The following is a 57,671-nucleotide window of genomic DNA, read 5'->3' on the forward strand; positions in this document are numbered from 1 at the left end:
ATACAAGAAGGCAAACCCGTAAGAGTTTATTATAATATGCCAATCGTTTACAAATTAGATTGAGACAAACAAAAAAAGGGAATGATGCATATCCACCATTTCCTTTTTTCAAAAATTGGTTAATTCTCAAAACTTACCCTTCAAATACCCCAAAGCCATGCCGTAGGCCTCTTTAGTTAGATCAATCTCTTTTCACTATCTAAAAAAATACATCACTAAAAACCGTTGAATTTGATAAGACCTATGATTCTTAACCTATAACAATTCCGACAGCAGGTACGATTTTATGAACGTAACGCCTCATCATACTTATCCAAATATGCCTGAAATACCTATTTTTTGGTTCCGACTTGAATAGTCTGTATTGAATAATTGACAAAAAAAATAAAAGTGACTCTCGAATATTTCTCAAAACTATCCCCAAAAATTAAAGAATATCAAATATCTGTTATAACTCAAAACTCAACAAAAAACAATATCAATAAGCTGGGCAATTTAAATTAAAAATTATTCTAGACTCTTCCTTCTTTCGATAGCCTCTCTCACCCTCACTGCACTTTCATAATCTTCTTTTTTTATGAGTTTTTCGAGAAGTCCTTCAAGCTCTTTAATGCTAAATTCTGCATAAGACCCTTTTTTTTCTCGGCCTTTTTCGTCTACTTCAAATGCAGCTGATTCAAAAACCTCACGGCTGATATAAATGGGCTTCGAAAACCTTAAACCCAAGGATATGGCATCAGAGGGACGAGCGTCTATTTCATGGGTGATTTGGTTGGCATCAAGAATGACTAAAGTTGTATAAAAAGTGTTATTTATTATTTTTTCTATGTAAACCTCTTTTACAGTGGCGTTGAGGGACAATAAAATAGACTTGAACAAATCATGACTGAGTGGCCTGCTGGGAAATAATTTTTCCATAAAAATAGCTATCGATTGGGCTTCTGCCTGTCCAATGATTAGTGGAATCCTCTTTTTACTAATAATTTCTTCAAGAACCAAAACATAGTATCCTTTCTGTGATTCGCTCTCCGATAGGCCTATAATATTTACTTCAAATCTATCCTTCATAAGTGGATTTAGTGTTTTTCTTTACAAAATCAATCAAGTGACCAATATCATCAAATGGTGAAATTACCCAACCTTCGGAGGATAATTTATACAAGTCTTTTCGTTCTACCTCCAAAGTAAAGCCGTTTTCTAATTCAAAGACATTGCCCTTTCGTTCCAAAATCTTCAAATCCATCTGACCTAATGCATAGGCCACAAATTCGGTCTCATCGTAGTTTGTTTCCATTTATAAAATAAGGTTTTTATACATAATTATACTTCCAAAAAAAATACATAAAAGCGATGAAACTATACTCAGTGATACCGGAATCCACTTTTTGTTCATGATTTTAGTAGAGAAGGGTATACTAAAAATACCAGCAGCCACCATCATACCTAATATAGACCCTACTCCAAAAATAAGAAGATAGAGTAATCCATCAAAACTACTTTTTGACTGGGTCAGTGCTGTTAAAAGCACCGCTCCACTGCCTGCCAAACCATGCACAGCTCCTATACCGTAGGCCAATTTGTGCGAGCCATCAGGATTGTGTTGATGCTTTTCTTTACTTTTATTAATTTGAAATAGCCTCCAAAAACCTAAGACAACCAACATAAACCCTACAATGGCTTCAAAAAATTCAAAGTCTGATTCATGAATTATAAATCTGCCTAAAATAAAAACTATCCCTACAATCAAGATAATAGAGGTATGCCCTAAGCCCCAAAAAATGCCATCTTTTATAGAAAGCCAAAAATTGTTTCTACGTGTAACTATACTACTTACTGCCACCAAATGATCTGCTTCGAAGGCATGTGCAAATCCAATAGAAGTGGCAAGAATAAAAAGCTCATTCATGCTATAAAATCGTTTAGTTCAAACCTTATAATTCTATGATTGCCCGTATCTGCCAATATTAATTTATTGCCATTGGTACAAATTGAAAAGGGCCAATACAGTTGTCTATCTGTTCCAAAACGTGTTTCGGAGTTTTCGCTGCTGATATTAAATCTTGGATGGCCTATGAGGTTTTCGGCCATTTCTGCATTGGCTGTAGGTACTTTTGGAAACCACAAAATTCGGCTATTTCCCGTATCTGCCACCAGAATTCCATCTTTATAAAAAAACGAATCGTAGGTCCAGCTCAGAGAACAGGGGCTTGGAAAAAGAGCATATTGGTTTTGACCGCAAGCATCAAAATCATTTTGTCCAATCAAAACATCTGCCTTTTCGGTAAATGCATCCTGATGATTGTTCCATATTAATGTTCTATAAAACTGTGTGTCTGTAATAGCCAGATTTCCCTTTTCGTTGATTCTTAGCGAGTAGGGCCAAATGGGGTCATTGTTTTCATAATCGCGGTCATTGAAATCCAGTTTTCCTATGACTTTATCTGCACAAGCGAAATTTGTATGAGGGATTTGTTCAAAATATAGCACTCTTCTATTTCCGGTATCGCAAATCCAAAGCTGTTTTCCATCTGAAAAAACCCCGTAAGGCCAGTTCAAAGTATTTGCTTCAGGTATTTGGCCCAAACCTTTGTGGTTGGTAAGATTGCTTTCAAAATCTGGCTGACCGATAACCGCATCTGCCTCTTGGCCATGATTGGTCGGAAATTCGTTCCAAATCAAGACTCTGTGATTCCATGCGTCCGCAATAATTAATATTTTGCCATCAGACCATATTCCAGAAGGATATTGTAGCGTTGAAGCAGAAGTTTCTTTTCCAGCGTTTCGACCCGTATCCAAAAGTTCAGTTTGGCCCAAAATCACATCGGGAGCTTCAAACTCAGTTTCAGGAAAATTATTCCAAACAAAAACTCTATTTTGACCTGTATCAGAAACTATTAGCTTTTCGCCTACTGACCAAACGCCTCTTGGAGCCAGAAATGGATTTCCTTTATCTCCACGGAACACATCGGAGGTTTTCACCATTGGCGGTAAACCCTCCAGCGAAAGATGAAATGTGGACTCCTTTTTCTCATCGCTTGGAGTAGAATACGGTGATGAGAAATTATCAATATCAATATTCAAATTCATAAACTAACAGATGCGTGGTAGCTGCTCGCCTACCAACATATTCACTACCCTTTTACCACCAATCTTTGAATTCAAAATTACTTGCTTTGGGTGCTCCGCCACTACATTTCCTATGATGCAAGCATCTTCGAAATTTGGAATAGACTTTAATTTATTCAAAATATCTGTAGCTTGGTTTTCGGCAACAATTGCCATAAAAACACCTTCATTGGCTACATATAGTGGATCTAAACCTAGCAACTCGCAAGCTCCTTCTACTTGCTCGAGTATCGGCAAGTAGTTTTGTGTCAGTTCCATTCCTAAATATGTATCTCTTGCCACCTCATTCAACACTGTTGCCACTCCTCCCCTAGTTGGGTCTTTGAGCAGATGTATGGCATCTCCAAATTCATCTAATAATACTTTAACGGCATGGTTTAGATTCTGTGAGTCGCTTTCTAGGGATGTTTCAAATTCTAAACCTTCACGCACCGACATAATGGCCACCCCGTGCGTGGCAATATTACCAGAAACAATTATTTTGTCGCCAACTTTAACGTTCGAAATGTTAATATTCGCTTTGGAATGTACTTGGCCAATTCCAGAGGTATTTATAAAAATCTTATCTCCTTTGCCTTTTTCAACCACCTTTGTATCACCAGTTACAATCTGCACATCTGCTTTTTCGGCGGCATATTTTATGGAGACCAAAATATCCCAAAACTCGGTCATAGTGAGGCCTTCTTCAATAATAAAACTAAGCGAGAGATATTTCGGAATAGCTCCGCACATAGCCAAGTCATTTACAGTTCCATTTATCGCCAATTCGCCAATATTTCCTCCAGGAAAAAAAATGGGAGATATAACATAACTATCTGTAGAAAAAGCCAGTTGACCCTTTAACTCAAAAACTGCACCATCGTGCTTTTGATTTAGCAATGGATTTTCAAGTAATTTAAATACGCCCGTTTCAAGCAATTTATTGGTCAAAATCCCACCTGAACCATGCCCGAGTGTTATCACCTCAAAATCTAGTTGGGGCATCGGGCAGTTCAATTGCATTTTTATTTTATCCATTTTTTTTTAAATAAAAATCTTAATAGTTTGGGTCTATGCCTCAGCAAGATCGCCGGCATTTGAGTAATGATAATAGGCCGCACAGGCACCCTCTGAAGACACCATTGGAGCACCGAGTGGTTTTTCTGGAGAGCATTTTGTACCAAACTGACTACATTCAAATGGCTTTTTAATGCCCTTCAATACGAGGCCAGCTATACAATCTGCACATTCAGGTACTTTTACGATGTTTACATCAAACTTTTTGTTTGCATCATACATGGCCAATTCATCTCTAACCTCCCAACCGCTCAGTGGTATATTTCCAATTCCACGCCATTCTCTATCTTCCACTTCGAATACCTCATTAATTACTTTTATAGCATCGGGGTTACCCTCAGGTCTTACTACTCTGCTATATTGGTTTTCTAATTTTGCTTCTCCTTTTTCAAGCTGACGGACCGTCATCAATATACCTTGAAGTAAATCTACTGGCTCAAAACCCGTTACTACTATCGGTAAATTATATTTTCTTACCAAAGGCTCATATTCTGAAATCCCCATGATGGTGCATACGTGCCCCGCGGCTAAAAAACCTTGAATAAGTGTATCTTCATCGTTCATAACGGCCTCCATAGCAGGTGGCACAAGGACATGTGATGCGAGTATAGAATAGTTTTTTACCCCAGCTCGTCTGGCATGTACCACCGAAAGTGCATTGGCCGGAGCGGTAGTTTCAAATCCTACTGCAAAAAATACCACTTCACGATTTGGGTTTTCTTGAGCAATTTTTACGGCTTCGAGAGGGGAATACAAAATCCTGACATCTGCACCTCTGGCTTTCGACTCCAGAAGGCTGCGTTTAGAACCTGGCACCCTGATCATATCTCCGTAAGAGCAAAGAATTACACCTTTTTCTTCGGCCAAATAAACCGCCTTATCTATCAAATTCAAAGGAGTAACACACACGGGACAGCCTGGACCGTGTACCATTCTAACGTTTTTGGGAATGATATCCAAAATACCGTTTTTAACCAAACTATGGGTTTGTCCACCGCAAACCTCCATGATAGTCCAAGGCTGGGTGGTTATTTTGTGAAGTTCATCAACATACTGTTTTACAACCTCTGAACTTCTATATTCCGACATGTATTTCATAAATATATCTTTTTTAATTTGACTTTAAACCTCTGAAAAAGAAATAATTAAAGTGCACAAGAGCCTCCATCACGCTCAATCTGAGACGACTCAACCAACTCATCCAATTCACCTATTTCTTTTAGGTATTCAAATGTTTTCTTGGCCTCGTCCTCGTCAATTTTGCTAATAGCCACACCCACATGAACAAGCACATAGTCGCCAACTTCAGCATCTGGTAGCATCTCAAGACTGGCCTGTTTGGTGATTCCACCAAAAACTACTTGGGCCATTTTCACCAAGCCATTGTATTGGTATTCAATTGATTTTATTTTTCCTGGAATTGCTAAACACATATTTTAATTTATTGAAGGATGAAAAATCTGACCATATGAAATAGATTCATCATTCGGTGATAAATCTTGATGAAAAAACAAGGTAAATCGACCCTGAAGATGCTCTATTAATAAATCTACTAACAGTGTATTCTGAAAAACACCGCCACTAAAAGTTAAAATCTTTGCGGCATTGTACTCGGCAATTTTGCTTACCATATCTACCAAAGAAATATGAAATTTAGCAGCAACAAAAGCCCTTTCTTTGCCATTTTCTAGGTCATTCACTATACCTAAGACAAGCGTTTGAGTAATATTTAATTCCGTTATTACGGATTGATAAAAATACGATTCATTCCAATCATATCCATGTGTATTGAAAAATCGAAACGCCAAATTTTCTAATAACATAGCGGCTTCACCTTCATAAGTTTGAACATCAATCAATCCCAAAATAGAAGCTACGCCATCAAAAATCCTCCCTACGGAGCAAGTTTTTAAAGTATTGTTAAGGAGAATCTTCCTGAAAAAATCAAATTCTATTTCTGTGAATTTCTCACTTATAATATCCTCATCAATATTCGAATTTTTCAGCAATGACAAAGCCGAAAGTCTAGGTTCTTTGGCCATTTTATCGTTTAAAATCGAATCAAAATATCCAAAATGATTAACTCTCAGAATTTCTTTTTTTTCATAAACAAAAAACTCTCCGCCCCAAATATTGCCATCTATCCCAAGTCCTGTACCATCCCAAACTACTCCCATTATCTTTTCAGGGGTTTCTAAAAGGTCATTCTCTGCTAATACGGCCGTAAAATGTGCTTCATGATGCTGTATAGTTTGAATCGGTATTCTCCATTCCTCTGCTTTAGTCTTTCCAAATTCAGCAGAAAAATAGCCGGGATGTAAGTCCACAATAACTTTATCCACGGGACTCTTTAAATCGTTTTCGGTGTAACAATCAAGAAATCTATTTAAGGTTAGAAGATAGTTTTGTTGGGTTTCGAAATTTTCTAAATCACCCAAATATTGACTCGCATAAACATTATAATTGGTTTTCAGAGCAAACGTACTTTTCATATTGGCACCCATAGCCAATAACATTTGTTCAGAAAAATCAAAATTCTTGACACCAATTTCATGCCCTCTACTGCGACGAATCACCACCTTTTTTTGGTGTTTTTTTGTAAACTTTACAACTGAATCATCCTGAGGCTGAATGATGTCACGGTCATTAATCAGTATAAAATCAGCAAGTGATTTGAGCTCAGAAATCGCTTTTTGATTATCAAAAACTATTGGATTTCCACTAATATTTCCACTAGTGGCCAATAAAGGCAATCCCATTTTATGACTAATCAATGCCAAAAGTGGGGAGTTTGGCATCATAAGCCCTATAGCTTCTATTTTCGGATTGATTTCGCTACAGATATGACTAGTAGGTAATTGATTTAATATAACAATTGGAACCATTGAACTCTCCAAGGCTTCTATTTCTTTTTCAGAAACTATAGCTTCTAGCTTCAGCTTTTCTATATTTTCAACCAATACTGCAAAGGGTTTTGTAGGCCTGTGTTTTCTTTCTCTTAATTTCTGAACAGCAGCGGCTTGAGTAGCATCGGCGAGTAATAAAAAACCACCGATTCCTTTTACGGCCACTATCATTTGGGCTTTTAAAAGGTCTACCACTTTGTCGAGCATTTGCTCTTGCGGAATTTCGATTAGGTTTTCATTATGATCAAACAAACTCATTTTTATGCCACAGCTTTTGCAAGAAATGGTCTGAGCATGGAATCTCACATCTTCAGGATTCGTATATTCTTCATCACAATCTGAACAAAACGCAAAATTGTGCATGGATGTATTTACCCGTTCGAATGGCAAAGCTGTTTGAATGGAATACCTAGGACCACAGACCGCACAGGTGGTAAAAGCATATTCATGCCGTCTATTGTTTTCATCAAAAATCTCCTGTTTGCATGATACACACAAACCGAAGTCTGGTGTAGGACATAAAACCGAAGTTCCTATTTTTTGATTTTCAATGATTTCGAAGTCATCAAACTCTTCATAGTCAGATTCCTTTATCTCAAATTTCAGGATTTTGGATTTCTCAGGTGCATTTTCTAAAACATAATTTAAAAATGATTCACTATTTATTTTTGAAGCATTTAGAACTATGGATACGCCCTCCAAGTCGTTTTTTATATAGCCTTTTAAACTAAACTTTTTGGCTGCTCTATACACAAAAGGCCTGAATCCTACTCCTTGAACAATTCCTTTGATAGTTATCAAAAAATTTGAAATTGAAGTAGAACAAGGTTCCTCTAATGTGAGCGTTAGTTCCATTTTTAGTTTATGGTCTCTAATACAGACTGTTTCTTTTTTTCTACTTTCTGAATCAACCATTCGCACCATTCGTCTATTCCTTCGCCATTAAGACTTGAGATTGTGATTACCTCCAAATCTGGGTTAATATCTCGGGCGTCTTTGGTTACGGCTTCTACCGAAAAAGGCAAATACTGCAATATGTCTGATTTTGAAACCAACATCATTTCGCTGGTGAGAAACATCCTCGGATATTTTTTGGGTTTGTCGTCGCCCTCAGTGCAGGCAATTAAAGTCACCCTAAAGTCTTCGCCCAAATCAAACGCTGCCGGACAAACTAGATTTCCGACATTTTCAATGAATAGTAAATCTACGGCATCTAGTTGCATGAAATCTAAAGCCTGCAGTACCATCTGGGCTTCAATATGACACATGCCGCCAGTGACTATTTGCAAACTGTCTATACCTGCTTCTCTGATTCTGATGGCATCTCGCTCCGTTTCTGGATCACCTACCAAAACCGACATTTTTATTTTGTCTTTTAGTCTTCGGCCGGTTTCTTGCATCAAGGTGGTTTTGCCACTACCCGGCGACGAACAAACATTAATTACCAATATATTTTTTAGCCGGTCTCTGATAGCTTTGGCTACAAAATCGTTGGCTTTTAGTAAATGTAATGTGGTGTTGTCGCACTGAACAGAGCCAGTGGGCATTCTATTTGACTTAGGGGTTGATTGGTCCATCGGTTTATAATTTTTAATCTTCAAATTCAACTTTACTTATGAGCAATTCTTCGCCCTGCACCACATTTCTACTTGGTTTACCGCAGCTACAAATAAATCTGTATTGTTCTACGGGGCTATTTTTTTTACAGTCGTCGCAATAGATGAGTATGGGCAATACTTCAACTTCCAAAGAGGCATTTCTATATTCTGGCTGGTCAGCTTGTACTGCTTCAAATGCATTTTGCATTAAAATGGGCTGAACATTAGATAGAATTCCAGCCTTCAAATAAATCTTTTTTAATTTTTTAAAATCAAGAGGAAACTCATCTTCCAACGTTTTAAAAATATTTCTTACCAAGGAAATCTCATGCATTTGATTCCAGAATTTTTATCTTTTCTACTTTAGACAAATTTATGTATTTAATCTTCCAGATGACAGAATTTTATCTGGTTTAGAAAATTTTTTCTAAATTTAATATATTTTGCAAATGCCTCTCTGCATCTTCGAGCAATTTTGGGTCAAGAGTTAACTTTTGTATATCTTTGGCTAGGCTGGTCATTTCATCAAGCAGAAGTTGGCCATCCGTGGTATCGTTTTGAGTAACGTACAATGCCGCTTCCAAGAAATTTAGGATAGTTAAGGCACGTTCGGTTGGAAAATCTTCAGCTGTTCGGATTTCTAAAGATTTGCGATAATAACCAAGTGCCTTAGCACAATTATCAGATTTTACACCTTCTGGATATTTGGTAAATGCATTGCCATAATTATTACAAATCATCGCAAATTCATATGGATGAGTTTCTCTCGTGAAAAAATCAAGAGCTTGATTGAAAGAGCTGATAGAAACCGCTGCCCAAATACTTTTTTTCTTTACTTCGTCAGGAATTTCGGAATAAATGACACCCAAATGGTGTTGAATTTCGGCGAAGACCTCGGGCGTATCGTATTGATTAAAGACCTTTAAGGCTTGCAAATAAGCATCCATAGCTGGCCTGTAAAATTGAGGGCTGCCGCTTTGAGCCCAAGTAAAAAGTAAAACCCCTTTGTGATATTGGGCGTTGGCTAGAAGTTCAGGAATATTTTCGTTGCTGAGGATATTGATGGCCCTAGAGATATAGCCCAAAGATTCAGAGAAACTATTTTCAAGGTTAGAAACATGTGAAGCATCAATTAACAAAAGGGCGATTTGAATGGTATTCTCTTTCTCTTCGTGATATTTGAGCACTTCCCAAATGGCATTTTTAGTCTTTTCTAATAAGTCTTGGTCATAAGGAACCACCAATTGTTTAATCCAAATGGCATACTGAATACTCAAAAGCTCGAATTTTGCATCTTCAGAAATGTGGTCTTCTAGACTTTTGGCCAAGATTTCATCGGCTAAAACCAGATTGTCACCATCTAGCATCAAAGTAGCATAATGCTTGCCCGTAAAAGCCCTAAACTCTCCATTTGGTGCTAAATCTAAGGCATTTTTATAAAATCCTTCGATTTGGTAAGAGCTAAAATACTTTGAGCAATTTCCGTAATGAGCTAAAACTGCTATATTATGGGCATTTTTATAGGCTTTGGAGATTTCAAAAGGGTTATTTGGGAAATCTTCTGGCAAATCCAGAACTATGTTATTCTGCAATCTGTTGTGCAAATCCATGTCAAACAAAAGATCTGGATTTTTTGCAGCAAAATGATATGCTTTCTCGAAATTGTTTAGGTTTAAATAAACCAAAGCTAATAAGTTCAAATCAGAATATTGGATTTCGTTAGAAAACAAAAACGGCGGATTTTCATCTGACCATTTAATCGGAACTTTAATGATTTGATGCTCTACTATTAAAAAATCTTTATCATCGCTCTGCTCATTCAATAGTTTTGCAAAAACAATTTCATTTAAGTTCGGCTCGGAATCTATCAAAGACTGAATTTTAGCCAAATCGGTCTTATCCGTAAATATAGTAATCATTATAGCAGTTAAGGGTTTTAAACTTTGTTGAAATTTTAAGGTATATTTTTTTAATTCTCCAAGTGAATTTCAATTATTCCGGTATTTTTTATTTGATAATTTAAAATTCGGTCGCTTTCATCGAGATCATTGTCCATCAATAAATCTCTAAGAAATATGGTTTTGTCGCCTTTGGGATTTCTAAGTTTTAAGGCCGTCCAATTGGTCTTGTGTAATTTCGCAAAAAAAGTCTTTGATTGTGCTGCTATAAGTAAAGTATTTCGTTCTGCGTAAAATACCATATTTACTTGTTCTTCATTTCCAAAAAGGTCAGTCACAAGTTCACTTTCAAACAACAAATGACCAGATTTAAGACTTAACATATTACCACTTTTTGAGTTTTAGGTTTTCAGTAATTAAATCTATTACTTTTTGTCCAGCGTTTTTTACATCCTCAGATATTTCTATTTCCAACTTTAGATTATCCACAGCAATCAAATACACTTCAATATCGGTAGGGTAATTTGTAGTTAGTATTTTTTTTGCATAGGAAAGAGCTTGGTCCCATTTCAATCCATGTAGAAACACCATAGGGTCATCTTGGATGGCGGCGTCAATCTCTGAGGCGGGCAGTTTGTACAATGTTCCTGGAGGTTCATTGGTATTGATTACTGCATCTACGATAATAATGCGGTTGTGGCCTTGGAGTTTAAATAGCACTTCAAAAGCAGAAGTACCCATGTCGAAGAGACTGATTTCATCATTTTCATCATCAACATAAGCCCTGAGTTGGTCTATTACAAAACAGCCAATGCCATCGTCGCTTCTGCAAGGGTTTCCAAAACCCATTATAGCCGTTTTATTCATCAAAGTTTAGGTTAAACCAAAAGGTGGATTCTAAAACCAAAATGGCTCAAAAATCCACCTTTCAAAAATTATAATCTTTTTTTTAGAGCTTAAACTTAGCCAATTCTGTACCACTCTTGGCATCATGAGCATGTACTGTACACACCAAACATGAGTCAAAAGAACGGGCTACCATACCTACCTCCACTGGATCATGCGGATCCTCTATTTCAGTTCCCTCCAATGCCGCTTCTATTGGACCTGGATTTCCCTTATCATCATTTGGACCAACATTCCAAGTAGTAGGAGCCATTACTTGGTAATTTTTGATGACACCGTTTTCTATTTCAATCCAGTGAGCCAAAGCACCACGAGCAGCTTCGGTTGCTCCGAAACCTTTTCCATCTCTTTCGGTTGGTTTGATATAAAAATCACCATTCAGGTCAATTTGTCTCAACCACTCATCTATATAATCATATAAACGAGGAGCTTCATGAAGTCTTGCCAATGTTCTGGTAAATACACTTGGGCCTAATTTTTCCATGATATCCAAAAACAACGGATCTTGAATTTGGTGTTTTTCATTAGATGGATTGGCATTCATAATCACTCTTGAAAGTGGACCAGCCTCGGCCGCAAATCCATCATATCTCGGTGCTTTTGACCAGCTATATTTAGAATTAAAATCTGTATTCAATAAATTTTGCGACGGCATTGGTGTCGGAAGCGGTTCGTTCCATGGGTGGGCAGCCTCTACGTCCTTGTACCATGCATGACTTACGTGTTCCTGCACATTGAGGTGATTAAAATCATGGAAATTTTTACCATCAAAAAATCCGCCAGGACTAATTACCGCATGTTGGCGTGTTTCTATTTTAGGATTGTTCCAAAGGTCTTTGTGAATGTAGGTTCCATAAGCTATAAACTTACCGACACCTTGGCCAAACTTGTGTAAGCCAAACTCCATTCCAGCTCTTATGAACAAACCAAGATCTGAATTCTTTTGACTTTCGTTTTCATCCACCCAAGCCAACATGTCTTCCCAAGTTCTTATTTGTCTATATCTTTCTATTGAACAGCCCAAAAAAGTAGTTTCTAACCAATCTTTTCTGAATTGATTCATAATCGCATGAGCTCTTGTGATATCCTTTAAAGTAGGAGCACACATTACGCCACCAGGTACCATATAACTTGAATGGGGCCATTGTCCCCCAAAAATTGCATAGACCTGAACTGGCAATGCACTGGCAGTAACGCCACTCTGGAATGACGTGCCTACATAAGCCGACCAGCGTTTTACCACTTCTGCGTATAGGGGTTGATTTGCAAATTTCTTATTTGCCATGTCTGTTGCAAAGATGGCATAAAACCATCTCGGAATACTCTGAATGGTTTCACAAGCCTGACCTAATGCCCTAAGCAAAAGAGCATTAGGAGTTAATTGCGTTTGCCAAACGGTATCCAATGCTGATGAAGCACAATATAAATGAGAACCTCCACAAATTCCACAAATACGAGGTGTAACTATAAGACCAGACTGTGGGTCCTTGCCTTCCATAATTTTCTCAAAGCCTCTGAACATAGCTGCTTGAGTGTGAGCACGGGTTACTACACCGTCCTCCATATATACTTTTACGTCGAGGTCGCCTTCTACACGACCTACTGGCGATATATTTAATTCTTTTGAAATTGCCATTTCTATGATGTTATAAATTTGGTTAATAGATATGATTAGATTGAACTTTCACTGTGGCTTTTTACAACTCCCACCGCAGTTTCTGCCATATGCATGGTTTTTTCGAAGCCTGCCCTTAAATAATAACCTAGTTTAGAGTTACCCGCGGGTACATCTTGAGGAAGGAATCCAAGGTATTTAAGTGTTTTGAAAACGCTGCCTTTCTGCAAATCGTGGTGAGGAAAACCAGGCTCAGTACAGCCCAAACAAGGGTGATTAGCACGGGTTTTGCTCGACTGACGGTTCCAAAGGATACGATTACAGCTCGCTCTGGTCATTGGCCCTCTACAACCTACTTCATAAAACAAGCATCCATTGCCTCTTTTCCCGAAGGCTCCATCAATTTTGTTGGCAAAGTTTACGACATTGGTACATCCAGTTTGTACAAAATCAGTAAAGAACGTACTTGGCCTGTGGTATTCATCAATTTTTATGTCGCCTATTCTTCCCGTAGAAATAGCAACTAATATTTGAGTGATCCAGTCAGGGTGGGCCGGACAACCTGGTATGTTGATTACTGGCAAACCGCCTTTAGATACAAAGCCCGCTCCCAATATGCCGCCTTTTTCTTTTTTCAGAAACTGCATACCTGTTGATTCTGAAGGGTTAGGTGCTACCGCAGGAATTCCGCCCCAAGTTGCACAGTCGCCAATAGCAACTACAAAACCAGCAACGGCCGAAATTTCTTTCACCCAATCCATCATTGGTCTTTCACAAAAATAGTTCATGGTTCCAGTACCTCCAGGTCCTTGAATAATACTGCCTTCAAATACGAAAATGTCACAGGCAACTTTTCCTGAAATAACATCTTCTAAAACCTGTGTGACTTGATGGCCTATTTCGAGACCAATGGAAGGATGCCATAAGATGTTGACCCCAAAGTCTGTGACTAGATCAACTACAGTAGGCTCTTCGGCGTTCAGAAAAGACATGGTGTTTCCGCTACATGCACCACCTTGTAACCAAAGTACATTTGCCATATTTTATATATTTAATAGGTTGAGATATTAAATTGTATTATTAATAGAACAAATATAATCACTTAAATCAAATTAGAAAATTTTTTCTAATTTTTATTCAAAAATAATTTAGAGCAGATTATTGTCATTTAACACCTTCTGTAGTTCTGGAAAACCTTCATTAGAGATATATGGCAAAATGAGACACCAAATGGCATTTTTGTATCTAAATAGAGATACTATTTTACTTTGCATCTTTTGTTGTGGAATCCAAAATATCAAAGTTAAAAGCACATTATCAGTTACGGTTTGTAGGTTATTTCTATTGATCTCCTTAAAAAATCCAGATTTGGCGTAGAACTCAAGACGTTTTTTGATTTGCAAATCCATTTTATTGATCAAACTATTCCACTCTTCTTTGATCTTTGGTATTTGATGTTCATTTGAGAAAAGGTCCGAAAAATAAAAATGATATTTATCGAAAAAGTCAAAATATGAGCTAATTTGTTTGTCGAAATCCTCTAAACTTGGAGATAACAAATAGTTGCCCAAGATTAAATTGAAATCATCAAACAGCTTTTCGTAAACACTTGAAACAATAAAATCCTTGGTTTTAAAATGATAAGCCAAATTACCAACACTTATACCTATCTCATCTGCAATTTGCTGAAGCCTAACACTGGCAACACCATATTCGTTGAATAATTTGATGGACGCATTTAGTATTTTATTTTTTGTACTGTACATTTTAATTTTCCGAAATTTGGATTCCTTCAAAGTCCACCACCAAAGTGCCTCTTTGGTCTTTAGCAGCCTGCCTACGCATTATTGATGCAATCAAAGTTGCTTTTCGGGGACACGAATATGAAACAATGAACCTTTTAATAAACTTCAAAGGGTTGTTGTGCATTGCAAACAACAATTCTATGTCCCATTGACCAGCCACCTTGGCTAGGTTTTCTATTACAGCTGTTTCTGAAAGCCATTTATCGTCATTGAAAAAACTAAAATCGACCAACTTCCCTTTACTTTCTATAAAATGCAAGTCATTGAGCAAGTCTAATGACATCTCATAAAGCTTAGGGTCAATGATAAATGGAGTTTTCATTTTTCCAATTGATTATTTTACGTAGCAAATAAATTCCCCAAGAAGTATATTCAAGACATAAAAATGAGCAGAACTTGTAACGAATCCAATCTTATATAATTCTAATACAAACTTAAAAAAATATTTAATCTATGCAATTATTTATTTTAAAAAATCCATGTTGCCTATTTGCATAAACTCTGTTTGACCAACCTCAGACAAATAGGGCAAAAACACACTCCAAACTGTATTTATAAAGTCTTTTTCTAAAATCATATCCACTCCCCGGATTCTAGATTGGTAAAGCCATAACTCAATGACCATCCAATACAATTCGGCTAATGCAGTGATTTGATCATTTATTTTACCCTCCTCAAAAACACCTCTTGATACATTGAAAGCGATTAATGTTTCTATCTGTGCAATGTACCACTTTGTATATTCTCTGTATTGTTTTTTTATTTTCGGAAATGATCTAATAATTTCTAAGGTATCTGAATAAAAAAAACTATATTTTTGATACAATCTAAAAGTATCTTTCAGATGGTTATTTATGTTTTCGAACAAAGGAACAAGCCTCAAGTCTGTCAATAAAATCTTTTGCTCCTTTTCTAGATTATAATAAATAGCTTCGAATATGGCCTCCTTGGTTTTGAAGTGATAGGCCAAATTTCCAATACTTAGATTTGCCTCATCAGCAATATATTGTAGTCTCACATTGACATACCCAAATCTATTAAAAAGACCAATGGCACTCTCTAATATTCTTTCTTTAGTTGTCATTGAAGTTATTATTGATTTTTCCCCAAACTTAATTCAAAAAAAACCTTTGATATAGATTTTGAAAAAAAAATACTCCGCCAGCAAAAAAAGGCTCTAGGAGTATTTTAAATTCATCATGGAAAATTAAGAAATGGCCATCAAAACTTACCCTTCAAATACCCCAAAGCCATGCCGTAGGCCTCTTTAGTTAGAGCAGGATCGTGTTTTGGATTGCTTGGATTTGCAAAACCATGCACACCATCAAATATTTTATAATCCAGTTTTTTGCCAGCAGCTTTCATGTTTTCAGCAAATTTCTCGATTACTTCTTTTGAGATTCTTGTTTCTGTGGCGAAAAGGCCCAGTACGTCAGAATTTAGTTTTTTCAATTCGTTTACATCACTCACGGGCATACCATAGTACATCACAGAGCCTACGGTTTGTTTGCCTCCCAAAATAGCCGAGCGAAGCGACCAAGCTCCTCCAAAACACCAACCTACGTTAGCAATCTTAGCTTTTTTGCCTGCAAAAGTCGTTGCACCATTTACGATGGCCACCAAACGAGCATCTTTGGTGCCAGACATCAATTTTCCCGCTTCCTGAGGATTGGAAGTTGACTGTCCGTCGTACATATCAACCGCCAGGACGTTTACATTTTCGCCTAAATCTTTGTAAAAAGTATCAGATTCACGTCTGATGTAGTCGTTGAGTCCCCACCATTCTTGGTAAACAAAAAGCCATTTGTTGGATTTCTTTTTGGCTTTTACCAAATAACCTTTGCCATCTGTTCCATCCGTAGTTTTGAAAGTTACATTTGTTCCTAATCCAGCATATTGAAGTGGAGCTGGTGCAAAATGCAGTGCCTGAAATTCAGGGTCCAGTGCAAACTGACGCATGTCATCACCAGGAAAAGTGTGGCAAATGGTCATCGGTTCGGCCTTTGTATCCAAATCATCAAAAGCTGGAACAAAAAGAACAAACGAAAAAATAATAGGAAGGATAAAGCTCAGTTTAAACATAGTTTTGATAATATTATTAGTTTCTTAAATACGAAAAGTAATTGAAAAAGGTTACCGAAATTTTAGAACAAAAAAACCGTCAATATGTTTCGACGGCTTCTTTTGTTGGTAGTTATTTTATTCGGCTGGTTTTGGCCTTGGTTTCATTTTGAGACTATCAGCAGGATAATGTGCTTTCAAGGAATCCATTTGAGCAGTTGCCCAATTTACTATTGCGTCTCTTTGAGCGTCAGTTAGGTTTGCTTCTTTGTGCAATCCCAAATATGTATAAGACTCCAAAGGCATCTCTTTCTCTTTTACCATTTCTATAGTCTCTTCCAATTTATGGTTTTGAACGGCTATTGGTAATTTTGTAAAAGTAGAGATATTAAAATGTTTCTTCCCATCTACCACATGATCATTTAGAAACCATGCAATGGGTTGAATATTAGCATACCACGGATAAGTTGTCTTGTTTGAGTGACAATCGTTGCAAGCTACTTCAAAAGTCTTTTTGACATCCTCCGGCATATCATATTTAGTCGTGATGGCGTAAGTATTGTCGTCAGAAATGTTCTTTTCTGGTTTTACAAACTGGATAGCAATCAACACGACCGCAAGTCCGATAAAGATTTTCTTAAGCATTGTACTATTTATTTTAGATGATGTATAAAAATTGAATATTAGTTACTTGCTATTTTGACTTTTAAATTACAAAATTTAATCAAAAAAAACATCATTTAATCACCCAAATTTGTCATTTCTTTTGAAACTCCCCCGTTGCTCTAATGGCAATTTCATCACCCACCATAATGTTTTGTAACTTTCCACCTATTCCAAAATCACTTCTTTTGATAGTTCCGGTAGCTTTAATGCCTAGTTGAGGTATTTTGTTGTTTGGGTTTGGATGAGCCATTGGCCCATTCATAGTTACATCCAAAGTAATAGGCTTAGTTACTCCTTTGATCGTAATATTCCCACCCATTTTATATTTATTACCCGATATTTTGGTCAAAGAAGTACTCTTAAAATTTATGGCTGGGAACTTCTCGACATTAAACATATCCTCGCTTTTGAGGTGATTGTCACGCATTTCTAAATCGGTATTGATACTTGCTGATTCTATCGAGATCTCAAAAACAGCATCAGTCAAATCATCTTTGGCAGCTGTAATTTTCCCATCGAATTTTTTAAAATAACCATCTACTTCGGATAAACCGTGGTGTTCGGCTATAAATGTAAACTTCGTATGGCCTTTGTCGATGCTCCATTGGGCAAAGGTTACGGCCGAAACTAGCAAAAAGGCGGATGATAGAATTGTTTTTTTCATTGTTTTAGGTTTATTTAAAATCTTTAAAAGCTATTACACAAAGTTTCACAAAGTAGGCACAAAGTTTCACAAATCGATTACACTTCTTATATAACAACACATTTATTATCAAACACTTACGGTGATTATTTTTAATTTATTCTTTTTATTAGACTGAATAATTTCGTTGGCGATGATTAGTTTATTTCCAATGTTCAACCCGGTAATGTTAGTTGAATTTGCTGAGCCGTCAATCCAAACTATTTCAGAAACTTTACTGTCTGTAATTTTTCTGAAAGCTATCTGAGAAGGATTCTTTTCGTCTTTGTTCTGCTCCCAAAAAAGCACTGAGGCTGTAGGCGTTTTTACCAAATATTGGTTTTTTGCCGATGCATCATCCAACACAAAAAGTCTTTTACCTTCAGTGGTAGCTACTCTAATACCCATTTCATTATCAGTACCCGAAAACCAAGAAACCAAGCCTCCTTTGCCATTGATGGTAGAAACCGCACCACTGTGAGGACAACCGTTTATTTCCCATTTATCATTGAAAACTATCTCGGGTTTAGAGAAGGTTTGTCCGTTGTCTTTAGAAGTCATGCGGGCTATATCCCTGATATTATCATTATTGTCACGGTAAAAAACATTCAAAGCTCCACTTGCATCTATTAAAAAATTGATAGGACAACAGTCACAAACTACTGGATCAATCAATCGCTCAGGCTGAAAAACGCCGTTTTTGGACGTCACCAATCTCAGATCTCTTTCTTCGTGTTTTGTGCTGTTTGCTACATCTTTCAAATAGGCAACGGCAATTTCGTCATTGCTCATAACAATGGCATCAAAAAAACCTCTTACAATGCCTTGCTTAGGGTCTGAGTCCACATTCGCTGGTTTTGTCCAGGTATATCCACCATCTTTTGATTCACAAAAAACAATATTAGACGAACGGCCACCACGACCAGAAGCATTGGGAACACTTTCACCTCTGTTTGTAAATATGGCCACCAATGTTCCGTTTTTCTTACTTAAAACTTTGGCCCTCATCATACGGCTATTACCGATACCATTTCCAGAGAAAATTACCTTTTTATCAGAAAAAGTTTTGCCTTGGTCTTTTGAAAATGCTAAACAGAAAAAAACTAATCCCTGATCGTCTTTCTCTGTCCAAGAAAGCATTACTTCTCCACTTGCTGTTTTGGCTAAAAGTGGCATGCTGTAAGCTTTATTCGGGTCGTTTTCAAAAGGAATATCAGTGGCTGTTTGTGAGGAATACTTCCAAGGAATTGATTTATTAAACGATTTATTTTGAGGTAGGTAAGCACAAACAGTCATCTTTGAATTTTCTGGCTCAGTAGTGGAAAACATCGAAACCAAAAGACCTAGAAAAACCAGTGGAATAGTGAAAATTAAACGTATCATATTTTGTGTTTTTGTTTTAATTTAAATCAATTATTTACCATCGAAAATCAAATATAATAAACAGGAAAAACACAGAATTATTAAATATATAAAGCAGTTGAATTATTCGACAGATGGGGTGGAAAACTAATATAAGTCAAGCCTAGAATAAAGCTAAGTTCAAAAAAATAGCTACTCTATTAAGAATAGCTATTTTCAATCTATCAAAAATGACACATTAATTACATAGAATTTCCAATACCTACCAAGAATATAGAAAGCATCATGATAACTATGCCAATGACAAACGTGCGGAATGCTTTTGCTGAAACGCCTTTCCATTCCTTGAGCCACAGTCCCCAAAGATTGGCTGTAAGAATGATAGTAGCCATATGAAGAATCCATGAACTAGCTCCGTTTCCAAGTTTGCTTTCGCCCATACCATAGAAGAAAAACTGCAAGAACCACATAGTACCTGCAATACCTGAAAACAGAACGTTGTTAGCTATTGGCGTAGTGGTATTGGTATAATCTCTAAAGGTTTTGTTCTTAAAATTGAGGTACATACACCACAAAAAGTTGGTGGTTAGGCCACCCCACATTACGATAATATAGGTGACGTTATTCTGAAAAAGAGGATTGTTTCCTGAAGCCACTGCAGCATCTGCCATAGGTTTGCCTGCTTCAATTCCAAAGTTAAAAAACGAACTTAAAATACCTGAAATAATAGCAATTATGAGACCTTTTACTAAACTGAATTCTTTTACACTAGCCACTTTTTGTTCTTGGGTAAGACTCTTTTCTTTCAAAAGCCCCGCTCTTCCTAAAACTACAATCCCAATTATACAAACCAAAACACCTGTTAATACCACTTGGCCTCCACTGCTATGTAGCATATCAGTAAAAGTAGTTTTGCCATCTGTAGGATTAAAGTCATAATAAATGGCTGGAACCAATGCACCAAAAGCAGAACAAAAGCCCAAAACTACTGAATTACCAAGTGACATGCCCAAATATCGAACACCTAAGCCGTAAGTCAAACCGCCAATACCCCACAACAATCCCATTAAAAAAGTAAAATTTTGAACCGAAGATTCCGTGCCAGAAATTATTTCTACAAAATTTGGAATGGTTAAATAAGCGGCAATTGGAGGAACAATCAGCCAAGAAAATAACCCACCCACTATCCAATAACTTTCCCAAGCCCAGCCCTTAACTTTTTTAAAGGGCATATAAAAACTGCCTGATGAAAAGCCTCCTATAGAGTGAAAAATGATTCCTAGTATTGATTCCATTGTATTTTAGGGTTGTTTTTTATTAATTTACAAATATATACGACTTTTTGAATTTCACTCTCCTTTACTCACCTTTTAGAAATTTATTGATTTCAAAGTTTTTTTCTCGACTTGAAAAGTTATTAGGTGGCATCATTTTTGATGTATTTCTCTGACAAGCACTATAAATAATAGGATTATGAAAAAGATTTATTTCATTCTTATTACGTGCTACCTAATAATTATAAGTTCGAGTGTTTTTTCACAAAACAAAGTAGGCAATTATGTTTGGGAAGATATAAATGCCAATGGTATTCAGGATGAACCCGTTTCATCAGGATTAAACAATGTCCGAGTGGAACTGTATGTTCCAAACTCGTCATTACCAGACCCTACCAACGATGTATTATCTACATTTGTGATTACTGCCAATGATTCTTTAGGAAATCCTGGCTTTTTTGAATTTTCAGGACTGCCTGATTCTGACTATTACTTGGTATTTCGAAACCCAGGTGGAGACTTTCTCGTTTCTCCAAAAAGTAATTCGTCCTCATCAAACTTAATAGATTCTGACGGAACCAATGGCTTAATTGGCTTGGAAAAAGTTGGTATTACTGGTATTTTTCAAGTAGTTAATTCTACCATAGAATATCATCTTGATCAAGGATTCCATCACCCATGTTATACCCCAATAAGTGCTATTGCAAATAGCAATTCCCCAGTATGTTTTAATAGCACACTAATCCTAAGTGGAAGCTCTACAGGAGGTACTACTTTTTCTTGGTCTGGTCCAAATGGGTTTACTTCAAACCTACAAAACCCCTCATTGTCCAATGTAAATTTAACGAATGGTGGAATTTACACCCTTACAGTCACGGATGGTACAGCTTGTAGTGCCACTGCCTCTACATCTGTTACAATATCACCCCAAGTTGAAACACCAATTTTTGGCATTGGGAGTAGCTCTGTAAGATGTCAACCAGGTGGGACTGTAACTTTTTCTGCCTCCGCATCAAATTCTACTGGGATTACTTATTCAATAGATATACCAAGCTTAAATGCTGGAAATTCTATAAATGCCTCTACAGGTGAAGTTACATTCATAGCCAGCTGGAGCGGAACGACAATAATTACAGCTACTGCAGCAGGCTGCAATGGCCCAACAAGTGCTACGCACACCGTTACAATTAATCCTGTTGTGGCATCACCTATATTTAGTTTGGGAACAAACTCAACCAGGTGTCAAGGAGCATCTACTTCAACGTTTGTGGCTACCGCTTCAAATTCTATAAGTATTGCCTACAGCTTAGACGCCATGAGTTTAACAGCAGGAAATAATATAAATTCCACCTCTGGAGCAGTTACTTTTACAGCCGCTTATACAGGGACAGCCATAATAACTGCAACAGCCCAAGGGTGTAATGGACCTACCAGTTCAACTCATACAATTACAATAACTCCAACGGTAGGGACTCCTATATTTGGTGCTGGAACAAGCTCTATTAGGTGTCAAGGAGTTGGAAATATAACTTATACCGCCACTGCATCAAACTCTACGAGTATTTCCTATGCATTAAATCCAGCGAGCTTAACCGCCGGGAATACTATTAATAGCCTCACGGGCGAGGTGAGCTATGCGGCAGGTTGGTCTGGCACTTCTATTATAACTGCTACTGCAACAGGGTGTAATGGACCAAAAACAGCAAATCATACGGTAACCATCACCCCTACTGTTGGTGCCCCCGTTTTCACCGCTGGAATAAGTTCCACAAGATGTCAGGGAGTTGCAACATTCACCTATTCTGCAACTTCCACAAATTCTACTGGATTAAGTTTTGCTTTAGATGCCACTAGTCTTAGTGCAGGAAATACCATAAATTCAAGTACCGGAGCCGTAACTTTTTTAGCTGGATACAGTGGAATTAGTGTAATTACAGCAACTTCAACGGGATGTAATGGACCTAGAACTGGAACCCATACTGTTACCATAACGCCAACTGTTGGCACACCTGTTTTTGCTTTAGGATCTACATCTAGTAGGTGTCAAGGAGCAGGAACTTTAACTTACAGTGCATCTGCAACAAATTCGACTGCAATTACTTACTCCATAAATTTATTGAGTTCTTTGGCAGGAAATACAATAAACGCAAGTACTGGAGCAGTAACTTATGTATCAACATGGGCTGGAACAACAACCATTACCGCTTCGGCGTCTGGTTGTAATGGTCCTGTGAGTGCAAGTCACACGGTAACTATTATTCCCTCAGTAACTACTCCTGTATTTGCTTTGGGAAGTTCTTCAGCACGCTGTCAAGGAGCTGGGAGTACGACTTACAGTGCGACTGCCTCAAATGCTACTGGTTTAACCTATACATTGGATGCCACAAGTACGTTGGCAGGAAATACCATCAATTCAACTACTGGGGAAGTTAGTTTCGCTCCTACTTGGAGTGGAACATCAACTATAACTGCAACAGCTGCGGGCTGTAATGGCCCCAAAAATGCAATGCATACAGTCACGACAACTGCGAGTGTTGGTACTCCTGTGTTCGCATTGGGAAGCACTTCGACCCGATGCCAAGCCAATAGTAGTATTATTTATTCAGCTACTGCCTCTAACAGTTCTGGTATAACTTATTCTTTGGATGCTGCAAGCTTATTAGCAGGAAATACTATAAATGCTTCAAATGGTAGAGTTAGTTATACCAATGGATGGATTGGTGATGCTATTATCACTGCCACTGCTACTGGTTGCAATAGCTCCGCTTCAGCCTCACATATAGCTTCAAGTACAGCATCAGTTGAAACGCCTATTTTTAATTTAGGTGTTAGTTCAGTCAGATGCCAAGGTGCAGAAACCATAATATATTTAGCTACCGCAACAAATTCTACAAGTATTGTTTACTCCCTGAACGCTGCAAGTTTATCAGGTGGAAATACAATTAACTCAGCTACTGGACAAGTAACTTTCACTGCAAGTTGGACTGGGACTTCAACCATAACTGCCACAGCAAATGGCTGTAATGGACCTAAAACTGCAATTCATACGGTAACCATTACACCTACGGTAGGCTCCCCAACATTTGCTTTGGGATTAAACTCTACCCGTTGTCAAAGTGCAGGAAGTACAGTTTATTCTGCAACAGCTACTAACAATACTGGAATCACTTATACATTAGACGCAAATAGTCTAACAGGGGGAAATACAATTAATTCTATTACGGGACAGGTAACATTTGCAAATACATGGTTTGGTGTATCACAAATTACTGCGACAGCCACTGGTTGCAATGGCCCAAAAAGTACAATACATACTGTTACTATTAAACAACCAGTTCAAGCCCCTGTTTTTTCATTAGGAAATAGTTCAGTTCGCTGCCAGAATGCCGGAGGTGTGAATTATTTGGCAACTGCATTGAACTCTACAGGCATTATTTATTCATTAGATGCCACCAGTTTAGGAGCAGGAAACACTATTAATTCTTCGACAGGAACAGTTACATTTACCAATACGTGGACGGGCAATTCAACCGTTACGGCAACCGCCAATGGGTGTTTTGGACCAATTTTAGCCGTACACAGTGTTACGACAACTCCAACTGTAGGTACCCCCGTTTTCGCATTAGGAAATACTTCTAACAGATGTATTGGTGCTGAAAGCATCCTTTATTCTGCTACTGCCTCTAATAATTCAGGTATCACTTATGCTCTGGACAATACAAGTTTGTCGGGTGGGAATACCATAAATTCTACCAATGGTGAGGTTACATTTGCCCCAACTTGGTTTGGAACTTCAACTATAACTGTTACGGCTACAGGGTGTAATGGGCCTAAATCAACCACGCATACAGTAATAACCGCACAAGCTGTGCAGACACCCATTTTTGCTCTTGGGCTAAACTCTGTACGTTGTCAAGGTGCTGGAACTACAAGTTACACAGCCACCGCGGCCAATTCTACTGGTAGAGTTTATAGTTTAGATGCCACCAGCCTAAGCGGTGGAAATAGTATTAACTCGAGCACTGGATCAGTAACATTTTCAGCATCTTGGAGTGGTATTTCCATTGTTACAGTAACGGCTTCAGGTTGTTATGGACCAAGCCAACAAACCCATACAATTACAACCACGCCATCAGTTAGCAGTCCTATTTTTGGAATGGGTTTAACATCTGTAAGATGCCAAGGGGCAGGTACAGTTCAATACTTAGCAACTTCAACAAATCAAACATCATTGACTTATAGTTTAGATGGTTTGAGTATTGCTGGTGGAAATTCAATTGACGCTAACACAGGCTTAGTTACCTATTCAGCAGGCTGGAGCGGTACAACAAAAATAACAGCTGTTGCTACTGGATGTAATGGACCTAAAAGCACCATACATACGGTAACTGTTACACCTACAGTTGGTTTACCAATATTTTCACTGGGTGCTACTTCGGTTAGATGCCAAGGAGCTATAACTACCTTATACGCAGCAACATCAACGAATTCAACCAGTATTAGCTATGCATTAGATGGAGCAAGTTTGACATTTGGTAACAATATCAATACTTCTACAGGTGCTATTACATTTCTTGCTGGATGGACTGGAACATCAACAATTACAGCCACAACAAATGGTTGCAATGGACCTCGTTCGAGTTCTCATTCAATGAGTACAACCTATATATCGGCGGCAAATGACAATGCCATTGGCACACAAGGTTCACCTGTAATTATTGAAGTTTTAAACAATGACCTAGGCGATACAGATCCAACAAAAATAAACATTATAAATCAGCCGAGTAATGGCTTTATTCAGATTGGAACAAACGGAGAAATAACCTATCTTCCAAACGGTAATTTCTATGGAAATGATCAATTTACCTACAGTGTATGCTCGAGTAGTTCATCTGGCTGCTGTTCAGAGGCTACTGTAAATGTCCAAATAGAAGAATCTTTAAATGACCCATGTTCAGAAGCCACCAAAAGTAAAACTTATTATCTTCCTTTCCCTGAAAGTACCAATTTCTTGCGTAAGGCTCTATGGAGTGCAGGTGGTGGAAGTTTTTTGACAGACTCGGTAAGAACTGTAATAAGTATAAAAATACCTTACCCTGGAAACATTATAACTTTTGACCATTGGGAAGATGGCTATGAAAGCGATATAACAATTCCAACTCAAAATTCTACAGAAGTTTGGGGTGATGGAATTTTGAACAATGGAAAGGCTCCAGGGTATCCAACAGATATTATTCCAGCTGGCGGTTATATATTAATTGATAATCATTTTAAGTATAACCCAAGAAATTCTACTGATTTTCACTTTGATGGAAGAGACAAAATTTTAAGTTCTAACGACATAGCAATTTCAAAGATTTCTGGGGACGCTGGTATGTCTACTGGAAGTAACAATTTTGATGTTCAGAATATTAAATCAAATGTTTTTGACTTAAACAGATTCGGAAAGTTTTTTGTCATCCCATTTGGTGAAGATAATACGCTTGGATCTACCGCGGCATTTAAATACACAGGAATTTTTGCTAGAGCTTCAGAAAACAACACAGTTATAAATTTGGACTATGATGCTGATGGCACAGTAGATGTTAGTTCTCCTACCTTAAATGAAGGGGAAGTTTGGTTTTATGACGGAACTTCATCAACACCAGGTACAGCTACAGATATAAATAATGCCAATGACATCAAATCTGGTGCAATCATAACATCAACCAATAACTTTGGCGTGGACGTGGTTTTCGGAAGTCTAGACAATTATGGTACAAGAAATATAGCCTTACTTCCTGGTAATTTTTATGGAGATGTCTATTATTCTCCCGCACATACCACCCTTAGTACTGCTCCAGTTTATGCATTTTTTACCAATAACTTAGCTACCTCAATTACTATTGATTGGTCTTCAGGTACTGGAGCTACAGGTTCATTTGCTTTAGCTGGAAAATCTTATGGATATCTTAACCTAAACCAGTCAGAGGCTTATAAGTTTGCAAGTAGAAATGGAGAAGCATTTACTGCAGTTGCTGTTTTCGATGCTGACGCTGATGGAAGGTCTTTTGACTGGTCATTTAATATGATACCAGAGTCGCGACTATCTACATTTGCAAGTGTAGCTTGGGCACCTGGAAGTAGCAATTTATCAGGTAACTATAACCCAGTTTGGGTAACAGCTCCAACAGCCACTACGCTCTATATAAAATACGACGGTAATTTGGCATCTCAAACAGCCACAATTAGTCCATGCGGAATGCCTTATGATATTGCGGTTCCCATAACGGCTCTGCAATCTTATAAAATCCTTGACCCAGACAACGACCAAACTGGACTTTCTGTTTTCACTTGTGATGGCACAAAAATAGCCGCAATTTGGGGACAAAACCCCAACGGTGCACCTGCGGGTTCTCCTGGAATGGACGTTGGATATGTAATGGAGCCACGTTGTTTGCAACAATTAATTATTGCTAATGACGACATTACTGATACAGAACCGAATACACCAGTGATAATAGCTGTTCAAACCAACGATTATGGGTTTTTATGTACTCCAAATCCAAATTCTATAAGTACGCTTGGATTGTTACAACCTAGCAATGGAACAGTAACCAAAAATGCTGACGGTACCTTAACCTATACACCAAACAATGGTTTCCAAGGAAACGATGAATTTGAATACAGACTTTGCTCGGTAGAATATCCAGGTATTTGTGATGTAGCATTGGTAAAAATAAGAATTTCGACCTGTATAGCTAATTCAAATGAAAATCTTTTCAGAGGAAAAGTTTTCGTTGAATCTTTACCAGATGATGGCACTTACAATGGAGAATCTCCTGCTGTAGGTATAAAAGTGGATTTATATATCGATATAAACTGCAACGGTGTAGTTGATATAGGTGAAGGCATTACCGAATCAACAGTTTCAGATATTTCTGGCAATTATACATTTAGTACCAAAGACGGAAATAATGCAAGAGATGACTTTGACCCGACACCCAGTTACTCTGGAAATGATGGCGGTCTTTTATGGAACAACAACTGGACAGAATCTAGTGACGATGGTGTCATAAATACTGGAGACATAAGAATTATGGCAGACGCATCAGGGTCAAGTAACGCAATCCGTTTGTCAGGTCCTGTGAATGGAATAAATAGAGCACTCACTTTTAACAATACATTGAGTGCTGTTTTGAAATTCAGCTATCGTAGACAAGGTCTAGACAGACAAGGCGAGGGTGTGAATGTACTCATAAATGGTACCACAGTTTTCACATTGAACGATGGATTGGCAGTGGGTACCGATGTCAATTATACCAATGTATATTTACCCATAACGGCCTATGATCCTAATGGAGTAAACACTTTGCAATTTATTACCAATGGCTCGACTTCAACTGACGACTATTTCTGGATTGACAATGTAGAATTAACGTTTTATAAAAACCCACCAGTATGTTACATCGCTAAGGTAAATACCAGCAATACCAATGGGGCATATATACCCGCTGCTTTAAATACCCAAACAGCAAGTTTTGTGGTATTGGGCGTATGTGATAAAGACAATTTCCTCGGTGTTTTACCAAAACTTATTGTTAGTGACGACAATGCATTTACTTCTGTAGATGAAAATGTTGTGATAAATGTTCTACAAAATGACGTAATAGGCAAACCTGACACTAGCAAAGTATCATTTACTGGTGTTACTATATTGCCCTCAAATGGTACGGTAAGTTTAAACTCCAATGGTAGTATAAATTATACGCCTAATCAAGGCTTTACAGGTGCAGATCAGTTTGAATACCGTGTTTGTAGCTCGGAAGACCCACAAATTTGTGATGTAGCTCTGGTTAATGTTACAGTATCTTGTGCTTCGTCCCCATTGATCAACGAGATAAGCGGATCCGTTTATGTCGATAATAACAACAATGGTGTTTTTAGTCTTGGAGAAATTGGTCTTGAAAACTCATCGGTAAATCTTATTTCTGATTTAAATAATAACGGAATCATAGATTTGGGCGAACCAATTATTGACTCCAAAATGACAAACAATAGCGGTTATTATAGTTTTATAATTAACCCAGTTACCAATAGTTTAAATTATCTCGACCAGTTTAATGCCAGTATTACTGCTAATCAAAGTAATGGAACAACCAACTGGACAACCAGCTGGATAAAAATTGGAGATGTTGGAACTTTTGGTCAGAACAACATTCAAATTCTAAGTGGAAATGGCCTTAGGATTCAGTCTGATGCAAATGTAGTAAGTGGTGCATTTAGAAGCTTAAATATCGCTGGGGCTGTCTCTGCAAGTTTATCATTAGATTATAATGAGCAAAACCTCGACCTTCAAGTAAACGATTATGTTGATTTACAGATTGCTAGCTCTTCTAGCCCTTCTAGCTGGACGCTTTTGAAAAGATTTACTGGTGCGGACGGAAATCAAAGTGGTTCTATGACATTTGATATTGGTAGCTATATTTCTCCAACTACAACCATAAGATTTGTAAGTTCGGGAAGTTCTTTGATGATACCTGGAGATTTGGTGTATTTTGACAACATTAGAGTTAATTATTCTCAGCCTGTTGCAAGTCGCTATATTGTTCAGCTTGCTCAACCAATTCCAACGGGTTATACATTGACTAACCCAAGTCCTTCTCCAACCGGATATTATACTGCCTCTTTTACAGGAGCAGGTCAAGGAACATGTGGAAACAATTTTGGATTGGCTGTGTCAGATTTGGAGGTTCTAAAAACAGTAGATATTGCAAATCCTTTTGTGGGAGATACTGTAATATTTAATGTAAAAGCTACCAACTTTGGTCCAACAGATGCTACCAACGTAGTTGTTACAGATATTCTACCCACTGGTTATAATCTAGTTAGCGTTAATTCAACCAAAGGAACATGGGTTGGAGCGAGTTGGAATATTGGAAATATGACCAATGGCGATTCTGAGGATTTATTCATTACTGCCAAAGTTATAGCTCCAGGAGGATATTTAAATACTGCCTCGATATCTGGAGACCAACCAGAGCAGAATTTATCCAATAACCAAAGTAGTGCTGCCCCTGTCCCTGTTCCAATAATTGATTTATCACTCACAAATCAGATAAGCAACCATAGTCCTAATGTGGGTGATGTTGTAACTTTTACGGTTGATTTATCAAATGGCAATCTAAGCCCAGCTACAAATGTTGTAATAAAAACTATTGTTCCAAATGGTTTTAACAATATCATTAATATCAGCAATGGTGGAACATTGTCAGGAAATACAATCACCTGGAATCTAGCCAATGTACCAAACAACAGTAACCTAACGCTAAGCTACCAAACTAATGTAGCTCCATCTTTAGTTGGAACAAATTATACGACAGTGGCTCAAGTTACAGCTGCAACAGAGCAAGATGTAGATAGCACACCAAATAATGGCATTTCAACTGAAGACGACCAATCTAGTACCACCGCTATCCCTTTGATGGCAGATTTGAGATTGACCAACCAAATCAGTAATGTATTACCCACTATTGGTGATGCGGTTACTTTCACAGTGACATTAAACAACGATGGCCCTAACTCAGCTACAGATATAGCCATTAAAAATGTTGTTGCTAATGGATTTGGAACAATTACAAATATCAGCAATGGTGGAGTTCTTGTAGGAAATACCATCACGTGGAACTTAGCTAATCTACCCAATGGTACAAATCAAACATTTACCTACCAAGCTACTGTTTTATCGCCTGGCTCGGGGATAACTTATGCCAACACGGCTCAAGTTTCTGCATCGGATCAGTTTGACCCAGACAGTAGTCCGAACAATAACATAAGTACAGAAGATGACCAAGCCACTGTAACTGCTACACTTCAAGGAGCTGATTTAAGTTTAACCAAACAAATTAGTGACACTACTCCGAATGTAGGAGACATAGTGACTTTTACAATTACCTTACATAATGCGGGACCTGACCAAGCTACGAATGTTGGCATTGAAGATATAATTCCAAATGGCTATGGAAATGTTACAAATATCAATAATTCAGGTATTCTGGTTGGAAATACTATACGCTGGACTGGAATAACCATTGCCAATGGGGCAAATGTGGTTATCACGTATCAAGCAACCGTGAATCCAGCAATTTCTGGAACCAACTATAAAAATGTTGCCCAAATTGTTGCTTCTGATCAATTTGACCCAAACAGCACACCGAACAACGATATACCAACTGAAAACGACCAGGCTGAAGTTACTTCAATTCCAAGAGTTGCCAATTTGAGTTTACTCAAAACAGTCAATAATCCAACGCCTCAGGTTGGAGAAATAGTAACTTTTACAATAGATTTAAATAATACTGGGCCTGATGCAGCGAATAATATTGTAATACGGGATACCATTCAGAATGGATATTCAAATATTACCAATATAAGCAATTCTGGCATTTTAGTTGGTAATATTCTCACTTGGAATATACCTTCATTGGCAAATGGTGATAATTTAACCTTGCGTTATGAGGTTACTGTTCAGTCACCTTTTCCAGGTACATATTTTACAAATATTGCCCAAATAATTGCTTCAGAGGAATTTGACCCAAATAGTATTCCTGACAATGACAATACATTAGAAGACGACCAGTCTCAAGTTACTACCATTCCAAAAGTTTCAAACTTGAGTATTACCAAACAAATAAGCAATTTATATCCTCAAAATGGAGAAATAGTTACTTTCACAGTGACTATAAATAATGCTGGACCAAATGACGGAACAAATATTTCTGTGAAAGACATAGTTCCAAATGGGTATAGTAACATTTCAAACATTTCGGGAGCAGGGATATTGACAGGAAGCGAAATAAATTGGAACATAGACACTTTGGAAAATGGAGCCGATACGGTTTTCACCTACCAAGTACTTGTTGAGCAATCAGGAATTGGCATTAGCCATAAAAATATTGTTGAAATAATTGGAGCAGATCAATTTGACCCAAATAGTATTCCGAATAACCACATTAATTCGGAAGATGACCAAGCTGAAATCACCGCTGTTCCTCAACAAGCTGATTTGAGTTTAATTAAACAAGTTGATAATCTCAATCCAAATCCAGGTGATGTAGTTACTTTTAGCATTACCTTGAGCAATGCTGGACCCAATTTGGCGACAAATATTTTAGTACAAGATTTAATTCCAAATGGGTATTCCAATATTAACAACATTAGCCATTCAGGGACATTTGTTGGAAGCAATTTGGAATGGACAATATTGAATTTAGCCAACGGCTCATCAGTAGTTTTATCCTATCAAGCAACCGTAGAATCACCATCTTCTGGAGTTAATTTTACTAACGTTGCTCAGGTAAAAGCTGTGGATCAATTTGACCCAAATAGTACTCCTGGAAACAATAATGTCACTGAGAATGATCAGTCAGAAGTAACGATTATACCAAATGTAGCCAACCTAAGCTTAGTAAAAACTATCGATAATACTACTCCAAATGTGGAAGATATGGTGACCTTTACGCTTACTTTACACAATGATGGGCCCAATACGGCAACCAACGTAAGCATTGAAGATATTGTTCCAAATGGGTACAGCGGGATTACAGCTATAAGCAATTCTGGAGTTTTGGTGGGTTCAATCATCAACTGGAATAATCTTTCTGTGGCAAATGGCTCTGATTTAATTTTGACTTATCAGGCTTCTGTTAACGCACCCATACTTGGTAGGAGCTTTACAAACATTGCTCAGGTAACTAATTCTGACCAATATGATCCAAATAGTACTCCAAGTAATGATAATTCAAGTGAAGATGACCAAAGCCAGGTTACTGCTGTGCCACGAATAGCCAATTTGAGTTTGACCAAAACAATCAATAATTCCACTCCTTATGTGGGTGATACTGTAACCTTTACCATTACAGTTAATAACGCTGGACCAGATGTGGCTTCGAATATTACCATAGAAGATATTATTCCAAACGGATATGCTAATATTATGAATATCAGCAATGCTGGAATTTTGTTGAACGATACATTAACTTGGAATATGGGAACTATCGCTTCTGGAGGTTCTCAAATATTAACTTATCATGCTACTGTGGTTGCTCCTATTTTTGGCATAAATTACAGAAACGTAGCTCAGGTAAAATATGTGGATGAATACGATCCAAATAGTACGCCAGACAATGACAATCCGGCAGAAGATGACCAAGATGAGGTGTCAGCAATTGTTGATAGTACTGAACCTAATGTAAGTGCAGGCAACGATTTCACCATTACTTGTTTGTTAAATACCTCGGGACAACAAATTGGAGAGCCTACTGAACCTAACCATAGTTACACTTGGAGTCCTTCAGCGGGTTTGAGTTCGGGCAACATCTCGAATCCAATCGCAAATCCAACTGCTACAACGGTTTATGTATTAACCAAAACAAACCTGGCCAATGGCTTTATAGCAGTAGATTCTGTAACTGTTACCGTTGAAACCACGGTCCCAATCGTATCAGCTGGACTTGATTTTACGAAAACTTGTGTTACAAATCCAACCGGTGCACTAATTGGAGAAGTCAATGATATTTCCAGTTCATATTTATGGAGTCCAACAAATGGCTTAACTGAGTCAACTATTTCAAATCCTTTGGCAAATCCGAGCGTCAGCACTACATATATTGTTACAAAAACTCATTTAAACAGTGGTTGTACGGCAATAGATAGTGTGACTGTAACCGTTGATACTGTTCCTCCAACACCTGCAATCTCTGGGACAGACACCTTAACTTGTGCTTTGACAACTGTTACCAGAACTGCATCGGGTGGTGTTTCTTACGCTTGGTCTAACGGACTTGGAAACAATGCAATTGCAAATATTTCAGCTCCTGGAACTTATACAGTAACTATAACTGCTCTAAATGGTTGTACCGCAACTGCCACAACGGTTGTCAATCAAGACGGTTCATTACCAATTATTTCGATTTCTGGAATTGACACCCTTACTTGTGCAGAAACTTCGGTATCATTAACGGCCTCAGGAGGAGTATCATATGTTTGGTCAAATGGCTTAGGAACTAATCCATCGGCAAATATTACAAACCCAGGAATCTATTCAGTTTCAGTTACAGGCTCAAACGGATGCGTTTCTAACCAATCTTTCGAAATTATTCAAAATACTACACTCCCTTTGGTATCCATTGCTGGCATTGACACCATAAGTGTTTTGAAAAGCAATGTTTTAAGAATAGCCAGTGGTGGTAATTCTTATCTGTGGTCAAATGGCTTGGGAACTAATGATTCTGTAAGTATTTCTATGCCAGGCATATACACTGTAATAGCCACCGGAATAAATGGCTGTACTGCTACGGATACTACTGAAGTAATAGAAGTACGATTCGGCTCAATTTCAGGAAAAATATTTGATGATAAAGACTTTAATAATATCCAATCGAGCGGTGATTTGAACTTAGCTAATATTAAAATCTATCTTGTTGATAATTCTAATGTAAAAATTGATTCAACAATTTCTAACGTTTCAGGAGAATATGCCTTTGATAGTTTAGTGAGCGGTGATTACAAAATACAATTTGTTAAACCTAATGGAATGCATGCAAGTTTAAAAGATATTGGCACAGATGATAGCAAGGATTCTGATGCTGACCATATCACTGGATTAACAGATAATATTTTCATAAACAGCTCATTGCCAATCAATAACCCGCAGAGAACTTTCGTTAATAATGATGCAGGATTTGTGAATTATGACTCGGAAATTAATCTCACAAAAAGTGGAGATTTGGTCGGAAATGGTTTTGTAGGCGATATCATTACTTATAGTTTTACAGTGAGAAATAATGGAAATACTACGCTAAGAAATGTGTTTATAATCGACTCTTTAATTTCTGTTAACCCTATTGCCGTGTCGCCCGACTCACTAATCCCTGGACAAACCGGCGTTGCGATAGGTCAATATTTCCTAACTGCAAATGACGTTGCCAGTGGAAAGGTGATGAATTCGGCCATGGTTTATGGTACAGACCCACTTGAGAGTGTAGTTACAGATATTTCTGACAACGTGAATCCTTTCCAACCAGGCCCAAGCGATTCTACCGAGGTAACTTTGCCAAAAGTTGACATTTTATTGTATGTAGAAGCGGCCAGCGAATGCATAAGACAAATTAACGATACGATTATGTATCGAATAATAATTAGAAGAACAGATACATTAAATGTGACGGATATTGTTTCAGTAAAAGATAGTCTTGGTGCACATTTAGCATTTTTGTCAGCATCCGCTACCTCTGGAACGTACAATCCTGCCAGCCATATTTGGTCAAATGTTGACTTGTCAAATAACGACAATGATACGCTCACCATTATGGCGAGAGTTATGACCAATATGGGTGGACAAATGCCACTTACTGCTTGGATTTATTCATCAAACTATAACGACATGGATTCCACTCCAGGAAACAAGAATGTTGCTGAAGATGATTATGGTCAATCATTAGTGGTGGTTCCCATCTCAATTTGTTCAACCAAAAACGAGCATGTTACCCTAACTGCACCGCTTGGGTATTCATCTTATCAATGGCAACTAAATGGCTCAGATTTAATTGGTGGAACTGGGCCAACTTACGCAGCAAATTTACCTGGAAACTATACGGTAATATTAAATGGCGTTCCTTGTTTAGCTGGCAATTGTTGCCCCATAGTTGTACAAGATACCTGTGAATGTAAAACTGAAATTTGCATTCCTTTAAAAATCACGAAAACAAAGTAAACTATAACCCAATAAACGCAGACGTCCCTATTATAGGGGCGTTTTTTTTTGTTTAATATTCTAAAGAACACTAATAATAAGTATATTAGAAATATATCTATTTGATTTTCAAATACTCTTTGAAATATAATGTAGGATAAATAAAAAATAGAATAAGCCCCGAATGAAGATAAATGGAGAGCGTATTTACCAGCAATTCGATTTTACCTGAAAGTTCGATTTTAGGAACCAAATAGATAGAAACAACCGGCAATAAAACTATCAAAATACCCAATAAAACTTTGTGAAAAACATTACTTTTGATACTCAACAAAATTCCAATGGCTGAAAAAACGGGTAACAAAACCTGAGAAATCATTAGGCCAAGCTTAAGGTCCTTCTCGGTAGTCGGAATATTTACAATATTTTTAAAGTAACATACCACAGCATAAGAAACCAAAATACAAGCCACCACACTTACCAATATTTTTTTTGAAAATCCTAAATTAATGGCTTTTTTAGAAACACTAAAAGGCACCAAAACCGTTATTAACAAGGCCAAAAAATCTAAAAACGGCACAAAAAAGAAGAAAAACAACCAATTAGACTGTCCTACTTTTTGATAAAAATATAAAGTAATGTACTTTCTAAAATAAATGCTGGTTATACTCAAAAAACCAAAAAAGCCCAAAGCGTTTAAAACCAAACCAATTTTATTGCTAAAAAGTGGAACGGAATTATTGCCCACCATGGCAATCAGAAGCGAGCCAACCATCCAATAGATTAAAGTCTTAAATAAAAATACAACCAAAATCAAAAATCCCTTTTTTATGGGTAACTCCACATAAAATCTCCACGATTTGTATGCAAAAAACTGGTGATTTATTTCGTAAAAAAGTATAACGATTGCTGCCCAAAAACTCGTTTTTATAAAAGCCAAACCAAAGTCTAAAAATATCCCATTTCCAATATTTTGTTCCAAAAGTCCTTTACCAAAAAAGACTCTCATAAAAGATAAATTTCCTGTAAAACCATTGGCTATTTCAAGGTTTATCAAAGGCAATATCCCCATCAAGATGGGTAGAAAAATGAGCTTGGGGGATTTTTTAAAAACTATAAAAAGAAAAAATGGAATAAAATACAAAACCGTAGAGACCAACAAATTGTCGTAATCGAGTCGAAGTATTGGCGAATTTATAAAAAAAGGTATCGAAGTAAAAATGATAGTCAAAAATGCTAAAAAAGCAGTTTTTATCCTGTCTTCTAATGTGTTTCTAAAAATAAACCAAAAAACCAACCAATCAAAAACATTAAAAGCGGTGTAAAAAGAAGCACTTTGCAAACTTGGCCATAATGCGACATCCTGGGATTTTAACAAATAATCAAAAAGGATATTTTTCAAAAAAACACCCAAAATCAAAGCAAAAAAAGTCTTTAGGCTTAAAAATTTATTTCCTAAACTCATATAATAATTATAAAAAAAGCAAATATACTAGCTAATTTTCAAATACGTTTCAAGTACAATTTTTTCAAAATCTTTGACCTTTCGCTTGCTTTCGAGTTGATCTAATAGAATTTTGGCGGCTCTTGTGCCCATTTCATACGCAGGTTGCACCACAGTAGAAAGTTTCGGAGAAAACAAATGCGATACATTGAGATTGGTAAATCCAAAAAACTCAGTTTCGGCGGAAAGCTCGTTTTTACGGTTTTGATAGGCCTCATAACAATGCAATGCAAGTCGGTCACTACAGGTAAAAAACGCATCGGGATTTTGATAATTCATAATTTCGTTAACCGCAGCTTTGGCCTCCTCAGGATCAAAACCGCAATGTTTAATTAATTGATTATCAACCTCAATACCATGCTTTTCCAATGCTTTTTTGTAACCCTCCAATCGCTCCTTAGTAATTGACAATGTCAAAGGGCTTGTGATATGGGCAATCCGCTTTTTACCTTGCTTTATTAAATATTCAGTGGCTGCAAAAGCTCCCAAAAAATTATCTGCCACCACTTTGTGGAACCCCTCTGAATCTGGTACTCTATCAAAAAACACTACGGCAAAATTACTTTCACTATACTCCAAAATATGCTCAATATCCATTGTTTTGCCGGAAAGCGAAATCAAAATCCCATCCACTCTTCTTTCAAATAAATGTCTAAGATTTTCCTTTTCTCGCTCTAAGGACTCATGACTTTGGCAAATTACCACATGATAACCTCGGCTGTAAGCTTCGTCTTCGATTCCATTGATGGCCTGTGAGAAAAAATTATTGGCAATTTCTGGCACAATTACACCTATGGCTCTGCTCTTGTTGTCTTTTAAACTTAGTGCTATCGGATTGGGCCTGTAATTGACCTTTTTGGCATATTCTGCTACCAATATCTTGGTTTTTTCATTAATTTCGTAACTATCCCTCAATGCTCTCGACACAGTTGAAGTGGAGAGATTTAAAGCTTTTGCTATGTCTTTGAGGGTTACTACTTCCAATTTTAGAATAATTTGAATCGAAAATTACCAAAAAAACATGCACTTTCAAAATATAAGCAACAAGTTCGAATGCCCTCAAAAATTCTTATTTGATCAAATAAAACAAATTGTTCCATGCGTCTTAGCGACTTTGCGGTATTATAAAAATCCTGAAAACGATTGCATAAATTAATGGAAACCAATGTTTGTATTCGAAGATAATCCTTGGTAATCTTACAAAATATTTAGAAAAAAGATGATTAAAATAAGTTTAGAGGGCAAAACTGCATTGGTAACGGGCTGCAACAAAGGAATTGGCAAAGCCATGGCCGAAGGATTGGCCGAAGCTGGGGCTGACATTATTGGAGTTTCGGCCACCATGCCTTCTGAAGGAAGCGAAATTCAGATATTTGTAGAATCTTTGGGTAGGAAATTTTATCCTTTTCAAGCAGATTTTTCAGATAGAAAATCAATCTATTCATTTCTTGAAAAAGCCAAATCAGCCCACACAAAAATCGATATTTTGGTGAACAATGCTGGCACTATTATGCGTAATCCTGCCGCCGAACATTCTGATGAATATTGGGATAGAGTAATGGCCATAAACCTTGATGCTCAATTTATTATTACGAGAGAAATAGGCAAAAAAATGATAGTAAACGGCTCTGGAAAAATTATTTTCACGGCTTCTTTACTTACTTTTCAAGGTGGCATAAACGTGCCTGGATATGCTGCCAGCAAAGGAGCAATCGGCAGTTTAGTAAAGGCTTTTGCCAATGAGTGGGCATCGAAAGGCATAAACGTAAATGGTATAGCCCCTGGATATATTGCAACCGATAACACAGAAGCACTAAGAGCTGACCCCGAACGAAGTGCATCTATTCTTGGGCGAATTCCGTCAGGAAGATGGGGCGAACCTGAAGATTTTAAAGGCCCAACTGTTTTCTTAGCCTCCGAAATGTCTAACTACGTGCAAGGCACTATTTTGACAGTCGATGGCGGTTGGATGGGAAGATGATTCTAATTTGTTAATGGAACAATTATTTAATTTCAAGAAATTGCTTGTTTCACAAATTAACATATCAAATATCATCAAATTGCCCAATTAGCCAATTAACACATTAATAATTAACTCATTAAAAAAAATGAATTCAAGATACGAAAGTAACCCAAGAGAAGTAGAAAGAATGAATACGGCTGAACTGAGAGAAAACTTCTTGGTAGAGTCTTTATTCGCAGATGACGAGATAAAACTCACTTACACGCATTATGACAGATTGGTTTTGGGCGGTATAAAACCCGTTTCTGAAAAACTAGCCTTAGGAACTTATGATGACTTGAAAAGTGAGTTTTTCTTGGAAAGAAGAGAAATAGGAATTATAAATGTAGCTGGCGATGGACAAGTTGAAGCAGACGGCGAGGTGTTTTCGGTCGAAAAACTAAGTTGTCTTTATCTTAGGAAAGGAACAAAACAAGTAACTTTTTCATCCAAAGATGCCGCTAATCCAGCCTGTTTCTTTATCCTTTCAGCACCTGCACACCAAACCTATGCCAATAAACTTTTCACCAAAGAAGACGCATCACCTGTAACCTTAGGAGCACCTGAAACTTCAAATCACCGTACCATATACAAATATATTCACAACGACGGCATCATGAGTTGTCAATTGGTGATGGGTCTTACTGTCCTCAAAACAGGCAGCATCTGGAATACCATGCCACCTCATGTACACAACCGCCGTAGCGAGGTTTATTGCTATTTTGATGTACCTGAAAACCAAGGCGTAATGCACTTTATGGGCAAGCCAGACCAAACCCGCCACATGTGGGTGCAAAATCATCAAGCCATCATTTCGCCTCCTTGGAGTATACATGCAGGTGGTGGATCGGCCAATTATTCGTTTATCTGGGGCATGGCGGGAGAAAACAAGGACTTTACCGATATGGATTTCGTGAACTTGAACGAACTGAGATAATTACAACAAAACCTAACAACACCTCAATGGCAAAAGCATTGGGGTGTTTTGCTTCAAACCCATTATGAAAAAATACCTTTTCCTTTTTAGTCTTTTAGCCTTTGGCTTCAATTTCCCCAATGAAAAAGTAAGAGTATTTATGATTGGCGACTCCACCATGGCCAACAAAAAACCTTATGATGCACCCGAAACTGGCTGGGGACAAGTTTTTCATGAGCTTTTTACCGATGCCGTATTAATTCAAAACCACGCATTGAATGGCAGAAGCTCCAAAAGTTTTAGAAATGAAGGACATTGGGCAAAGGTACATGAACAATTACAAAAAGGCGATTATGTTTTTATACAGTTTGGGCATAACGACCAAAAAATATCAGACACCACCAAATTTGCAGACCCACAAGTAGCCTACAGAGCCAATTTACAAAAATATATAGACGAGATAAAAGCAAAAGGAGCTATTCCCATTCTACTAACTCCCATGGTGAGAAGGAAATTTGACGAAGAACATAAATTTGTCGACCAGCATGGTGAATACCCACAAGTAGCAAAAGAGGTGGCCAAAAAGAACCAAGTGGAACTGATTGACATGCATTCTTTGAGCCAAAAACTTATCGAAAACCAAGGAGAAGAAGCCTCTAAAGATATATTTTTGCATTATGCGGGCGGTATTTTTTCAAAATTCTCCAACGGCATAGTGGACAATACACATCTTTCTCCATATGGTGCAAGGCTAATGGCTTCGCTTGTAGCCGAAGATTTAGTTACGCAATCGCTGCCTCTTAGAAATTGGCTAAAAAAGTCAGTTTATCCCAACACCTTGGAGTACCAATTACCAAAAATAAATATACCAACGTTTAAAAAAGATACATTTGACATAACCAGATATGGAGCAAAAGGCGAAGGCCTTTTTCTAAATACCAAAGCCATCCAACAAGCGGTAGATATCGCAGCTGAAAAAGGTGGCGGTACAGTTTTAATTCCATCAGGATTGTGGATTACAGGCCCCATTTTGCTTAAAAGTAATATCAACTTACACTTAGCAGCAGGAGCAGTTTTACAGTTTAGCGACAACCGCGATGACTATCCAATCGTGGAAACCACTTGGGAAGGAAATACCGCATATCGTTGTCAAGCTCCCATTTGGGGAGTAAACCTCACCAATGTGGCCATCACAGGCCGCGGAACCATGGACGGAGCCGGCCAAGTATGGAAACAAGTAAAAAAATCAAAACTTACAGACACGCAGTGGAAAAACTTAGTAGCATCTGGCGGAGTATTAAACGACAAAAAAGATACTTGGTACCCTACTGAAACCTCAAAATATGGCAATGAAAACATGGGATGGACCAACAAAAAAACTGAGGGAAAAACACTAGAAGATTATAAAAAAATCAGAGATTTCCTTAGACCAAATTTTATAAGTTTGTCGGGTTGTAGAAATGTACTGATCGAAGGCAATACATTTTTAAATTCTCCTGCATGGACCTTACATCCCCTTCTTTGTGAGCACATTACGATACGAAACGTGAACGTGAAAAATCCTTGGTTTGGCCAAAACAATGATGCCCTGGATTTAGAATCATGCTCAAATGGCATCGTTGAAAATAGTACTTTCGACACAGGTGATGATGCCATTTGTATAAAGTCTGGCAGAGACGAAGAAGGTCGTAAACGTGGCAAACCAACTCAAAATATCATTGTAAGAAACAACACCGTTTTCCATGCACATGGGGGTTTTGTGATTGGCAGCGAAATGTCTGGTGGAGTAAAAAACTTGTTTGTAAACAACAACAATTTCCTCGGAACCGACATCGGCCTTCGTTTCAAAACAGCCCGTGGGCGTGGTGGAGTGGTAGAGAAAATTTACATATCTGATATAAATATGAACAATATCCCTGGCGAAGCCATATTATTTGACATGTATTATATGGCCAAAGATCCTGTACCGCTGGATGGTGATGACACTACTTTACCCGAAATCAAAGCCGAAAAACTCGACGAAAGCACGCCCTCATTTAAGTCATTTTTTATTGAAAATGTAAACTGTAAAGGTGCCGAAACCGCCATTATGCTCAGAGGGTTACCTGAAATGAACATCAAAGACATCAGCATCAAAAACTCAAATTTCACTTCTAATAAAGGCTTAATTTGTATCGAGGCCGAGAATATTAGCTTTGAAAATATTGGTATCTTTTCAAAAAACACCACCGTTGGCCAAATTCAAAACAGTAAGAATATTAGTTTTAACCATATCACCTTCTCACCCAAATCCGAAACTTTATTCGAAATTTCAGGCGAAAGAAACCGAAACTTAACGTTGGTTAACACCTTAAAATCGAACCTCAAAGAAGTGACAACATTTAAAGCCAAAGCTGATAAGAAGGTTTTTAGAATGAAGTAGGAAATTAGTTTTTTTAAAACACCCAGTTTCTTTTTTGAAACTGAATGTTTTTTTGTTTGAACGATAATACACCCAAGGATTTTTTCAACTATTTTGAAATTATCTGTATCTTTATTTGCAATTCAACTATAAATAAAAAATGAAATATCATTCATCTAAATACCTTCTTTTATGCATGTTAAGTTTTCAATTATTTGCCCAAACCAAGAAACCTAACATCATTTGGCTTACTACCGAAGATATGTCTTATCATATTGGTGCATTTGGCTGTACAGAAGTTAAAACTCCAAATCTTGATAGATTGGCAACCGAAGGAACGAAATTCATGAATGTATTTTCCACTGCAGGGGTCTGTGCACCAAGTAGGGCGGCATTGGTCACGGGCAAATATCAAACTTCGTTTGGTGCCCACAATATGCGAACTTTTATGGGAAAGGAGTATGAAGAAAAAACTGGATTACCTTCTTATGGAGTTGTTTTACCCGTAGGTTTGAAACCTTACCCGCTGGTATTAAGAGAAAACGGATATTTTACTTCAAACAATTCCAAAGAGGATTACCAATTTACCAATTCAGAAGCGATGTGGGATGAAAGTAATTCGAAGGCCACATGGAGAAATCGCAAAGACAAGAACCAACCCTTCTTTTCAATTTTCAATTTTATGACTACGCACGAATCTCAGGTTTTTGTACGTGAAAAAGAGTCCCTTTTAGTTGACCCAAAAGACGTGATCATTCCGCCTTATTTGCCTGATAACGAAATAGTAAGAAAAGACTTTGCGAGATTCATGACCAACGTGCAGTTAATGGATGCACAAATAGGAGAAATCATAAAACAACTTAAAGAAGACGGTCTTTACGAAAATACCTACATTTTCTTTTTTTCCGACCATGGCGATGGCCTTCCTTTTTGCAAACGAGAATTACTACATAGAGGACTGAAAGTTCCTTTAATTATTAAGTTTCCTGAAGGCAAAAATGCAGGCAAAATGGACAAAAGGCTTATTAGTTTTGTAGACATGGCTCCTACCCTTTTATCCCTTGCCAATATTCCAATACCCAACTTTATAGAAGGACAAGCATTTTTGGGAAAACAAACGCCAAAAAACCAAAGAAAATACATATTTGCAGCCCGCGACCGCATGGACGCTGAATATGAAAGAGTACGGGCCGTTAGCGATGGGCGTTTTGAATACCTTAAAAACTACCAGCCCGAGAAACCATACTATCAAAACATTACGTACAGACTTCAACAAAAAAGCATGATTGAGATATTGCGGTTGAGAGATGCAGGACAACTTAACTCACAACAAATGCATTGGTTCAAACCGAATAAACCCAAAGAGGAACTTTATGATACCGAAAAAGACCCCTATCAGTTTGTAAATCTTGCTGAAAATCCTGAGTATAAAGCCAAATTAGAAGAATTAAGAATTCAGCATCAACTCTGGTTCAAAAAATATGGTGACATGGGCGAAATACCTGAAAAACAAATGCTAAGCCAAATGTGGAATGGCCAAAGCAAACCACCCACCACCGAAAAACCAGAAATGACTTTAAAAAACAATGTTTTAAAAGTAAATTGTCCGACTCCTGGGGCTTTTATAGCCCATCGAAAAAAAGGCCAAACTTCCTGGCAACCTTATATTGGAAAATTAATATTAAACCCGAATGAAAAACTCGAAATTATAGCCAGGCGAATAGGCTATGCTCCGAGCGAAATCATACAGTTTGGGGAATGAATTAAAGCCTCCAATATGACTGTAATTAACTGTAATACAGAATGTTAAACCAAAAAGACCAGTAACTAGTTAAAAGGAATATATTTGTTAAAATGACATTTCTTTTGATTTACTCATAGTTACTTTTTGTAGGTCGAGTGGACTTTTGTCTTTGATAATCATATCGTTTACAGCCAAGAATATTTAATTTTTTCCTACTTTCATACAACCATTGGCCACCCAACGGCACACTTTAGTATAGAACCTTCAGTAACCACAGCACCATGACCGAAAACGAGCTTTCTTTATTGTCATTTATTTCCCCCTAAAAAAAATCAATCTCCTTTATCCCTCACCTCACAAACTCCTCCAAAACAGCATTATACACGGCGGGCTCATTTAGGTATCCGAAATGACCGATATTGCCCAAGTTTATCACTTTGGCTTGTGGATAATTGGCTTTTAGGGCTTCTCTCAGGTTTTTACTTACGAGAGGATCGTTGCTAGTTTCTATGATTTGGAGCGGAATTTTGGAGTCAATTTGGGCCGTGAAAGTATCCACCACACAATAATATCTATTGGTAAAAATCTCTCTTGTGACTTCCGTTCCGAGCAATTCGTTGAGAAAAGCATCGGTAGCAGGATGGTTATTGGCGGCTGGAATTACTTCCTTATTGTATTTGCCTCGTATGGTTTTTATCACCAACCACTCCGGCAGCCATTGCATCACTTTCACCAAGGTTTCGTTTTTTGCCTTGTTTTCGGTGTTTGGAGCAAAAGTATTTCCGAGCGATACTTTTATCATCTTTTCGGGGTGATGAACTGCCAAAAATTGGGCTAAATAGCCTCCCAAAGAACTCCCCACCACCACAACTTTCTGTATTTTTTCTTTCTCCAATATGGCCAATATGCCTTCAGAAAGTTCCTTGAGGCTTTTTACCGATGGATAGCTCAAGCTCAGCACTTTATAGTTTTTACGGAAATGGTTAAGCTGCTGCCACCAAATGTCATACGAACCACCCATGCCATGTAAAAACAAAAGTGTGGTGTCAGACTGCCCTGCTACAAAATAGGTCCAGTTATGATCATTAACGTTCAAGGTCTTAGTAGGTTCTTCTCTGAATAACCGTAAAGACTCGCTCAAGGAATCATCAGCAGGATATTTTTCATCGAATGTAAAGTGTTTTACTGGGAAAAAATATACCCCAATTAAAATAATTATCAGAATCAAAAGAGCTTTTTTCATTTGGATTTGTTTAAAAACGGAGGCAAATTAGTTTGATTTTCTGAGCAAATTCTGAAGAATACCCACCAAAATCATCAATAAAGCTATACCAGCAAATACCCATTTCAAAAGCGTAATGGCGGAGCAATTGACCGCTAAATTATCTATGTTTTCAGGATATGTTTTCAGCATTTTCACAATATGGTAGTTTTCGAGATAGTCAAAAACCAAGATAATAAATGAGAACAAATTCATATATTTAAACCATGGATTGATTTTCCATTTATAAAAAACCAAGCTGAAAATGATGGCAAAAAAGAACATATAAACCACTGGATATAGGCCATCTACTACTGCACAGTTAAAAATATATGCCTCCTTCGCTTCGCCAGTGTACATAGACACAATCTCCTTAACCCGCTCTGGATTGTATCCAAACTGCAAGTCTAAAATTGGAAGATTTTTGTCTTCTTCCGGAACCATCCCTTTAAAAACCTTTGGCAAAAAATACAAATTAAAACATAGGTAAATGATAAAAAACAGTAGCAAAGTTTTCCAATTGGAAATCCGAACGAAGAAATCTGAGATATTTTTCATGGTATAGTTTTAGGTTTATTAAAATTACGCGATTTCATTCAGATTTTTAAATGAAAATCCCTAATTTTCAACATAATACTAAAAAATTTGAAAGATCTCAACAGACGAAACTTCATCAAAATGTCGGCCTTAGGCTCGGCTATTCCGTTTTCACCCGAAACCAACTCACCGATTATAAACGAAAGCCCAATGGCCCACTTTGTTTCTGATGGTCTAAATCTTTCTCCGAGTCAGTATCTCAAAGTACTGAATCAAATCATAGAAACCAAAGGGATAAAGGTCGACAACTATTCTCTTGAAGGTATTGTAGAGGAATTTGAGCAGAAATTTGCGAAGCTGGTTGGAAAAGAAATGGCCATATTTTTGCCCACTGGAACACTCGCCAACCAGCTCGCCATAAGGAAACTATGTGGCGATTCTAAGCGAGCAATCGTACAAAATCAGAGCCATATTTACAATGACTCTGGAGACTGCGTGCAGTCTCTCAGTCAAATAAATTTGGTTCCTTTGGGACACGAAAATGCCAGTTTTTCATTAGAAGATGTTCAAGAATTATTTCAAAAAAACGAAACCAATCGGGTAAAAACTAACATCGGCATGATATCGATTGAATCGCCAGTTAGGAGAAAAACTGGTGAGCTTTTTGACTTTGTGGAAATGCAAAAAATCAGTGCATTTGCCAAAGAAAAAAACATAAAAATGCACTTAGACGGTGCAAGGATATTCTTAGCTTCTGCTTACACGGGAATAAAACCCACTGAATATGCCTCGCATTTCGATACGGTTTATGTATCGCTTTATAAATATTTCAATGCTGCCTCAGGGGCAATTTTGGCAGGCCCAAAAAGCGTAATAGAAGGCATGTTCCACACCAGAAGAATGTTTGGGAGCGGTTTACACCAATCTTGGCCCTTTGTGGCAGTTGCAGATTATTTCATGGAAGGCTTTGAAAAAAGGTACACAATTGCTAAATCTATTTCAGACGAATTTATCCAAAAATTAAAAACAGAAGAGAGATTTAAGGTAAATAGAATAGAAAACGGAAGCAACATATTTAATTTAGAGCTATCGGCAATTTCGGCACAAGATTTTTCTCAAAACCTCAAAAAGCAAAATATTTTGGCTAATCCTAAAAACAAAACTAGCCTCAATTTATTGGTAAACGAATCTCTGAATTCTACTTCAGCCAATGAATTATTCACGAAATTCAAAAACGCACTAAAACAATGAAAATCAATTTATTAATCATATTTTTTACATGCATTACAGTACTTTCTTTTGCCCAAAATAGAAACCCAAAAAACAAGGCGGTTTTTCTGGAAGATATCAGTTGGACTACAGCTCAAGAAATTCTGAATGAAAATTCACTCCTGGTTTTACCGCTCGGTGCTGGTTCAAAAGAACATGGCCCTCACCTACCCCTTTCGACTGATTTTTTACAAGCCCAAGCTTTGGCAGATTTGGTGGCTCTTGAAAGAAATGTGGTCATTACGCCCATCATAAACTACGGTTTCTATCCCGCTTTTCTCAAATATCCAGGCTCCACCAGCACTACTTTTGCTACTGCCACTGACATGGTGGTGCAGGTAATCAGAAGTCTAGCGGCTTACGGCCCAAAAAAATTCTATATAATCAATATCGGAGTGAGTACCACTCCTCCTTTGTTGGCCGCTGCAAAAATATTGGCCGAAGATGGCATTTTGATGACTTTCAGCCGCTACGACAAACCGGCTTTCGAAAAGGCTGAGGCGGTTATTAGAACCAAAAGTTACAGTGGACACGCAGACGAAATAGAAACCTCAAACATTTTGAGCATAAGACCTGATTTGGTAGAAATGAAACGAGCAGTCAATGACTCCTCAATGAAAGCCAAAGCAGGTAGCATGACGCCAACACCTATAGAAGGCGGCAATTTAAACACCTCAGGAATAAACGGTTACGCAGCCTTGGGAACAGTGGAAAAGGGCCAAAAAAACATGACATCATTTGCCATAGAACTGATCAAAGAAATAGATATGCTCAAAGATATAGAGCCAATAAAAGGGAAAGATAGGTCTGTGGAATTTAAAGATTATGAAGGTATTTACACCAATGAAAAAGGAGATTTAAAGTTAGAAATCAGTCAAAAAGACAATATCCTCCACTACATTTTGAATGACAGAGATTTGCGAAACTTCTTTCATCTCTACAAAGATGGCACAGACTATTTCAGCTCGATGTATATCAATATACTTTTTATAAGAGACAAAAACGGAAAAGTAGAAAAAGTCTGGTGTAGGAATAGAGGCGAATATGTTTGGTTGGAAAAGAAATAAACGTCGCCATTTCAACTTTGCTCAATCGACAGAACTGCTCACTTTGACTTTGCTCGATGGTCAGGAAAACTCACTTCGGCTTCGCTCAGTGAGCGATGGTGAATTCTGACGCTTCATTTAGTTAAACTCAAATATGAAACAAAACTAAGTGCTATTAAATCAGAAAATGGAAAAATCGAAAATCGAACCAATCGAAAATCGAACTAATCGAAAATCAATCCACCTCCACAATCATCTCAATCTCCACTGCCATATTAGCAGGTAAAGAACCTACTCCAACTGCACTGCGTGCATGTTTTCCTTTATCTCCAAAAACTTCCACCATGAGGTCAGAGAAGCCGTTGATTACTTGTGGTTGTTGGGTAAAGTCTGTCGGACAATTGACCATTCCGAGAACTTTCACAATGCGTTTTACCTTATCTAAGTCACCTATTTCAGCCTTCAGAGCTGCTAAAAGATTGAGTCCAGTATTTCTTGCAGCAGCCTTTCCTTCTTCTAAAGTCAAATCTACACCTACTTTACCTGAAATAAATTTTCCATCCGAAGAGGTTGGTCCTTTTCCTGATAAATAAATCAAATTACCCGTTCTCACTGCATTAACATAAGAAGCAATGGGCGGTTGAACTTTTGGCAAAATAATCTTTAATTCCGCTAGTCGATTTTCAATTTTCTGTGAAAAAACATTTTGGGCTACAAAAATTACTAATAACGTGACGATCAATGGTTTCATAAACTTGCATTTCATTTTCAAAAATCTTAAAATCTAAAAATAGAAATTTTTTTTCAAAATCGCCATTGTTTATGTCACTTTCCAACCTGAAACGCGTCTTAACTCGTAAACAAATTCAATTTATAATGAAAAAACCATTTTCAATTTTAATTACTTCTTTGCTGTTGATTTTCTCAACAAACACATTTGCACAATCAAATATTGAAGGAATTTTAGACAAAGCAATATCATTGGCCGGACAAAAATCTGAAGGTCCACAAATAGCTAGTTTGCTTGGCACTGGCGTTTCTCTTTTAGAAAGAGAAGCCAATACAGGAAATGCCGATATCAAAAATAAACTTTTAGGACAATTAGGTGCTTTGAATGGGCTTATTCCTTTAGCAAACTCAGGTAAATTAGACCTAGGAAGCCTTAGTAAAATTGTAAACACCGTAAAAATGCTGGTTGCAGCTAATAGACTAAAAACAATGCTTTCAGACGGCAAATCGAACCTTTCACAAAATGAAACCAACATTGCAAGAAACCTTAATCTTTTGAAAGCAGGCTCATCTGTGTTGGGCTCAAGTGTTCAAAACCATTTTGGAAAGCTTTTAGCTTCAACTACCAAAAGTGTTGGAAAACTCGACAAAAGTGGCTTATTTGGTAAATTAGCGGCTTCTGCAACGAACAAGAAACTTGAGAAAATAATTAGTCTAGTTACCTCTGCTTTATAAATTAACTTAAACGCAAAAAAAGGTAGTCGGATTCTCGACTACCTTTTTTTTATTTTTGAAAAACTCTCACATAATCCACTTCCATTTTTGCAGGAAAAATATCAGGAGCAACTCCATATTTACCTCCCCAATTACCCCCTACTGCAATGTTCATAATTAAATGAAAACGCTTATCATATGGCCATTCTTGGAAATTCTTTTTAGTATTTTTAAAGCTGAAATATTTTTTCCCGTCATAAAAGAAATCAATATTTTCTTGATCCCATTCTATGCCATAATCATGAAATTCAGTATAGGGTGTCGGTATAAAAAATGACCCGGTTTTGTGCGTACCAATGGAATGATTGAAGGCCTTGGTATGTACTGTTCCATAAACTGTATCTGGCTGATAGCCTACGTGTTCCATAATGTCTATTTCACCACTTTCGGGCCATCCGCCATATTCCCAATCCGTTGGCAACATCCAAATGGCCGGCCATGTACCTTTGCCCTTGGGTAATTTTGCCCGCACTTCTATTTTGCCATTGAGCCAATCGCCTTTTGTTTTTGTGACCATTCTGGCTGAGGTGTATTGTCTGTTTTCTTTGGTTATTTTGTTGGCCGAAATAGTCAAAAAACCATTGTTGACAAATGCAGTTGTGCTGTCTTTTTCGGTATAAAACTGCAGTTCGTTATTTCCCCAACCCGATCCGCCTACATCATAACCCCATTTCTTGTCATCAGGCAAACCTTTGTAATTAAACTCATCCGACCAAACCAATTTCCAGTCTTTCTGAATAGGTGCATTCTTGATTCTTTCAAAAGCCAGTTCGGGCTCATTCGTAGTGATAAAATCAAAATCATTGGCTATCAACCAATCTAAATCCTTGGCATCATTTACGGTCCATGCATTCAAACTTAAACCTAATTTTTTTGATTCGGTAATCCAATCGGGATTTCTTTTAAATACTGAGTAATGATAATCTGCACCATTTATTTTATCAGCTTTAAGTTCAGCGGGCGATTTAGTACCATTCAAATATTGCAAGTGTGCTTTGCTATCCAAACTCCTGATTTTTAATAACATTTCATAATCAAAACTGATATAATCGACGTATTTATCCATTTTCATAGACTTCACCAATTCATACACTTTTTGGGCAACTATTCTCCCTCTTTCAACACTCGAAGCAGGTTTTATTTCACACACTAACCTGGTGTAAGAATTTTTCCCAGCCTTTAGATAATCCTTGAGTGTAGGAATTTTTTCATCATTGCTCAATTTAAAATCCAAAAGCTGTTTGTAAGTTACTTTTTCTATGTTCATTCCATTATATGTTGGGTCATGATTGACCACTAAAACATCATCGGCTGTCATATGAACGTCAAATTCAGAGCCAATACAATTAAGTTGAATGGCATACTTTAGAGAAGCAATCGAGTTTTCAGGTAGATTTTTAGCCTTCCAAGCCCCTCTATGGGCAACCACAGAATTGGGGTTCTTCGAATCAGCTTCGAAAGAGCAAATAATTAATGAAGATAGGAAAAGGATTTTACTAAATAAATTGAATTTCATTGTTGAATAAGGTCGTTTTTTCAAAGTTAAAGAATTATTTTGTCACTTTATTTAAAATAAAGCTTCAATGTCATTTAGTTAAGTACAGATTCTGAACCACATTCCCTCATGAGAGATTGGAGACACATTCGATTATAGGACTTTCAGCCGCAACTGCGAAGTTTTAGAGGTAAAAAAACTTCACTAAACTACTATATATAAAGAATATCAATTCAAAAAACTGGAAGGATGATTTACTTTCTTAAACATTGGCCAAATGGTTGGCTGCACTTCCGCTAGCCTTAATATAAAATACTACATTTATCAATTTTATATTTCAAAAAAAAGTACTTATTTGTGGCGTAAATCATCTATAATGCTCAAAGCCATCATCCTTGACGACGAACAAGCGGGAATTGATATACTCAAATACGACCTAGGGATATTCTGTCCGGAAGTGGAAGTAATAGCGTCCTTTAACGATCCTTTGGAGGCATTCAATTACTTATCTAATTGGAGTTGTGATATACTTTTTCTAGATATTTCCATGCCTGGCTTAAATGGCTTTGATTTCCTAAAAAAATTCAAAGAAATTGACTTCGAGGTAATTTTTGTAACAGCCTACGAAGAGTATGCCCTTAGAGCTTTCGACTTTTATGCCGTAGATTATCTTCTCAAACCTATAGAAACCGAAAAACTAAAACGGGCTATTGATAGAATTAAATCAAAGAAGGAATCTAAGAAAGACTTTGAAAAATTTGAGGCCTTATTTAGAAACCTATCAGGAAAAAGTCAGAAAAACACCACCTTGGCAATTCCTACTTTGGATGGATTCGAAATCATTGATTTGGCTGACTTGGTTTATCTAAAAGCAGAAGGAAACTATACCGAGCTAAAGATGAAAACCAAGAAAATTTTGGTTTCTAAGACCCTCGGGGATTTCGAAAAAGTATTGCCCTTAGAAAGCTTTATAAGAATACATAATTCATTTGTTATCAACTTACAAGAAATAAGAAAATACATAAAGGGGGATGGTGGCATGGTAACGATATCAAATGGCGAGCAGCTACCAGTTTCGAGAATAAACAAACCTAGGTTGTTGGCCATGATCAAGCCACAATTCTGATTTACCATTCCTTAAAAAAGGCCCTGAATGTTTTGAAAAATATTTTTTTCAGTCCAATTTCAAACAAATCTTTCAAATTACTAGAAAATTGAGGCCACGATTTTTCCTTTTGATTTGTCTCTGTTTCGGATATTTTTCCGTGAAAAGCCAATGCTTTGATGTTGCCAAAGGTGGAAATTTCGAAAGTCATATTAAGTGTTATGTAGATAGCAGTGACAAAAAATCTTCAAGCCAGATATTAAATCAGCCATTTAAAAAATACCAACAGGTTCGGTTTCCCAGATTTCTACTGAGCGAATATCTTCATGGATTTTGGTTTAAGTTTTGCTTGGAAAACTCATCTAACCAACCTCAGGATTATGTACTCACCATGGGAGAAGTATATTCTCAGGAATACCATATAAATTCAAGCCAATCTGTGAATTACACTGTGCTTTTGAGCCAAGATAAACGCTTAACTCAAAACGCCTACTACTTTGACCATAAATACCTAAAAATCAATATAAAACCTAAGGAAAAACTAGAGATCTTAGTTAAAGTAAAAGATAAAACTGGACAACAGTTTTTACTTCAACCCAACATAAAGACTGAAGCTCAGGAACATACGGAAAGACTCAAAAATCTCTATGAGGAAAGATTTGCTTTGGCACAAAACCTCATGTTAAAGTCTATACTTGCCTTTGTAATGATTTTTGTATCAATGCAATACTTTTTTACACGATACAAATTTTTACTCTACTATGCCTTATACCTTTTGGGAATGTTGCTCTTTCACCTTTACGGATTCTCATTTTCATCGTACTACGAAACACCGTTTACGGCTATTCCTTTCTTTAAATTTGAGCTTCGACAAAATTTCTATGTGATCATTACGCAGATTTTTTACATGTTGTTTCTTAGAGAATTTTTAGGTGTTTATGAAAAAGGCTCCAGCTTACAAAAAGCAATTTTCAAGTACCAGCATTATCTCTTTCTAATCCTTTTAATTCTTGAAATTCTTTGCTCTGTAGTTTTACAACGACTTGATTTTGAATTAATTATTTCCCTAGTAACGCAATTTATTGTAGTAAGTATAAGTATATATCTACTCATTACAATGTTCACTTCAAAACACCTCAAAGCTCCTTTAGCGATAAGATTGGCGAGTTTGGTGCTATTTGTAGGCGTAATTATAGGCTTTCTAAGTGCTACTTTTGAGTGGGTAAAAACCACGTCTCCACTCCTACAATACTATCCAAACTACTTCTTTAATTTTTGTGTATTGGCCGAGGTATTTTTGTATTCACTCGCCATAGGTCAGTTGTACTTCAAAACTGTTTCAGAGAAAAGTTTTCTCAATCAAAAAATCGCACTCTCAGAACTCAATATGCTTCGGTCGCAAATAAACCCGCATTTTCTTTTCAATAGCCTCAACTCCATAAAGAGCCTAGTAATTAGCGAAAGAAAACATGAAGCAGCGAGTTTTCTAACCGAGTTTTCGGCTTTGATTCGAAACATCCTGCAAAAAAGTAGGGAGCAATTTCTAAATTTAGAGGAAGAATTATCATTTACTGAAAGTTACCTCAAAATAGAGAAAAAGAGATTTGAGGATGGCTTTGAATATGAAATTAATGTACAAAAAAGTCTCTTAGAAAAGCTTGTTCCGGCATTTATTCTTCAGCCTTTTGTGGAAAATAGTATAAAGCATGGTTTTCATGAACTATCTGAAAAAGGAAAAATAAACATTGAAATATCTGAAAAAGAAGAGCATATCCATGTACAAATTACAGACAACGGCATTGGACGAAGCCAATCAGCTAGGATCAAGCTTTCTGAAAACGGACATCAATCCTTTGGCACACAGCTTATCCTGGATCGCCTAAAAATCCTAAACGATATTTATGGTTGGAAAATCGCATTTGAAATCATTGACTTAGAAAAAGGAACCAGAGTAGTGATGACCATTCCGTTTTTTGATTAGTGCGATTTTGGCAGTTATACACTCAAGTACGTTAATTAACTAACCATTCTCTCCAACCAATCATTCTAGATTTCAAATTTCATGCATGTCATTAAAATTTGTAACAAAATAAATGGCTATGAAAACTATTCATGTAGGATCTAGACTTCATATTGCTCCCGAAAGCATCGTGTTCATAAAGGCGGACATTTCATATTCACATATTTTTTTGTCTGATGGCCGTAAAATACTGGTAAGCACCCATCTCATGAAACTCGAACGGCGTTTTGGTGACAAAATGGTACGTGTACACCGAAGTTATTTGGTCAATCCTGAAGCCGACATAAAAATCACAGAAAAAGAATTCACAACGCCATCAGGCCACAAAGGACTGATAAGCAGGAGATTGAAGAAGAATTTAATGTTTTAAATCATGAAAAAACTAATACCATTACTTCTTTTTATAGTTGGAAGTACATTAATTGTCAAAGGTCAATCCTCAGAGCTATCAAACGGAGGAGGCCTGTTAAAATCACCTTACTCTCATTTAGAACTAAGAAATAAAGGTTTACTTATTCAAAGAGATTTCTCGGTTCGGAGTGTTGACCCTAATTCCATTGTTTACACCCTTCTTAATAGCAACACACTAAGTCTTGACGGTAATTTTGGAGGGACCGTCCTCGATCCAGGTGGTAATGGTTCCTACCTCCAGGGAGTTCCATTTTCGGCAAATGCCCTCATCGAACCAGCTATTCTTTCTTCATCATATATTGGTGGGTATCAAATAAGCTTTGATTTAATGGATATCCCTGACCCGGGTGATTCACTAATTATTTATGAATTTGGTCAACCTATCCATATTTTTAGTGGAACAACCACAATTCCAAACAAAATTATTATCCGAAATCCACGTATAGAAATTGCCTTTCGAACTAACAATAACACTCAGGTCGGACAAGGATTCATACTTAAATTCATTCCGATAGATGGCTATACCGAAGAAATCATGGATAATTATTATGGAGGCCCCCACTTCGAATACTCAACCTATAAAGGAAGCATTAGTAGTGGTCTAACAAGTATTTTCAATTATAAAAATCGTGGAGATTTATCCTTTAATCATGGCTGGTTCAATTCCGTATCAGGCTATAATTCATTTACAGTTGGCTCAGAAAACAAAACTACCTCTCAGTATGGCTTCACAATTGGGTTTCGCAATTCGAATTTCGGAAATACATCCTTTGTAGGTGGTTTGATAAATGAAAATAAAGCAACTAATTCATTTACATTTGGAGAAGGATTACAAAATTATTCTTCAAATACAGCCATATTTGGAGCGTACAATGAAGTCATTATTTTTGACCCCGATGATGCACTTTATAATAGAATCCCGTCAAACCCAATTTTTATTGTGGGCACCGGTTCTTCACCCCTCGATAGACGAAATGCATTTGTAGTAAGAAACAATTCAAATGTTGATTTATGGGGATATACAAAACTCGGTCAATTTGCTCCACATATAAAAATGTTTGAAATCACCGGTAATATGCCTGCTGCAAATACAAATGGCACCTACCCTCACGGACTCACAGACGCTAAAATACTATCTATAGCAATTTCTGCTGAGGTAAATAACCAATTTATTCCGCCTAATTATACTGGAAACCCATCACTAGAATTTAACTATTATTGGGCTGCGGGAAATCTGTACATTCTCAATAAAAACTTAAACAGCTCGGGATTGGCGGGTGTACCTTTTAAAGCATTAATCACATATAAAGAATGAAAAAGATACCTTATTTGGTTGCCAGTGTCATACTTATCTCTTGCTCGAAAGAAACAGTTCTAGTAACTGAAACATCGAACTTCAAATTTGCCGAACCCGCTTCTTTGGCCACAGCCCAACAAGCCATTATTACCAATCCAAATCTGGAAGTTGGCTATGTAGCCTCTTATGAAGATAAAAAACTTCAGGTCATAGCCTCTGGCAAGAAAAACACCAAAGGTGAAATGACCAATTTTGAAAAATTAATTTTGGTCAATACCATCAATAATGCTTGGATAAAGTATGACTTCAATACCGATTTCTTACCTTCAAAAGCTGAAACTTCCACTGGTTTTATCATTGAATTTAGCAATTATCTAGGAACAAAATTTGATATATCTGTTAAGAAAAAGTCTGACGGAAAAGAGGTTACTTCCAAAAAAGGTGAGGTGATGTATGAGGGAAACCTCGAATTGGCTCAAAAGGCCAAAGGCTATTTTGAAAATGGCATCGATTACACCAAAAGTGGCCGAGTTCAAGGCATTTTGGCCTGTGATAAAACCATAGGCGGGATTGCCGCTGGAGCATATATTGGGCAAAATATTGCTGGTTGTATCACAGCAGGCGTGGCTCTTTTGGCTGCTCCAGAATTGGGTATTTTGGCGACTTTTACTGCAGGCCGCACCGCTCTGGACGCCTGCAGCGAAACCAAAAAATTGATTGACAATCTACAAAACAATCGCCCTGCTATTCAATGTCCTGAAGCTGGCGGAGCAGAGCAAAGTTGTTTTTCTAATATTGTAAGCGAAACAGGTCAGGCATTGTCGAACTGTGGGCAGACCGTGGCCAATACCTGGCTTACACGCAAGGCATGCGAATGTAACGACGAACTCCAAACTCGAGGTTTACTAGATGGCGTGGGTGGAGGTCAGGGCGACCCACATCTTACCACCCACGATGGTTTTGCATATGATTTTATGGGACATGGCGAGTTTACAGTCGTGCAAAGCACCAACGACAAATTACTGATTCAGGTCCGCCAAGAACCCATGAACAACACTGAGAAAAGAGCCACAATCAACACAGCAATCGCCGTAAGGTTCGATAAAGACGTTGTAAATGTATTCTCAAATCCATTTAGGTTATTGATTAATGGTGAAGTTCAAAACGAGACTTTTGTTTCAAAACGTCTTTCGGATAATACCTTGGTCACAAAAAATGCAGAAGAAATTCGGGTCTTTTCGTCGAATAATGACGAGGTGATGATTAGATATAAATCTCGGATTGATTATTTGGTCTATTTGAATGATGGTCGAAAAGGCAAATTAAAAGGTCTTTTGGGTGACTTTGATGGTAACAGAAACAACGACTTGGTATTATCAGATGGCAAGCCTCTGACCGACCGCTCGTTTAAAGGCTTATACCCCATTTATGCAGACGCCTGGAGAATCAAACAAGCGGAATCCCTATTCACTTA

At 37.3% G+C, this 57,671-nt stretch carries 43 protein-coding genes (2 of these 43 cut by a window edge); 14 read left to right on the forward strand and 29 right to left on the reverse strand.

Going from position 1 to position 57,671, the window contains the following annotated elements:
• On the forward strand, window positions 1–63 hold the 3' portion of the coding sequence (locus tag EGI24_RS20145; protein ID WP_255050418.1) for an energy transducer TonB. Its footprint begins 1,017 nt before the window's first position; the window shows 63 of its 1,080 coding nt (coding positions 1,018–1,080); its start codon lies beyond the left edge, outside the window; its stop codon occupies window positions 61–63.
• Between the two features lie 444 nt (window positions 64–507).
• Here the strand turns inward: EGI24_RS20145 and EGI24_RS20150 are convergent, their stop codons facing one another.
• The 23 genes from EGI24_RS20150 to rhaT all read right to left on the reverse strand — a co-directional run bounded on the left by EGI24_RS20150 (window position 508) and on the right by rhaT (window position 20,976).
• Entirely contained in the window at window positions 508–1,068 is a 561-nt protein-coding gene (locus EGI24_RS20150) for a bifunctional nuclease family protein (RefSeq protein ID WP_255050419.1), read from the reverse strand.
• Window positions 1,058–1,294, reverse strand: a complete 237-nt coding sequence (locus tag EGI24_RS20155) for a hypothetical protein (RefSeq protein ID WP_255050420.1) — start codon at window positions 1,292–1,294, stop codon at window positions 1,058–1,060. The genes EGI24_RS20150 and EGI24_RS20155 overlap by 11 nt, the downstream gene beginning before the upstream one ends.
• Window positions 1,295–1,906: an urease accessory protein gene (locus tag EGI24_RS20160; RefSeq protein WP_255050421.1), complete on the reverse strand. Its 612-nt coding sequence runs from the start codon at window positions 1,904–1,906 to the stop codon at window positions 1,295–1,297.
• Window positions 1,903–3,087 (reverse strand): hypothetical protein, encoded by a 1,185-nt coding sequence (locus EGI24_RS20165; RefSeq protein WP_255050422.1) that lies wholly within the window; start codon window positions 3,085–3,087, stop codon window positions 1,903–1,905. Before EGI24_RS20165 ends, EGI24_RS20160 begins: the two co-directional genes overlap by 4 nt.
• Window positions 3,088–3,090: 3 nt before the next feature.
• Window positions 3,091–4,143 carry a hydrogenase expression/formation protein HypE gene (gene hypE / locus EGI24_RS20170; RefSeq protein WP_255050423.1) on the reverse strand — a complete coding sequence of 351 codons (1,053 nt, stop codon included), beginning with the start codon at window positions 4,141–4,143 and terminating at the stop codon, window positions 3,091–3,093.
• A gap of 33 nt (window positions 4,144–4,176) precedes the next feature.
• Window positions 4,177–5,280, reverse strand: coding sequence for a hydrogenase formation protein HypD (gene hypD, locus EGI24_RS20175; protein WP_255050424.1), 1,104 nt, complete (start codon window positions 5,278–5,280; stop codon window positions 4,177–4,179).
• A 47-nt stretch (window positions 5,281–5,327) separates the two neighbouring features.
• Entirely contained in the window at window positions 5,328–5,615 is a 288-nt protein-coding gene (locus EGI24_RS20180) for a HypC/HybG/HupF family hydrogenase formation chaperone (RefSeq protein ID WP_255050425.1), read from the reverse strand.
• Between the two features lie 3 nt (window positions 5,616–5,618).
• Window positions 5,619–7,943, reverse strand: coding sequence for a carbamoyltransferase HypF (gene hypF / locus EGI24_RS20185; RefSeq protein ID WP_255050426.1), 2,325 nt, complete (start codon window positions 7,941–7,943; stop codon window positions 5,619–5,621).
• A 2-nt stretch (window positions 7,944–7,945) separates the two neighbouring features.
• Window positions 7,946–8,665 (reverse strand): hydrogenase nickel incorporation protein HypB, encoded by a 720-nt coding sequence (gene hypB, locus EGI24_RS20190; protein WP_255050427.1) that lies wholly within the window; start codon window positions 8,663–8,665, stop codon window positions 7,946–7,948.
• 13 nt (window positions 8,666–8,678) lie between these two features.
• Window positions 8,679–9,020, reverse strand: a complete 342-nt coding sequence (locus EGI24_RS20195) for a hydrogenase maturation nickel metallochaperone HypA (RefSeq protein ID WP_255050428.1) — start codon at window positions 9,018–9,020, stop codon at window positions 8,679–8,681.
• A gap of 79 nt (window positions 9,021–9,099) precedes the next feature.
• Window positions 9,100–10,605, reverse strand: coding sequence for a hypothetical protein (locus EGI24_RS20200; protein WP_255050429.1), 1,506 nt, complete (start codon window positions 10,603–10,605; stop codon window positions 9,100–9,102).
• A 50-nt stretch (window positions 10,606–10,655) separates the two neighbouring features.
• Entirely contained in the window at window positions 10,656–10,967 is a 312-nt protein-coding gene (locus EGI24_RS20205) for a hypothetical protein (protein WP_255050430.1), read from the reverse strand.
• Between the two features lies 1 nt (window position 10,968).
• A complete protein-coding gene (locus tag EGI24_RS20210; RefSeq protein ID WP_255050431.1) occupies window positions 10,969–11,451 on the reverse strand; it encodes a hydrogenase maturation protease in 483 nt (160 codons plus the stop codon).
• Window positions 11,452–11,533: 82 nt separating this feature from the next.
• On the reverse strand, window positions 11,534–13,126 hold the full coding sequence (locus EGI24_RS20215; RefSeq protein ID WP_255050432.1) for a nickel-dependent hydrogenase large subunit: 1,593 nt from the start codon (window positions 13,124–13,126) through the stop codon (window positions 11,534–11,536).
• Between the two features lie 35 nt (window positions 13,127–13,161).
• Entirely contained in the window at window positions 13,162–14,145 is a 984-nt protein-coding gene (locus EGI24_RS20220) for a hydrogenase (RefSeq protein WP_255050433.1), read from the reverse strand.
• A gap of 108 nt (window positions 14,146–14,253) precedes the next feature.
• On the reverse strand, window positions 14,254–14,871 hold the full coding sequence (locus EGI24_RS20225) for a TetR/AcrR family transcriptional regulator (RefSeq protein ID WP_255050434.1): 618 nt from the start codon (window positions 14,869–14,871) through the stop codon (window positions 14,254–14,256).
• 1 nt (window position 14,872) lies between these two features.
• Complete coding sequence (locus tag EGI24_RS20230; RefSeq protein WP_255050435.1) at window positions 14,873–15,232, reverse strand: hypothetical protein; 360 nt, start codon at window positions 15,230–15,232, stop codon at window positions 14,873–14,875.
• Window positions 15,233–15,373: 141 nt separating this feature from the next.
• Window positions 15,374–15,994, reverse strand: coding sequence for a TetR/AcrR family transcriptional regulator (locus tag EGI24_RS20235; protein ID WP_255050436.1), 621 nt, complete (start codon window positions 15,992–15,994; stop codon window positions 15,374–15,376).
• A 137-nt stretch (window positions 15,995–16,131) separates the two neighbouring features.
• Entirely contained in the window at window positions 16,132–16,992 is an 861-nt protein-coding gene (locus EGI24_RS20240) for a dienelactone hydrolase family protein (protein ID WP_255050437.1), read from the reverse strand.
• 117 nt (window positions 16,993–17,109) lie between these two features.
• Entirely contained in the window at window positions 17,110–17,616 is a 507-nt protein-coding gene (locus tag EGI24_RS20245) for a heme-binding domain-containing protein (RefSeq protein WP_255050438.1), read from the reverse strand.
• Between the two features lie 112 nt (window positions 17,617–17,728).
• Window positions 17,729–18,301, reverse strand: a complete 573-nt coding sequence (locus EGI24_RS20250; RefSeq protein ID WP_255050439.1) for a YceI family protein — start codon at window positions 18,299–18,301, stop codon at window positions 17,729–17,731.
• Window positions 18,302–18,409: 108 nt separating this feature from the next.
• Window positions 18,410–19,702 carry a sialidase family protein gene (locus EGI24_RS20255; RefSeq protein WP_255050440.1) on the reverse strand — a complete coding sequence of 431 codons (1,293 nt, stop codon included), beginning with the start codon at window positions 19,700–19,702 and terminating at the stop codon, window positions 18,410–18,412.
• A gap of 221 nt (window positions 19,703–19,923) precedes the next feature.
• Window positions 19,924–20,976 carry an L-rhamnose/proton symporter RhaT gene (gene rhaT / locus EGI24_RS20260; protein WP_255050441.1) on the reverse strand — a complete coding sequence of 351 codons (1,053 nt, stop codon included), beginning with the start codon at window positions 20,974–20,976 and terminating at the stop codon, window positions 19,924–19,926.
• A gap of 178 nt (window positions 20,977–21,154) precedes the next feature.
• Here rhaT and EGI24_RS20265 point away from each other — a divergent pair, with 178 nt between their 5' ends.
• Window positions 21,155–35,707, forward strand: coding sequence for an SdrD B-like domain-containing protein (locus EGI24_RS20265; RefSeq protein WP_255050442.1), 14,553 nt, complete (start codon window positions 21,155–21,157; stop codon window positions 35,705–35,707).
• A 97-nt stretch (window positions 35,708–35,804) separates the two neighbouring features.
• On the opposite strand, the gene EGI24_RS20270 is transcribed toward EGI24_RS20265, so the two are convergent.
• Window positions 35,805–37,064: a hypothetical protein gene (locus EGI24_RS20270; RefSeq protein WP_255050444.1), complete on the reverse strand. Its 1,260-nt coding sequence runs from the start codon at window positions 37,062–37,064 to the stop codon at window positions 35,805–35,807.
• Between the two features lie 114 nt (window positions 37,065–37,178).
• Window positions 37,179–38,174 (reverse strand): LacI family DNA-binding transcriptional regulator, encoded by a 996-nt coding sequence (locus tag EGI24_RS20275; RefSeq protein WP_255050445.1) that lies wholly within the window; start codon window positions 38,172–38,174, stop codon window positions 37,179–37,181.
• Between the two features lie 235 nt (window positions 38,175–38,409).
• On the opposite strand from EGI24_RS20275, the gene EGI24_RS20280 reads away from it, so the two are divergent.
• The 4 genes from EGI24_RS20280 to EGI24_RS20295 all read left to right on the forward strand — a co-directional run bounded on the left by EGI24_RS20280 (window position 38,410) and on the right by EGI24_RS20295 (window position 44,271).
• Complete coding sequence (locus tag EGI24_RS20280) at window positions 38,410–39,171, forward strand: SDR family oxidoreductase (protein ID WP_255050446.1); 762 nt, start codon at window positions 38,410–38,412, stop codon at window positions 39,169–39,171.
• 127 nt (window positions 39,172–39,298) lie between these two features.
• Window positions 39,299–40,129 carry a 5-dehydro-4-deoxy-D-glucuronate isomerase gene (gene kduI / locus EGI24_RS20285; protein ID WP_255050447.1) on the forward strand — a complete coding sequence of 277 codons (831 nt, stop codon included), beginning with the start codon at window positions 39,299–39,301 and terminating at the stop codon, window positions 40,127–40,129.
• A 64-nt stretch (window positions 40,130–40,193) separates the two neighbouring features.
• Window positions 40,194–42,530, forward strand: coding sequence for a glycosyl hydrolase family 28 protein (locus EGI24_RS20290; RefSeq protein ID WP_255050448.1), 2,337 nt, complete (start codon window positions 40,194–40,196; stop codon window positions 42,528–42,530).
• 175 nt (window positions 42,531–42,705) lie between these two features.
• Window positions 42,706–44,271: a sulfatase gene (locus EGI24_RS20295; RefSeq protein WP_255050449.1), complete on the forward strand. Its 1,566-nt coding sequence runs from the start codon at window positions 42,706–42,708 to the stop codon at window positions 44,269–44,271.
• Window positions 44,272–44,602: 331 nt separating this feature from the next.
• On the opposite strand, the gene EGI24_RS20300 is transcribed toward EGI24_RS20295, so the two are convergent.
• Together EGI24_RS20300 and EGI24_RS20305 are read right to left on the reverse strand one after the other, a co-directional pair.
• Complete coding sequence (locus EGI24_RS20300) at window positions 44,603–45,496, reverse strand: alpha/beta fold hydrolase (RefSeq protein ID WP_255050450.1); 894 nt, start codon at window positions 45,494–45,496, stop codon at window positions 44,603–44,605.
• A 27-nt stretch (window positions 45,497–45,523) separates the two neighbouring features.
• Window positions 45,524–46,072 carry a hypothetical protein gene (locus EGI24_RS20305; RefSeq protein ID WP_255050451.1) on the reverse strand — a complete coding sequence of 183 codons (549 nt, stop codon included), beginning with the start codon at window positions 46,070–46,072 and terminating at the stop codon, window positions 45,524–45,526.
• Window positions 46,073–46,159: 87 nt separating this feature from the next.
• Between EGI24_RS20305 and EGI24_RS20310 the strand changes: the two genes are divergently transcribed.
• Both EGI24_RS20310 and EGI24_RS20315 read left to right on the forward strand, forming a co-directional pair.
• Window positions 46,160–47,302 (forward strand): low specificity L-threonine aldolase, encoded by a 1,143-nt coding sequence (locus tag EGI24_RS20310; RefSeq protein WP_255050452.1) that lies wholly within the window; start codon window positions 46,160–46,162, stop codon window positions 47,300–47,302.
• Window positions 47,299–48,387: a creatininase family protein gene (locus EGI24_RS20315; protein ID WP_255050453.1), complete on the forward strand. Its 1,089-nt coding sequence runs from the start codon at window positions 47,299–47,301 to the stop codon at window positions 48,385–48,387. The genes EGI24_RS20310 and EGI24_RS20315 overlap by 4 nt, the downstream gene beginning before the upstream one ends.
• Window positions 48,388–48,601: 214 nt before the next feature.
• Here EGI24_RS20315 and EGI24_RS20320 read toward each other — a convergent pair whose 3' ends face one another.
• Window positions 48,602–49,117, reverse strand: a complete 516-nt coding sequence (locus EGI24_RS20320; protein ID WP_255050454.1) for a RidA family protein — start codon at window positions 49,115–49,117, stop codon at window positions 48,602–48,604.
• Window positions 49,118–49,242: 125 nt separating this feature from the next.
• Between EGI24_RS20320 and EGI24_RS20325 the strand changes: the two genes are divergently transcribed.
• Window positions 49,243–49,830: a hypothetical protein gene (locus EGI24_RS20325; protein ID WP_255050455.1), complete on the forward strand. Its 588-nt coding sequence runs from the start codon at window positions 49,243–49,245 to the stop codon at window positions 49,828–49,830.
• A 49-nt stretch (window positions 49,831–49,879) separates the two neighbouring features.
• Here the strand turns inward: EGI24_RS20325 and EGI24_RS20330 are convergent, their stop codons facing one another.
• Window positions 49,880–51,385 (reverse strand): family 16 glycosylhydrolase, encoded by a 1,506-nt coding sequence (locus tag EGI24_RS20330; protein ID WP_255050456.1) that lies wholly within the window; start codon window positions 51,383–51,385, stop codon window positions 49,880–49,882.
• Window positions 51,386–51,740: 355 nt separating this feature from the next.
• Between EGI24_RS20330 and EGI24_RS20335 the strand changes: the two genes are divergently transcribed.
• The 5 genes from EGI24_RS20335 to EGI24_RS20355 all read left to right on the forward strand — a co-directional run.
• On the forward strand, window positions 51,741–52,490 hold the full coding sequence (locus tag EGI24_RS20335; protein ID WP_255050457.1) for a LytTR family DNA-binding domain-containing protein: 750 nt from the start codon (window positions 51,741–51,743) through the stop codon (window positions 52,488–52,490).
• Between the two features lie 139 nt (window positions 52,491–52,629).
• A complete protein-coding gene (locus tag EGI24_RS20340) occupies window positions 52,630–54,450 on the forward strand; it encodes a sensor histidine kinase (protein ID WP_255050458.1) in 1,821 nt (606 codons plus the stop codon).
• A gap of 118 nt (window positions 54,451–54,568) precedes the next feature.
• Window positions 54,569–54,859: a LytTR family transcriptional regulator DNA-binding domain-containing protein gene (locus EGI24_RS20345; RefSeq protein ID WP_255050459.1), complete on the forward strand. Its 291-nt coding sequence runs from the start codon at window positions 54,569–54,571 to the stop codon at window positions 54,857–54,859.
• Between the two features lie 3 nt (window positions 54,860–54,862).
• Window positions 54,863–56,215, forward strand: a complete 1,353-nt coding sequence (locus EGI24_RS20350; RefSeq protein ID WP_255050460.1) for a hypothetical protein — start codon at window positions 54,863–54,865, stop codon at window positions 56,213–56,215.
• Window positions 56,212–57,671, forward strand: partial view of a VWD domain-containing protein gene (locus EGI24_RS20355; RefSeq protein WP_255050461.1) — the 5' portion only. It continues 811 nt past the right edge of the window; only the first 1,460 of its 2,271 coding nucleotides appear in the window; it begins with the start codon at window positions 56,212–56,214; its stop codon lies beyond the right edge, outside the window. Before EGI24_RS20350 ends, EGI24_RS20355 begins: the two co-directional genes overlap by 4 nt.

It is taken from the genome of Lacihabitans sp. CS3-21, assembly GCF_024343675.1.
Classification (GTDB): Bacteria; Bacteroidota; Bacteroidia; order Cytophagales; family Spirosomataceae; genus Leadbetterella.

Coding starts and splice junctions, on each gene's coding strand:
- EGI24_RS20220 (WP_255050433.1), bottom strand. CDS start 14,145: ATGGCAAATGTACTTTGGTTACAAGGTGGTGCATGTAGCGGAAACACC.
- EGI24_RS20345 (WP_255050459.1), top strand. CDS start 54,569: ATGAAAACTATTCATGTAGGATCTAGACTTCATATTGCTCCCGAAAGC.
- EGI24_RS20325 (WP_255050455.1), top strand. CDS start 49,243: ATGAAAAAACCATTTTCAATTTTAATTACTTCTTTGCTGTTGATTTTC.
- kduI (WP_255050447.1), top strand. CDS start 39,299: ATGAATTCAAGATACGAAAGTAACCCAAGAGAAGTAGAAAGAATGAAT.
- rhaT (WP_255050441.1), bottom strand. CDS start 20,976: ATGGAATCAATACTAGGAATCATTTTTCACTCTATAGGAGGCTTTTCA.
- EGI24_RS20250 (WP_255050439.1), bottom strand. CDS start 18,301: ATGAAAAAAACAATTCTATCATCCGCCTTTTTGCTAGTTTCGGCCGTA.
- EGI24_RS20300 (WP_255050450.1), bottom strand. CDS start 45,496: ATGAAAAAAGCTCTTTTGATTCTGATAATTATTTTAATTGGGGTATAT.
- EGI24_RS20280 (WP_255050446.1), top strand. CDS start 38,410: ATGATTAAAATAAGTTTAGAGGGCAAAACTGCATTGGTAACGGGCTGC.
- hypF (WP_255050426.1), bottom strand. CDS start 7,943: ATGGAACTAACGCTCACATTAGAGGAACCTTGTTCTACTTCAATTTCA.
- EGI24_RS20265 (WP_255050442.1), top strand. CDS start 21,155: ATGAAAAAGATTTATTTCATTCTTATTACGTGCTACCTAATAATTATA.
- EGI24_RS20305 (WP_255050451.1), bottom strand. CDS start 46,072: ATGAAAAATATCTCAGATTTCTTCGTTCGGATTTCCAATTGGAAAACT.
- EGI24_RS20235 (WP_255050436.1), bottom strand. CDS start 15,994: ATGACAACTAAAGAAAGAATATTAGAGAGTGCCATTGGTCTTTTTAAT.
- EGI24_RS20155 (WP_255050420.1), bottom strand. CDS start 1,294: ATGGAAACAAACTACGATGAGACCGAATTTGTGGCCTATGCATTAGGT.
- EGI24_RS20335 (WP_255050457.1), top strand. CDS start 51,741: ATGCTCAAAGCCATCATCCTTGACGACGAACAAGCGGGAATTGATATA.
- EGI24_RS20230 (WP_255050435.1), bottom strand. CDS start 15,232: ATGAAAACTCCATTTATCATTGACCCTAAGCTTTATGAGATGTCATTA.
- EGI24_RS20295 (WP_255050449.1), top strand. CDS start 42,706: ATGTTAAGTTTTCAATTATTTGCCCAAACCAAGAAACCTAACATCATT.
- EGI24_RS20205 (WP_255050430.1), bottom strand. CDS start 10,967: ATGTTAAGTCTTAAATCTGGTCATTTGTTGTTTGAAAGTGAACTTGTG.
- EGI24_RS20315 (WP_255050453.1), top strand. CDS start 47,299: ATGAAAATCAATTTATTAATCATATTTTTTACATGCATTACAGTACTT.
- EGI24_RS20320 (WP_255050454.1), bottom strand. CDS start 49,117: ATGAAACCATTGATCGTCACGTTATTAGTAATTTTTGTAGCCCAAAAT.
- EGI24_RS20245 (WP_255050438.1), bottom strand. CDS start 17,616: ATGCTTAAGAAAATCTTTATCGGACTTGCGGTCGTGTTGATTGCTATC.
- EGI24_RS20225 (WP_255050434.1), bottom strand. CDS start 14,871: ATGTACAGTACAAAAAATAAAATACTAAATGCGTCCATCAAATTATTC.
- EGI24_RS20150 (WP_255050419.1), bottom strand. CDS start 1,068: ATGAAGGATAGATTTGAAGTAAATATTATAGGCCTATCGGAGAGCGAA.
- EGI24_RS20290 (WP_255050448.1), top strand. CDS start 40,194: ATGAAAAAATACCTTTTCCTTTTTAGTCTTTTAGCCTTTGGCTTCAAT.
- EGI24_RS20350 (WP_255050460.1), top strand. CDS start 54,863: ATGAAAAAACTAATACCATTACTTCTTTTTATAGTTGGAAGTACATTA.
- EGI24_RS20215 (WP_255050432.1), bottom strand. CDS start 13,126: ATGGCAATTTCAAAAGAATTAAATATATCGCCAGTAGGTCGTGTAGAA.
- EGI24_RS20210 (WP_255050431.1), bottom strand. CDS start 11,451: ATGAATAAAACGGCTATAATGGGTTTTGGAAACCCTTGCAGAAGCGAC.
- EGI24_RS20165 (WP_255050422.1), bottom strand. CDS start 3,087: ATGAATTTGAATATTGATATTGATAATTTCTCATCACCGTATTCTACT.
- EGI24_RS20255 (WP_255050440.1), bottom strand. CDS start 19,702: ATGATACGTTTAATTTTCACTATTCCACTGGTTTTTCTAGGTCTTTTG.
- EGI24_RS20200 (WP_255050429.1), bottom strand. CDS start 10,605: ATGATTACTATATTTACGGATAAGACCGATTTGGCTAAAATTCAGTCT.
- hypD (WP_255050424.1), bottom strand. CDS start 5,280: ATGAAATACATGTCGGAATATAGAAGTTCAGAGGTTGTAAAACAGTAT.
- EGI24_RS20180 (WP_255050425.1), bottom strand. CDS start 5,615: ATGTGTTTAGCAATTCCAGGAAAAATAAAATCAATTGAATACCAATAC.
- EGI24_RS20160 (WP_255050421.1), bottom strand. CDS start 1,906: ATGAATGAGCTTTTTATTCTTGCCACTTCTATTGGATTTGCACATGCC.
- EGI24_RS20240 (WP_255050437.1), bottom strand. CDS start 16,992: ATGTTTAAACTGAGCTTTATCCTTCCTATTATTTTTTCGTTTGTTCTT.
- EGI24_RS20195 (WP_255050428.1), bottom strand. CDS start 9,020: ATGCATGAGATTTCCTTGGTAAGAAATATTTTTAAAACGTTGGAAGAT.
- hypB (WP_255050427.1), bottom strand. CDS start 8,665: ATGGACCAATCAACCCCTAAGTCAAATAGAATGCCCACTGGCTCTGTT.
- hypE (WP_255050423.1), bottom strand. CDS start 4,143: ATGGATAAAATAAAAATGCAATTGAACTGCCCGATGCCCCAACTAGAT.
- EGI24_RS20330 (WP_255050456.1), bottom strand. CDS start 51,385: ATGAAATTCAATTTATTTAGTAAAATCCTTTTCCTATCTTCATTAATT.